The organism is Flavonifractor sp. An112, from assembly GCF_002161085.1.
GTDB lineage: Bacteria > Bacillota > Clostridia > Oscillospirales > Oscillospiraceae > Flavonifractor > Flavonifractor avicola.
Genome location: NZ_NFLU01000001.1, coordinates 171,321 through 228,991, shown reverse-complemented (window position 1 = coordinate 228,991; position 57,671 = coordinate 171,321). Strand labels below are relative to the sequence as shown.

42 protein-coding genes, 6 tRNA genes, 1 pseudogene and 5 riboswitches (1 of these 54 only partly in view) are annotated in these 57,671 nt (G+C 54.0%); of the genes and pseudogenes, 31 read left to right on the top strand and 18 right to left on the bottom strand.

Translation table 11 applies throughout. The features are described from left to right. The first annotated feature begins 169 nt into the window (after positions 1–169). Together ugpC and B5E56_RS14810 are read left to right on the top strand one after the other, a co-directional pair. Positions 170–1,291: an ABC transporter ATP-binding protein gene (gene ugpC / locus B5E56_RS01055; protein WP_087188317.1), complete on the top strand. Its 1,122-nt coding sequence runs from the start codon at positions 170–172 to the stop codon at positions 1,289–1,291. A 734-nt stretch (positions 1,292–2,025) separates the two neighbouring features. Further along, complete coding sequence (locus tag B5E56_RS14810; RefSeq protein ID WP_087387903.1) at positions 2,026–2,370, top strand: hypothetical protein; 345 nt, start codon at positions 2,026–2,028, stop codon at positions 2,368–2,370. 63 nt (positions 2,371–2,433) lie between these two features. Here the strand turns inward: B5E56_RS14810 and B5E56_RS01040 are convergent. The 3 genes from B5E56_RS01040 to B5E56_RS01030 form a co-directional block, all read right to left on the bottom strand. Then, positions 2,434–2,508: transfer RNA gene (locus B5E56_RS01040), tRNA-Thr, on the bottom strand. A gap of 392 nt (positions 2,509–2,900) precedes the next feature. Then, on the bottom strand, positions 2,901–3,773 hold the full coding sequence (locus B5E56_RS01035) for a hypothetical protein (RefSeq protein ID WP_087387901.1): 873 nt from the start codon (positions 3,771–3,773) through the stop codon (positions 2,901–2,903). 15 nt (positions 3,774–3,788) lie between these two features. After that, the gene (locus tag B5E56_RS01030) at positions 3,789–4,457 is read right to left on the bottom strand and encodes a hypothetical protein (RefSeq protein WP_087387899.1); all 669 of its coding nucleotides are present in this window, start codon (positions 4,455–4,457) and stop codon (positions 3,789–3,791) included. 368 nt (positions 4,458–4,825) lie between these two features. On the opposite strand from B5E56_RS01030, the gene B5E56_RS01025 reads away from it, so the two are divergent. The 4 genes from B5E56_RS01025 (at position 4,826) to B5E56_RS01015 (ending at position 8,687) form a co-directional block, all read left to right on the top strand. Then, a complete protein-coding gene (locus B5E56_RS01025) occupies positions 4,826–6,166 on the top strand; it encodes a ParB/RepB/Spo0J family partition protein (protein WP_242958711.1) in 1,341 nt (446 codons plus the stop codon). Positions 6,167–6,406: 240 nt separating this feature from the next. Next, entirely contained in the window at positions 6,407–6,607 is a 201-nt protein-coding gene (locus B5E56_RS01020; RefSeq protein ID WP_050004370.1) for a hypothetical protein, read from the top strand. Positions 6,608–6,741: 134 nt separating this feature from the next. After that, on the top strand, positions 6,742–6,888 hold the full coding sequence (locus B5E56_RS14680) for a hypothetical protein (RefSeq protein WP_006573143.1): 147 nt from the start codon (positions 6,742–6,744) through the stop codon (positions 6,886–6,888). 92 nt (positions 6,889–6,980) lie between these two features. Further along, the gene (locus B5E56_RS01015; RefSeq protein ID WP_087387897.1) at positions 6,981–8,687 is read left to right on the top strand and encodes a recombinase family protein; all 1,707 of its coding nucleotides are present in this window, start codon (positions 6,981–6,983) and stop codon (positions 8,685–8,687) included. 66 nt (positions 8,688–8,753) lie between these two features. Here the strand turns inward: B5E56_RS01015 and B5E56_RS01010 are convergent. Beyond that, positions 8,754–8,830 (bottom strand) — tRNA-Pro (locus B5E56_RS01010). 166 nt (positions 8,831–8,996) lie between these two features. Then, positions 8,997–9,088 (bottom strand) — tRNA-Ser (locus B5E56_RS01005). A gap of 601 nt (positions 9,089–9,689) precedes the next feature. Between B5E56_RS01005 and B5E56_RS01000 the strand changes: the two genes are divergently transcribed. The 3 genes from B5E56_RS01000 (at position 9,690) to B5E56_RS00990 (ending at position 10,692) form a co-directional block, all read left to right on the top strand. Beyond that, entirely contained in the window at positions 9,690–10,358 is a 669-nt protein-coding gene (locus B5E56_RS01000; RefSeq protein WP_242955380.1) for a cell wall hydrolase, read from the top strand. A gap of 126 nt (positions 10,359–10,484) precedes the next feature. Beyond that, a tRNA-Ser gene (locus tag B5E56_RS00995) sits at positions 10,485–10,572 on the top strand. 29 nt (positions 10,573–10,601) lie between these two features. Then, positions 10,602–10,692, top strand: a tRNA-Ser gene (locus tag B5E56_RS00990). 39 nt (positions 10,693–10,731) lie between these two features. Here the strand turns inward: B5E56_RS00990 and B5E56_RS00985 are convergent. From B5E56_RS00985 to B5E56_RS00970, 4 genes are all read right to left on the bottom strand, one after another. Then, positions 10,732–11,655, bottom strand: coding sequence for a hypothetical protein (locus B5E56_RS00985; protein ID WP_143383105.1), 924 nt, complete (start codon positions 11,653–11,655; stop codon positions 10,732–10,734). Next, positions 11,630–11,872 carry a helix-turn-helix domain-containing protein gene (locus B5E56_RS00980; RefSeq protein ID WP_087272135.1) on the bottom strand — a complete coding sequence of 81 codons (243 nt, stop codon included), beginning with the start codon at positions 11,870–11,872 and terminating at the stop codon, positions 11,630–11,632. Before B5E56_RS00980 ends, B5E56_RS00985 begins: the two co-directional genes overlap by 26 nt. A 9-nt stretch (positions 11,873–11,881) precedes the next feature. Further along, positions 11,882–12,853, bottom strand: a complete 972-nt coding sequence (locus B5E56_RS00975; protein WP_087387893.1) for a hypothetical protein — start codon at positions 12,851–12,853, stop codon at positions 11,882–11,884. Between the two features lie 266 nt (positions 12,854–13,119). After that, entirely contained in the window at positions 13,120–17,076 is a 3,957-nt protein-coding gene (locus B5E56_RS00970; protein WP_087387891.1) for an S-layer homology domain-containing protein, read from the bottom strand. A gap of 746 nt (positions 17,077–17,822) precedes the next feature. On the opposite strand from B5E56_RS00970, the gene B5E56_RS00965 reads away from it, so the two are divergent. The 7 genes and pseudogenes from B5E56_RS00965 (at position 17,823) to B5E56_RS14805 (ending at position 28,291) form a co-directional block, all read left to right on the top strand. After that, the gene (locus tag B5E56_RS00965; protein WP_087387889.1) at positions 17,823–20,054 is read left to right on the top strand and encodes a DUF3160 domain-containing protein; all 2,232 of its coding nucleotides are present in this window, start codon (positions 17,823–17,825) and stop codon (positions 20,052–20,054) included. Then, positions 20,051–21,505 (top strand): CapA family protein, encoded by a 1,455-nt coding sequence (locus tag B5E56_RS00960; protein ID WP_158098633.1) that lies wholly within the window; start codon positions 20,051–20,053, stop codon positions 21,503–21,505. The genes B5E56_RS00965 and B5E56_RS00960 overlap by 4 nt, the downstream gene beginning before the upstream one ends. Positions 21,506–21,789: 284 nt before the next feature. Continuing rightward, positions 21,790–23,148 carry a choice-of-anchor I family protein gene (locus B5E56_RS00955; RefSeq protein ID WP_158098632.1) on the top strand — a complete coding sequence of 453 codons (1,359 nt, stop codon included), beginning with the start codon at positions 21,790–21,792 and terminating at the stop codon, positions 23,146–23,148. Next, positions 23,030–24,916 carry a metallophosphoesterase family protein gene (locus tag B5E56_RS00950; RefSeq protein WP_343214216.1) on the top strand — a complete coding sequence of 629 codons (1,887 nt, stop codon included), beginning with the start codon at positions 23,030–23,032 and terminating at the stop codon, positions 24,914–24,916. The genes B5E56_RS00955 and B5E56_RS00950 overlap by 119 nt, the downstream gene beginning before the upstream one ends. After that, positions 24,811–25,197: pseudogene (locus B5E56_RS00945) on the top strand (TraE family protein); the annotation flags it as partial. The gene B5E56_RS00950 and the pseudogene B5E56_RS00945, both read left to right, overlap by 106 nt. A 1-nt stretch (position 25,198) precedes the next feature. Then, positions 25,199–26,341 (top strand): DNA cytosine methyltransferase, encoded by a 1,143-nt coding sequence (locus tag B5E56_RS00940; protein WP_343214215.1) that lies wholly within the window; start codon positions 25,199–25,201, stop codon positions 26,339–26,341. Between the two features lie 3 nt (positions 26,342–26,344). Next, positions 26,345–28,291 (top strand): NlpC/P60 family protein, encoded by a 1,947-nt coding sequence (locus B5E56_RS14805; protein ID WP_242958708.1) that lies wholly within the window; start codon positions 26,345–26,347, stop codon positions 28,289–28,291. A gap of 58 nt (positions 28,292–28,349) precedes the next feature. Here B5E56_RS14805 and B5E56_RS00925 read toward each other — a convergent pair whose 3' ends face one another. Together B5E56_RS00925 and B5E56_RS00920 are read right to left on the bottom strand one after the other, a co-directional pair. Then, positions 28,350–28,577 carry a helix-turn-helix domain-containing protein gene (locus tag B5E56_RS00925; RefSeq protein ID WP_087272017.1) on the bottom strand — a complete coding sequence of 76 codons (228 nt, stop codon included), beginning with the start codon at positions 28,575–28,577 and terminating at the stop codon, positions 28,350–28,352. A 198-nt stretch (positions 28,578–28,775) separates the two neighbouring features. After that, complete coding sequence (locus B5E56_RS00920; protein ID WP_087387877.1) at positions 28,776–28,991, bottom strand: helix-turn-helix domain-containing protein; 216 nt, start codon at positions 28,989–28,991, stop codon at positions 28,776–28,778. Between the two features lie 96 nt (positions 28,992–29,087). On the opposite strand from B5E56_RS00920, the gene B5E56_RS00915 reads away from it, so the two are divergent. Next, positions 29,088–29,543: a hypothetical protein gene (locus B5E56_RS00915; RefSeq protein WP_087387875.1), complete on the top strand. Its 456-nt coding sequence runs from the start codon at positions 29,088–29,090 to the stop codon at positions 29,541–29,543. Positions 29,544–29,724: 181 nt separating this feature from the next. Next, a riboswitch (cobalamin riboswitch) is annotated at positions 29,725–29,968 on the top strand. 68 nt (positions 29,969–30,036) lie between these two features. Here B5E56_RS00915 and B5E56_RS00910 read toward each other — a convergent pair. Continuing rightward, complete coding sequence (locus tag B5E56_RS00910; protein ID WP_087387873.1) at positions 30,037–31,149, bottom strand: adenosylcobinamide amidohydrolase; 1,113 nt, start codon at positions 31,147–31,149, stop codon at positions 30,037–30,039. A 90-nt stretch (positions 31,150–31,239) separates the two neighbouring features. On the opposite strand from B5E56_RS00910, the gene B5E56_RS00905 reads away from it, so the two are divergent. The 3 genes from B5E56_RS00905 to B5E56_RS00895 are packed head-to-tail and all read left to right on the top strand — an operon-like array spanning position 31,240 to position 34,025. Beyond that, positions 31,240–32,229: an ABC transporter substrate-binding protein gene (locus B5E56_RS00905; protein WP_158098631.1), complete on the top strand. Its 990-nt coding sequence runs from the start codon at positions 31,240–31,242 to the stop codon at positions 32,227–32,229. Then, entirely contained in the window at positions 32,226–33,245 is a 1,020-nt protein-coding gene (locus B5E56_RS00900) for a FecCD family ABC transporter permease (RefSeq protein ID WP_087387869.1), read from the top strand. The genes B5E56_RS00905 and B5E56_RS00900 overlap by 4 nt, the downstream gene beginning before the upstream one ends. Positions 33,246–33,257: 12 nt before the next feature. Next, entirely contained in the window at positions 33,258–34,025 is a 768-nt protein-coding gene (locus B5E56_RS00895; protein WP_087387868.1) for an ABC transporter ATP-binding protein, read from the top strand. A 66-nt stretch (positions 34,026–34,091) separates the two neighbouring features. On the opposite strand, the gene B5E56_RS00890 is transcribed toward B5E56_RS00895, so the two are convergent. Next, a complete protein-coding gene (locus tag B5E56_RS00890) occupies positions 34,092–34,388 on the bottom strand; it encodes a hypothetical protein (protein WP_087271673.1) in 297 nt (98 codons plus the stop codon). A 15-nt stretch (positions 34,389–34,403) separates the two neighbouring features. Next, positions 34,404–34,682: a cysteine-rich small domain-containing protein gene (locus B5E56_RS00885; RefSeq protein WP_087271676.1), complete on the bottom strand. Its 279-nt coding sequence runs from the start codon at positions 34,680–34,682 to the stop codon at positions 34,404–34,406. A 178-nt stretch (positions 34,683–34,860) separates the two neighbouring features. After that, positions 34,861–35,118, bottom strand: a riboswitch (cobalamin riboswitch). Between the two features lie 247 nt (positions 35,119–35,365). Then, a riboswitch (cobalamin riboswitch) is annotated at positions 35,366–35,640 on the top strand. A 184-nt stretch (positions 35,641–35,824) separates the two neighbouring features. Here B5E56_RS00885 and B5E56_RS00880 point away from each other — a divergent pair. From B5E56_RS00880 to B5E56_RS00835, 11 genes are all read left to right on the top strand, one after another. Further along, on the top strand, positions 35,825–43,159 hold the full coding sequence (locus B5E56_RS00880) for an S-layer homology domain-containing protein (RefSeq protein ID WP_087387866.1): 7,335 nt from the start codon (positions 35,825–35,827) through the stop codon (positions 43,157–43,159). Positions 43,160–43,363: 204 nt separating this feature from the next. Then, positions 43,364–43,500, top strand: a riboswitch (cobalamin riboswitch). Positions 43,501–43,693: 193 nt separating this feature from the next. Next, a complete protein-coding gene (locus tag B5E56_RS00875; RefSeq protein ID WP_143383102.1) occupies positions 43,694–44,272 on the top strand; it encodes a homing endonuclease associated repeat-containing protein in 579 nt (192 codons plus the stop codon). Positions 44,273–44,274: 2 nt separating this feature from the next. Continuing rightward, positions 44,275–44,500: riboswitch (cobalamin riboswitch) on the top strand. A gap of 65 nt (positions 44,501–44,565) precedes the next feature. Further along, a complete protein-coding gene (locus B5E56_RS00870; protein WP_158098630.1) occupies positions 44,566–45,741 on the top strand; it encodes an S-layer homology domain-containing protein in 1,176 nt (391 codons plus the stop codon). 49 nt (positions 45,742–45,790) lie between these two features. Beyond that, the gene (locus B5E56_RS00865) at positions 45,791–47,425 is read left to right on the top strand and encodes an S-layer homology domain-containing protein (protein ID WP_087387861.1); all 1,635 of its coding nucleotides are present in this window, start codon (positions 45,791–45,793) and stop codon (positions 47,423–47,425) included. Positions 47,426–47,659: 234 nt separating this feature from the next. Next, positions 47,660–48,289, top strand: a complete 630-nt coding sequence (locus B5E56_RS00860; protein WP_242958707.1) for a DUF4430 domain-containing protein — start codon at positions 47,660–47,662, stop codon at positions 48,287–48,289. 16 nt (positions 48,290–48,305) lie between these two features. After that, a complete protein-coding gene (locus tag B5E56_RS00855; protein ID WP_242958706.1) occupies positions 48,306–49,211 on the top strand; it encodes an energy-coupling factor transporter transmembrane component T in 906 nt (301 codons plus the stop codon). Beyond that, on the top strand, positions 49,208–50,191 hold the full coding sequence (locus tag B5E56_RS00850) for a TIM barrel protein (RefSeq protein WP_242958705.1): 984 nt from the start codon (positions 49,208–49,210) through the stop codon (positions 50,189–50,191). The genes B5E56_RS00855 and B5E56_RS00850 overlap by 4 nt, the downstream gene beginning before the upstream one ends. Next, positions 50,188–52,827: an ATP-binding cassette domain-containing protein gene (locus B5E56_RS00845; RefSeq protein ID WP_087387857.1), complete on the top strand. Its 2,640-nt coding sequence runs from the start codon at positions 50,188–50,190 to the stop codon at positions 52,825–52,827. The genes B5E56_RS00850 and B5E56_RS00845 overlap by 4 nt, the downstream gene beginning before the upstream one ends. Before the next feature lie 404 nt (positions 52,828–53,231). Then, positions 53,232–53,744: an RNA polymerase sigma factor gene (locus B5E56_RS00840; RefSeq protein WP_087187193.1), complete on the top strand. Its 513-nt coding sequence runs from the start codon at positions 53,232–53,234 to the stop codon at positions 53,742–53,744. Positions 53,745–54,136: 392 nt separating this feature from the next. Beyond that, positions 54,137–54,313: a hypothetical protein gene (locus B5E56_RS14555; protein ID WP_158098629.1), complete on the top strand. Its 177-nt coding sequence runs from the start codon at positions 54,137–54,139 to the stop codon at positions 54,311–54,313. 103 nt (positions 54,314–54,416) lie between these two features. After that, a complete protein-coding gene (locus B5E56_RS00835; protein ID WP_087387855.1) occupies positions 54,417–56,039 on the top strand; it encodes a recombinase family protein in 1,623 nt (540 codons plus the stop codon). A 32-nt stretch (positions 56,040–56,071) separates the two neighbouring features. Here the strand turns inward: B5E56_RS00835 and B5E56_RS00830 are convergent. The 4 genes from B5E56_RS00830 to B5E56_RS00815 all read right to left on the bottom strand — a co-directional run. Beyond that, positions 56,072–56,152: transfer RNA gene (locus tag B5E56_RS00830), tRNA-Ala, on the bottom strand. A 39-nt stretch (positions 56,153–56,191) separates the two neighbouring features. Then, the gene (locus tag B5E56_RS00825) at positions 56,192–56,992 is read right to left on the bottom strand and encodes a hypothetical protein (RefSeq protein ID WP_087387853.1); all 801 of its coding nucleotides are present in this window, start codon (positions 56,990–56,992) and stop codon (positions 56,192–56,194) included. 82 nt (positions 56,993–57,074) lie between these two features. Then, on the bottom strand, positions 57,075–57,551 hold the full coding sequence (locus tag B5E56_RS00820; protein WP_087387851.1) for a hypothetical protein: 477 nt from the start codon (positions 57,549–57,551) through the stop codon (positions 57,075–57,077). Positions 57,552–57,591: 40 nt separating this feature from the next. Beyond that, positions 57,592–57,671 carry the 3' end of a DEAD/DEAH box helicase family protein gene (locus B5E56_RS00815; protein ID WP_087387849.1) on the bottom strand. 3,295 nt of this gene lie beyond the right edge of the window, so the window shows 80 of its 3,375 coding nt (coding positions 3,296–3,375); the start codon falls outside the window, past its right edge — the gene reads right to left on this strand; its stop codon occupies positions 57,592–57,594.

Here is a 57,671-nt window from a genome sequence, read left to right as displayed (position 1 = left end):
GCCTTCCGGTCCTACTCCATTCCTATAGGCCGGAAGAGTCGAAAAAAAGGAGGAAAATCCGCCGGACCGGCGGTGCGGCAGTGTGGAGACCTGTCGTAACGTTCTGGGAGTTTTGCTCTCCCGGGGCGAGAGGGTATTTGCGGAGGCATTGCCCTTACGGTCCATGTATATGGCAACTGTAGTTCTGAAAGGCGTCAAGAAGATCTATGACAACAAGGTGACCGCTGTCCACGACTTCAATCTGGAGATCGCGGATAAGGAGTTCATCGTGCTGGTCGGTCCTTCCGGCTGCGGCAAGTCCACCACTCTGCGGATGGTGGCCGGCCTGGAGGATATCTCCGAGGGCGATCTGCTCATCGGCGGCAAGCGGATGAACGATGTGGAGCCCAAGGACCGCGATATCGCCATGGTGTTCCAGAGCTACGCGCTCTATCCCCACATGACCGTGTATGAGAACATGGCCTTTGCCCTGAAGCTGCGCAAGGTGCCCAAGGATGAGATCGACAAGAAGGTGCGTGAGGCTGCTGCCATCCTGGATATCACCCAGTACCTGGATCGTAAGCCCAAGGCTCTGTCCGGCGGCCAGCGTCAGCGTGTGGCCATCGGCCGCGCCATCGTCCGCGATCCTCAGGTGTTCCTGATGGACGAACCTCTGTCCAACCTGGATGCCAAGCTGCGTAACCAGATGCGCGCCGAGATCATCAAGCTGCGCCAGCGCATCAACACCACCTTCATCTACGTGACTCACGATCAGACCGAGGCTATGACCCTGGGCGACCGTATCGTCATCATGAAGGATGGCTTCATTCAGCAGATCGGTACTCCTCAGGAAGTGTTCGATCGTCCCGCCAACCTGTTTGTGGCCGGCTTCATTGGCTCTCCCCAGATGAACTTCTTCGATGCCAAGCTGCAGAAGAAGGACGGCAAGTATCAGATCGCTGTGGCCGACGCTGTGATTGAGCTGGCTGACAAGGCCCAGAAGATCCTCACCGAGAAGGGTGTGGGCGACATGGATGTGGTGGCCGGTATCCGTCCTGAGCACATCTCCTTTGCCCCTGTGGCTGGTCCTCACACCGTGTCCAGCACGGTGGATGTGTCCGAGATGATGGGCAGCGAGGTGTACCTCCATGTGACCGCCGCCGGCAAGGACGTGGTGCTGCGTATTCCTACCACCGAGCTGCCTGAGGAGCATCGTGCCGGTATCCCCTATGGTACCGCCATCAACTTTGCGTTCCGTCCTGAGCTCATTCACCTGTTTGATCCTCAGACCGAGAAGAACCTGCTGTATTGATCTCCAGCAGACAGAACCGGCCCCTGCCGCAGCTGCGGCAGGGGCCGGTTTTTCTTTGTCGACAGCACCAGCGGCCAGGGGAGAGAATAGGATGAAGCAGACGGCAATCCTTTCATGAGTTGCCGGAGAATTTAAGGAGAGACGAGGGAGCGGCCGTGCGGCGATGGGAAAACGAGCAGTATCGATATTATAATCCGGACCCGCTTCGCCTGAGCGGACCGACCTGCTGTATCTGGCAGGGACCTACCGGCCCTACAGGGGCAACAGGCGGTGCTGGTCCCACAGGCCCCACAGGAGCAACGGGCAATGCCGGCCCAACAGGTCCCATGGGTCCGGCGGGGACAGTGGGCAGTACCGGTCCAACAGGCCCTACGGGTCCCACAGGGGCGACTGGCAGTATTGGCCCAGTAGGTCCTACAGGCCCTGCAGGGGCCGATGGCGCTGGTTCCACAGGTCCAACAGGTCCAACAGGGGCAGCGGGTGATACGGGCCCTGTCGGCCCTACAGGCCCCACAGGCCCCGCAGGAACAGGAGCAACGGGCCCCATGGGCCCAACAGGAGCGGTGGGCAGCACCGGCCCCACAGGGCCGACGGGAGCGCAGGGGTCAACTGGCCCTGCGGGGGGAGAAGGTCCCACGGGTCCCACAGGCCCTACTGGATCTGCCGGCACCGCTCCAGATGATGTGTTTGCGTCGTATGTAAATTATCAGTATCCGCTTGTTCGAGGGAGTCAGTTGGTGGTGTTTCCGGATGTGACAGATCCAACCGGGCAGATCATCCAGGCCAGTCCCACGGTTATTGCGCTGGAACCTGGCTATTATTTGATTTCTTATAAGGTATCAGCGGTTTTTCGGCAGGCCAACTATATGCAGGTAACGCCATCTTATAACGGTACCACCCATTTGGAGACAGGGATCTATTTTGCTGTCAGTACAGCCGGTGGGAGTGCGGCAGGCTCGAGCTTTCTTATTCTGCGGGCGCCAGCAGCCACAACGTTTACGTTGACCTATTCCGGCTCTGGAGATGCGGTGGATGGAGAGATTAATCTAACTATTCTGAAGCTGCGCCGGGCGCTTTGACAGCGAGGGCACCAAGAACGCCGGAAAATAACAAAAAAGGCACGACATATGTCGTGCCTTTTTTGGAGCTAGTGGTGGGAATCGAACCCACGGCCTGCTCATTACGAGTGAGCTGCTCTACCTCTGAGCCACACTAGCGCATAATTTATTCCAAATTACTTGTAACATGATACAATAGAAGAAACAAATTGTCAAGGAGAATTCTCGGTGGTGGGGGAGCTGCTCATAATGCTCTGACATTATGGTAAGCCCTCCACACAATCTAGCGTTTTGTGTTGCTATGGATGTAAATAAAATGCGGAGTGCCTTTGCAGGATACTCAGATCCTATAAGGACACTCCGCATGGTCGGAGTGTCATTAAAGGATCTGTGAAAACCCAGTAATATCAATGTTTTACAAGCAGTAGGCAAGGCTTTCATCCTATCATAATATGTTTTGTTCATGATATTTTCCGGCTATGATGTAGTCTAGATTATAATCTTATTGATTATTTTATCGAATGGAGTTCCTACTGCTAATTTAACATTAATCATTTCGAAAAATATTGCTCCAGAAATAAAATGGAACACCGCGCAGATGTATAACATGCGTAATGTCTATATGTGTCTTTTTTGTCGCTATCTCCATTATCTTGTACACTTTTGATAACAGCCCAGTCGCATTCATTATACATGCTAGTGGCACAGTAAGCGATAGCGTATGATTCCATATCAATAGCGAGCAATTTTCGCTGATGATTTATTTTTTCTGAAATACTTTTTTCGTTGGCAATTACTGCCATTCCAGATGCTGCAACCCCCCGTTTTACTTCTAACGGCTCACGACGGGTCATTTTTTCTGGCCATTTTTTTGAAATTAAATTAATTTGCCCTGTTAGCCCAATAACTTTATCAAAGGTATCGGAGACCTTTTTTGAAACATTGATTGTTCTTATATCTGGCTGTAACCCCGCTTCAGTAATTTTCCCTTCATCATGCAGATAAACTGAATCAAACAACAAAATATCGCCAAAATTTGCTTTATCTTTTGGTGTTGCACAAACACCAGTCATCATGATAAGGCGGGGTTTCATCAAAATAATTGCTTGTGTAATAGCCATTGAAGCTGGTACTAATCCCATTCCACATGGTTTTAGGATAGCAATATTTAATTCTTTACCATTAACTTTATAACTAAACCCTATATATTGTAGTCCTGAATGTTCTTTATAGTTAATATCATCAATATTAAAAACATTTAACAGATGATCCATTTCGTCACTCAAAGCAACAATATAGACAATATCGTACTTTATATCATCCTCTTGATCTGTTTCCGGATAATTATCGTAGACATTATTTTGAGTCCCAGTTAAAAATCCTTTTTTATACTCTTCCCATGATGTAATAGTTTTTCTTTTCATTCTCTACTCCCTAAACTATTCAAGTGCACTGATTAGTCTATGAATACTATTAGATGAGAGTTTTGAACTCTTTTGAATTTCGTCGATCAAGTAAGAAAACAGTACTACGCTATCAATTTCGTCTGCAACAGAATTTATTATCTTTAATAATATGGATGCCGTTTCTGTATTCTGTTCAAATAAATTTTCATTATAGATTACAAATCTCATTCTTGTAATTTCTGCTTTTAAATGTTCTTGACGATCACGATATTCCATATTTGTCATTTTGACACCTGATTCCAAAACACAATATGGAAGCCTTTTGTCAATTAAAGCATAATATAATGCAAATACTCGAGATTCTTTTGAAACAAAAATTGCAGAATTAATCGCCTTCCAGTATTCTTCGTAATAATCAACTTCTGTTTCAAAATTACGCTTTAGTAGTGCTTTTATAATTCCATTGACGATGTCCCCATAATCATTTTTTAGTTCTTCTTCCTGACTTTTAGAAATCATTAGGAACGCATCAGTGGAATTATCTGACTCGATAAATCCATTAGTTTCAAAAGTGTATTTCAAAAGTTCTCCGAAATTATCTCCGTGTTCCTCTATTATGCTATAAATTGCATAGCATCTATTAATGAATGTTCCTGATCCTTTTCTAAAAATATGTTCAATTTTCTCTTTTGCAGTTTGCATGATTGCTTTCCTCCAAACCGATTTAGACAGTCCTATGTCCAACTTGAGCGATTTTTAATGGATGTGTATAAAAAGGGTTCTGCTATTACGTTGAAATTTCTGGCCCTCCTTCACAAAATTATTGTTGATAATATTATACCAGATAAGGCAATCAGGTTAAAGTTGTTTTTATTGATTCTGCTATTGTAGTCGCATGTAGTATATAGTTTGCTCGATCAACTAATTCAAATCCATCGCTAAATTATGCTGCCCAACGGGACTACGGGCGGCGTTTTCATTCATATTTCCCAACGAGAAAGGAGGGGTGCTCCCCCACAGGCCAGCCACGGGCTGGCTTTTTTTATTTCACAACGAAGGAGGTTTTTTAGGTGGCTGACGATAAAAAGAACATTCCCGACGCTGGGAAGGTAGACGAGCCCCCCAAACCGGGAAAGGTGGAGCCTGTCAAAGCCGATTCCCCGGTGCAGGATCAGCCCGCTCCGACCAAGGCGGAGGCTCCCGTGACAGAAGATGCGTCCAAGGTGGTAACACCCCCAACGGCAGGAAAGCCCGTTGAGGGAAAGACAGCTCCCGACCCTGCGGCGGAGCAACCGGCTCCGGCGGATAAGGAGGCTCCCAAAGACAAGGACGCTCCGGCTCCGTATAAGGAGGGTTCGCCGCCGGGCAAGGACGAGAAGCAAACCACGATCCCCAGCATGGGAGATCCCGCCCCCACTGGAAAGGTGGTGGATTTTATCGCTACCCGGGATGGGGCGACGAAGGGCAAGCCCACAGAGAAGGCTACGGCCCAGGATAAGGACAAGCAGGCAAGCAAAGCGAAGGATGCGGCCAAGCCCCGCAGGGGCCGCCCACCCAAGGTTGACAAGACGGCCCCCGACAAGGCCAAGCCGCAACCTCGGGACAAAATGTTCCAAAGCAAACCGCCTGCCGGGAAAGGCGCTCCCGTCAAAGCAGAGGCCCCAGCTGCAACCGAGCAGCTGCCCGTCCCTCGGGACGCTGCCCGTGGAGTGAAAGAGGAGATCGTGTATCTCAATCTTACCGAGCTGCACCCGTTCAAAAACCATCCTTTTGGCGTCCGGGACGATGCAGAAATGCAGGGACTGGTGGAGTCGGTCAAGGCTGCTGGGGTCAATCAGCCTGCGCTGGTGCGGCCCCGTGAGGGCGGCGGATATGAAATCGTCGCCGGACACCGCCGCCAGCGGGCCAGCGAGCTGGCTGGGTTTGTCAATATGCCCTGTATCGTCCGCAACATGACCGATGACGAGGCCATCCTCGCCATGACGGACGACAACCTGCGGCACCGAGAGAAGATTTTACCCACGGAAAAGGCCGCTGCGCTGAAACAGCAGGTGGAAGCCATCAAGCACCAAGGAGCCCGGCCCGGTGAGGATGACCGGGACGCCGGAAAACGCTCCACGCAGATCGTCGGGGATCGCAACGGCATGAACTACAAGCAGGTACAGCGGTATATCCGCCTGACCGAGCTTGTCCCTGATCTGCAAAAGATGGTGGACGAGAAGCAGCTCTCTTTTACCCCTGCCGTGGAGATTTCTTTCATCCGCCCCAGGCATCAGAAGTATATCGCCGTTGCCATTGAGGGGCAAGCGTCCTCCCCGTCCCTCTCTCAAGCGCAGAAGATGCGTGAACTGGATAAGGAGGGCAAGCTGAACGGCGATGTGATCGACGGTAGCGGCGGCCCCGAGCCATAGAGCGGGGAGCCGGGCGGCGGGTGCGCTGTGACTTCTCCGGCAGGAGAACGAGCGATCAACACCAGCGCCGCAAGTGGGACAAGCCACCCCACGGCCACGATCCGCAGCCGGACAAGCTGGCCGCTTGCCCCTCCGGGCTGCCGCCCCCTCGGGAGCGTCATGCTGAGTATTGCTGTCTTATGACGGGCCAAGGAAATGAGCGTGGTGCTCCCGAAACTTTTTATCAAGGAGGAAACCAACATGAAGTATGATCCCGAACTGGCGGCCCTGCTCACCCAACCGTGGAGCAACAACGCCTGCCGTGGCTATGTCATCTACGCTATGGAAAACTGCGGGTTTTCTCCCTCGGACATCCGGCGTGTGGTGGCAGAGCTCTACGAGGTCTTTGACATCCGTGGGCTGGAGGAAGCCCAGCAGCACTTTGAGAACAGCCCCTACTGACCTTGGGACAAGTTGTCCCAAAGTGGAGCAAGGCAAGAGGGCGGCACCGCCGAAGGTGCCGCCCTCTTGCGTTTCCCCACGGGACAAGGGGGACTGTCGGTCATTGTTTCGTATCGCTCTGGAAGGAGGCCCACATGGAAGATCCCGTACCCGTCAAGGAGGAATACACCTATCAAGTCGGCAAAATCCAATTCATTGTCACGCCCGTCTACAAGGACAAAGGCGAGTCCATGCGTGACATCCTGTTGAAGCTGATGCTGGCCGATTTGGAGCCAGCCTAACTGTTCCATCGACATCCTTAACTCAAGCGGTCGGCAGAGGTATAATATACATAGGATGAAGCCTTGCTCGACTGCTTGGAAAGGAGGGCATTGTGAAGCAGTCAAGTAAGAAAATCTCTACCGGCACAGCCGCTCTCTACTGCCGCCTGAGCCGTGACGATAACATGGACAGCGAGTCCAACAGCATCCAGAACCAAAAGAAAATTCTCCAAAAGGCCGCCAAGGATAAAGGCTACACGGACACTATCTTTTTCGTGGATGACGGTATCACCGGCACTACCATGAAGCGCCCCGGCTTTCAGAAAATGATCGCCGCAATCGAGGCCGGGTACATCTCGGCGGTGTTTGTAAAAGACCTCTCCCGGCTGGGCCGAAACTACATTGAGGTGGGCAAGCTCACCGAGGAGTTTTTCCCGCTCCATGATGTGCGGCTGGTGGCCGTTTCCGATGGCGTGGACAGCGACGAGGGCGAGGACGATTTCACCCCGTTCAAGAACATCATGAATGAATACTACGCCAAGGACATCTCCAAGAAGCGCCGGATCGTCAATAAGATGAAAGGCAACGCCGGGATTCCGCTTTCGCCGCCGCCCTATGGCTACATGAAAAACCCGGACGATCCCCGTTTTTGGGTCATTGACCTGGAGGCCGCCGAGGTGGTGCGCTGCATCTACCGTCTGGCCTTGGAGGGTAACGGCCCCTTGCAGATTGCCACGGCGCTGGGGACGATGGGGGCGCTGAACCCCTCGGCCTATCGAACCAGCAAGGGGATCAACAAGGGCGGCTCCAAAAGTACGCTGGAGCCTACCAAGTGGAACCATACCACCGTCAAGAAAATCCTCACCTTGCAGGAATACTGTGGCGATGTAATTAACTTCAAGACCTATTCCAAGTCCTATAAGATGAAGCGCCGGATTGAAAACCCGGAAGAAAACCGGGCAATCTTCCTCAATGTCCATGAGCCCATCATTGACCGTGTGACTTGGGAAAAGGTGCAAAGCCTGCAAACCACCCGGCGCAGGCGGCCTACCGTAACAAAGGAGTCCAGCGCCTTTTGCGGCTATCTGAAATGCCCGGAGTGCGGAGGCAATCTGACTTTCCACTTCAACCAAGGCAACCACGACATCAAGTTCTTTAGCTGCAACAACCACAATTCCGGGCTCCGCAAATGCTCGTCTACCCACTATATCCGGCTGGACTTCTTGGAACAGGTCGTGCTTTACGAGGTACACCGGCTGGCCTGTTTCGCCAATGAGTACGAAAACGACTTTATCAAGGCGATGGTGGGCCGCTCGGCAAAGGTAGCGGAAAATGACCGGGTACACAAGAAGCGGGAGCTGGACGGGCTACTGGCCCGGGACAGGGAGCTGGATATGCTCTTTGAACGGCTCTATGAGGACAATGTGTCCGGCAAAATCGACGATGCCCGGTTCGCCAAAATGTCCAAGCGGTATGAGCAGGAACAGGGCGAAAACGCCGGACGGATCAAGGCGCTGCGGTTGGAGCTGAAAAAGCTGGAAGATAAGCGGATGGATGTGGACACCTTTTTGGAAACGGTGCGACGCTACACCGACGCCACCACCATCACCAAGCGCATGGTTGCCGAGCTCATTCAGTACATCGAGGTCTATCCTGCGGTCAAGGAGGACGGCATTACCAATCAGCGGGTGACGATCCACTATAACTGCATCGGTGCTTTTGAGGTGCCGGATCGCCGGAAGATCCCCGAGCGGGACATTCTTTTGGAAACGAGAAAAGGCGTAGCATTAAGCTACGCCCCCGTACAGATCGCTATATAAACTTGGAAATAAAAAATGCGGAGTATCATCAGCAGACCTTTTCAGATCCTTTAATGATACTCCGCATGGTCCGAGTGGCGGGATTTGAACCCACGGCCTCTTGGACCCGAACCAAGCGCGATACCAAGCTTCGCCACACCCGGATGAAATTGAACTGCGCTGAACAGGGGATCAGATTATTCCGACCAACTGAGCGCTGAATAATATTATAGAGGGGAGAAGATAAATTGTCAAGGAAAAATAGAGACGATAGCGCACCAGACGGCAGGAAAATAAAAAGAAGGACATGACCTTGGTCATGTCCTTCTTTGGCGGAGAGAGAGGGATTCGAACCCTCGAGACGCTATTAACGCCTACACGATTTCCAATCGTGCGCCTTCGACCAACTCAGCCATCTCTCCATGGTGAGTGCTCTACAAGTTGACTGCATAGGACAGGCAACGGATTATATTATAGCAGATTTTTTTGCTACGTCAAGGGGTAAAATGAAAAAAAGAAAAAATTTTGATTTGATGGGGCGGAAGGCGAAAACTGGGGCTCTGCGCGCGGCTATAGGAAGCGTGGGCCAGACTATAAAATCAAGCAGGGAATTGCGGTAAATCAACAGAGAGTTTCAGGGAGAAACATATGGTAAAAGACTGTTTCTTTTTGTTATTTTTTGTATCCATCTTTGGTTACATAATTCAATAAAATGTTTACTTGATGAAAAAATTTAAAAGCTGAATCCATTGCGCTGCAATGGATTCAGGAAAAACGGGAAAATTTCCTATTGACTTTTTGACCTGAAAGTGGTTACAATGTGGTTACAAAAAGATGAACAACAAGTAACAGTCTGTAACAGGAGGATTCCTAACAATGAAAAAACGAGCCCTTTGCGCGCTCGCAAGTCTGGTCCTTTGTGTGTCTTTGACCGGGCCTGCGTACGCTGCTGAGAGCGGCGTCAGCTTTGAAGTAAATGGTACGTCCCTGGTGACTGAGTTTGCCACCAAGGTAGAAAATGAAATGACGTACGTCTCCTATTGGCCTATCGTGCAGGCCCTTTATCCTGAAGCTGTGGCCGTGTGGAACAATGGCCAGGCGGAGGTTACCGCCCCCGGCCTGAAGCTGCAGATCGCCCCCGGCGCCAAGTATATTGTGGCCAACGGCCGGTACCTGTATGTGCCCGACGGCGTGAAGCTGGAGAATGGTGTGGTGCTGGTGCCTGTCCGCACCCTGTGTCAGGCCCTGGGTGCCAAGGTGGTTTGGAACGGTGCAGAGAGCGTAATCGAGATCACTTCCGGCAGCGGTCCTATTGCTTCCGGTGACAGCTTCTACGACCAGGAGGATCTGTACTGGCTCTCCCGTATCATTTACGCTGAGAGCGGCAACCAGTCTCTGGAGGGTAAGATCGCTGTGGGCAACGTGGTGCTCAACCGTGTGGCCAGCCCTCAGTTCCCCAACTCGGTCTACAGCGTGATCTTCCAGCGGAATCAGTTCACGCCGGCTTCCAACGGCCGCATCAATCGTACCCCCACTGCGGAGTGCGTCATCGCCGCCAAGCTGGCTATGGAGGGTACTAATACCGCAGGCAATGCCCTGTACTTTATCAATCCCTCCATTTCCTCCAGCCGCTGGTTCAGCCGCAACTGCACTTATGTTGCTACCATCGGCGCCCACGCGTTCTTCGCATGATGAGTTATGCCGCCGCGCAGACAGCGCGGCGGCATTTTTTATGTTTTTGAAGAAAATGAAAAAAGAGATTGACAAGTAGGGAACTATATTGTATAATCTTTTTTGCATTTGACCTGGACAGGACGTGGAGAGATGTCCGAGTGGTTGAAGGAACCGGTCTTGAAAACCGGCGATGTGGAAGCATCCGTGGGTTCGAATCCCACTCTCTCCGCCACACTTTTATAAGGTATGTTCATTCGGCACGCAGAAGTACCCAAGTGGCCGAAGGGGCTCCCCTGCTAAGGGAGTAGGGCGGGAAACCGTCGCGAGGGTTCAAATCCCTCCTTCTGCGCCAACAAGCCGCAAGCGTAATCGCTTGCGGCTTGTTTTTTGTTTATTCAGATATTGTTTGAATCATAACCTGGACGCCAATTCCGCGCTCATCCAGGAACCAGAGATCTCCGGTGAAGCTGCCGTCTGGCTGGGGAGTGAGGGTAGTATAGGTCTGGCCGTCCCGTTCCTCATCCTGACGGATCAGGATGCAGTCTGTACCCTCCGCCAGAGGAAGCTGATAGCTGCCGTCGGTCAGGGCCAGGGCCTCCGCCTCGGTCAGTGTGGTCTGGTTCAGAAGCGTGCCGTTCTCATCCAGTTGGAAGAAGGTGCAGGACTCCAACCGGGGGATCATTTCTGTACGCAGCTCCACGGAGAGGGCATCTTGTGTGGTGCGGCCATTGATGGTGGAGGTGTATTTGGTTTCCTGCTTGAAGCTCATGCCACCGCCCATGAAGGACTGTCCTTTGGTCAGATAAAGGGAGCCGTCCTCCCGCTGATAGACCTGACAGGAGGTCCAGCTATAGCCCAGCCCGCCGGGAGCGGGGGTGGAGGCGGGGCCAAAATATAGCGTGCCGGAGAGTTCTTCCGTGTTCCCTTGGTCTGTGATGAGTGTATTGTGAACTGCGTCCGCCACATCGCTTTGGAAAGCAACCGTAGCCGAATAGGGGTCCTCCGGGTCGGTGGGGGGAAGAAAGTCAAAGAAGAGAGCCTGCCCCTCCAGATCGGTGAAAGCATATCTGCCGTCGCTCTGAAGGCGAGCATTCAGGATCTTAATATTCCCATAAGTCTCCCAGTCACGGTCAAAATCATAATCAACAGTGGGCCGGAGGACCATGTAGTAGCCCACCCAGCGGTCCTGGGCCGGGTTTTGGGCTTCCGGCCGGGCCAGGCTGACCGGCCGGAGCAGCACCAGCAGCAGAACAAGGGCGATCCCTACAGCCGGGATCAGGAACCGTCGGTTAGGGCGTCTCTTTGCCGTCATCATCCTCATCCTCCAATCGTCCATCGAAGCGCAGGATATCCCCTACGTCGCAGTTGAGGTAGTAGCAGATTTTGTTGATTGTGTGAAAGCGTACGCCGTTGGCCTTGCCGGAGCGCAGGATAGACAGATTGGCCTCGGTGATGCCAACCTTGGCGCACAGCTCCTTGGCAGTCATATGGCGGTCTTTCAGGATTTCGCTCAGATGTACAGTAATGGCCATAGCGGTACCTCAGATAATGGATTGGTTGTCCTCCTGGAGTTCTTTGCCCTGCTGGAGGCAGCGGCACAGCAAGTAAAGAGCGGCGGCCAGCACCAGAGAGGACAGAGGAATATACACCTGAAAATGGGACTGGAGCGGGAACGCCAGGAAGGTAAGCTGAAACAGATTTTTCAAAACGGTGAGCAGGGCGGACCACACCACCAGCTGCCGGCACCAGCGGGCCGTGAGGGCACACCGCTCCACAGCCTCCTGGCTGAACAATCCCGCTTTCAGTACGGCGGTGAGAGAGGCTGCCTGGGCCAGTACAAAGGCGGTGAACAGGTCGGCCACCAAAGGCAGGAGCATCAGAATAAACTGGAGGATGAGTCCGGTGGTAACAGCGTCGTTAATACTGTTGGCATCAAAGACCAGCTCATAGCTGGATGGGCTGTTCAGCGACGTCTGGGTGGCCTGGCTGACAAACGCGCTGATCCGGCTGTACGCCGTTCCAAAGGCCGCCAGCAGGGCGCAGGCCCACAGCAGGATGCGGAGTACCCCAGCCAGCTGGCCGACCTCCTGGCCCTCCAGCCGCCGCAGCACCCGCAGGACCAGCCAGGCTGCCAACAGGGAGAGATAGACGCACAGGGAGACGGAGGGCCATATCTCCGGTAGCTGCGTGGGGAGCAAGGTAGGGTTGACGGAGAAAAACACCATGCAGAAGCCCACACCACAGGCGGGCAGCAGCAACCAGTCTTCCCATACCAAGGGTCCCCGGTTCTTGGGCAGAACCAGAAGCAGCAGTGGCAGAAGGGTGACCACCAGGGTGATTGCCCAGGCCCCCGTGTTGCCCCAGGGACCGGACAGGGAGAGCTCCCGCAGCCCCTGGCCTGGAGCAGAGAGCAGGTCTGGCAGTCCCTGCGGATCATAGCACGACAGAGCAAGGGCGGTTAGTCCTCCGACCAGAGCGGCGCATAGCAGGATCAGAATATGCTTGCGTGTCATGGTACTCACCTCAAATTATTGTTTTATTATAATTCCACCTTGAGCATAGCAGAATAATTATTGTTTGTCAATAATTATTGAAGCGAGAACGGAAGAAATATGGCGAGCGGCTTTGCACTACGACACCGAATCAACTGCGGGAACAATGGAAAGACCATTGAACCGTTTCCGGATGTAAAAAGGTAATTTGCCATGAAAAATGGCGGCACCCAATGTTGGGTGCCGCCATTTTTTGAGCTTTGTAAGTAGGGGTGGATGTGTTCAAGTCAGGATTCCCAGGTCTCCTGGCTACCGGACTTGACATACTCGTGAGCATTGGTGGCTTCCGCGATGTCGTAATAGGCCCAGTTGTCCTTGTCCACATCGCAGAACTTGCGGAGCTGGTCACCGTGCTCGTCCACATAGTCCTCATCAGCGCTGCGGCCCAGCATCCGGTTGGCGATGACGGTGACCTCGGCGCGGGTGATGGTCTGATAGGGGCGGAAGGTTCCGTCGGTAAAGCCGTTGATCCAGCCGTACTGGATGGAGCCGACCACCACATCATAGAACCAGTCGTCCTCATCCACGTCGGAGAAGATGTTCTCGCCTTCGGTGCTCAGATCGCCGAAGCGCATCCCGATGGCGGTGAATTCCGCACGGGTAATGACGCGGGTGGGCTCAAAACGGCCGCCGCCCACGCCCTCCAGGATGCCGATGGAGGCCAGGGTGTTGACAGCGTCAGCGTACCAGGCGTCAGCGGGCACGTCGGAGAAGGTGACGGTCTGGGTCACGTCCTTGTCCAGCAGCAGGTTGTAGAACATCTGAGCGGCCTCAGCGCGGGTCATATTCTGACTGGGACCGAAGCAGCCGTTGGGGAAGCCCTGCAGGTAGGCAAGGTGATCCTTGGTGTTGAGCCAGTCGGACACACCGGTGTCATCGGGAGTGGGAGGCAGCTGACGGAAGGAGACGGAGATGGTGTGCTTCTCCTTCACATTCTTGAAGGTGTAGCTGCTCACAGCGCCTACGCTCTCGCCGTCCACCAGCACGTCGTCGATCTCATAGCCCTCGTCGGCCTTCATGGTGAAGGTCTTATCGCTGCCGCGGGAGACCCGCACGGAGCCGCTGGGGGAGATGGAACCGCCCTCACCGGCGCTGGCAGTGATGGTGTAGCGGGTAACGCTGGGGATATCGGGTTCTTCCCAAACCAGAGCAAAGGGAGAGAAACCCGCTCGCGCTACGTCGAACTTAATGCCGTTTTCAGTAAACTCGGCCTGCATGGTTTCCATCTCACAGGCGGTAATGGCTGCTTCGACGTCTTCCTGACCAGTAATGCCGTATTCACGGTGCAGGTCCTTGTAGTGGATGACCTTAAGTCCCAAAGTTTTTGCATTTTCGGCTGTTACGCCGTCAGGGTAGGGCAGATAAATCGTAGTACCGCCAAAAGCAGATACCCAAGCGTTTCCATTAAAGGCGTCCACAAGATCGAGATAGTGGAATTTGTAGCGATAAGCCAGACCTTCCCCGGGATCACCGAGGTACTTCTCCGCCTTGGCTTCCATGAGTCCTTGCCGATCCTCGCCTTCGTAGACCAGCAGAGAGTCGTCTAAAAGCTGGATACCTGCAGCATTTGCCTCACGATCTTCATCGTCGTTGGTGTAAAATGTAGGGTCAGACCAAGCATATTCCTTGTTCGGAATTGCTACAGCGTGTTCGACCGGCCCCGAGGGTTCTTCGCTCACCAGCGCATAGGTGTTTTCGCCGGTTTGGGCATCCTTGATGTCCTCAACATATCTTACGATTATGGTTCCACCGTCGCCCAGTTGAACTTCATTTCCATTTATTTTTACATCTGGGTCAGTCAGATCCTTCCATGAAAACTTTGCAGTGTACACGCCGGCTCTACCATCGTTATTGACGACCGTACCATCTTCGTAAATATAAGTTACATCTAACAGGGAAATTAACTGATCGACTAGACTTTCGTCGGCAGTTGCGCTGTAAGTCTTTCCATTGACTTCGAGGCTCGTTAAATCGTCTCCAGATTGATTGGTAACAGGATTCTCGACATAACTTAAGTCAATGCAATTTGTTAAAGTGAATTTAGGGAAGCCTCCGTTATCATAGTTCTCGTCACCTTGTCCGCCACCGGTATAAATCGTAATGTCATCCGGGTTTAGTGTGTACTCATTGTTGTTGACAAACATGACCGCATAGGATTGACCGGGGATCAGGCTGTCCAGCGTCACATTGATGGAATCGGTGTTTTTAAGCTCTTCCAGCGTCAGTGTTGCGTCGTCCGTAGGTGCACCGTCTGCGTTCAGCGGGAGGTACGCCATAAAGAGACCGGTGTTTTTTGCGTCGCGAAGCTTGCTTACGGTGAAATGAACGCTTGTTTCAGAGGGCTGGAACCAGAGTGCATTGCTGTCAATCATAGTCCAGTCGGAGTGCTGAGCTTTAACAGCATTTGTGATTGCTGTTGCCGCCACGTTGCTGGCATTGCCGAGTTTGATGTTTGCATAGTTGTCATCCAACGTTATATTAAATGCCTTCAAGGCGATGGTTTTATTGCTGTCGAGGCTGCCTTGGTTGATTACGATATGCTCCTGAGTATCGGTGGCAGGGAGGAGGCCTGTAACTTGAATTTGCGCTTTGCCGCTGTTATTGTTTTCGATAGTTGCACTACCCTCAATTTTAAGCAGCGATTGATTTGCCTTCGGCTCATATATTATTGCATAGCTTGAGCAGTTTGTGATTGTACCCTGAATGGTTATAGTAGACGGATCCTCTGCCCGAATTCCTGCACCCGTGATATTTGTGATGATGCCCGTCTTTGTCACCGTAATGGTGCCGCCTTTTCGAGAACCGTTATTGGAAATGAAAAGTGGCGGCACATTGGAACCATCGATAATGCCAGAAATTTCAATAAGAGGTTTGCCACCATTTAAGTAGACCATGGCGACATCGGCAGTACAATCAGTAATACTTGCTCCCTCAAGAAGTTTGAATGTAACTGTGCCGCCACCTCTCAAACGGAAGAGAACATTCTTTGAGTCGCAATCGGAAAGACTCCCTCCAAGTTCTATTTTGCCTCCGTTGATGTCGGCAATACCAATAATGTTAATATCGGACATGGTGGAATCTTTTTCCGTTGCAAATGTGGAACCAACCAACATAATGGCGACATCAGATGAGTTTTTTGTATCGCTAACAATATTGGTGATAGTTCCTTTTTCCCCGAGGGTAAATATGGAATTTCCAACAGCCGCTACGGCAATACCGGCAAAACCATCATTTAATGCTCCGCCGCCTAAGCCGGTCCCCATGGCTGGATTAAATGTCATATGGCTGTTTGCCGTGATATCCTTGATGGAACCGTAGACTGTAGCAATACCGCCATCTTCAAGGAAGACAGCCCGTCCATCGATACTGCTGATCTCAGCGCCTTTCTGAATCTCAATCTTGCCGCCTTGGCTCCAAACTGCAGCTACACCGCCTATACGTGTACCAAGGTTATCATCAATGATTTTGCTGCCAGACTGCATAATCAGAGTACTCCCATACCACTGACCGCCCGCATCGGTATTGCCGCCAACGCGAACCGCTGACATTCCGCCGAAGTTCTTAAGTGTGGTACCGCTACCAAGAATAATTGTACCTTTGCCGTCTCCATAAGCTGCAATGATAGCATCCTGGACTTTATTTTCGTTATTTCCTTCACCTGTAAGCTGCTCTAAGAAATTGGTGCCGTTGGTCTTAAAAGCATCATCTAGCGTGATATTTTGTAGCGTCAACTCAGCGCCGTTTGCCACCTCGATCATGGCGGGATTGTAGCCGCCGCGTGCAGCATCGTTCTGGGCAGTAAAATTTTCACCCCTGGTGATCGTATATCCGTTTCCGTCAATAGTAAGCGCCTTCGTACTAACAAATGCGTACTTCTCCATCGACAAATTTGACATCACATAAATCGTTGCCCCATCCGATGCTGTGTCTACCGCTTTATGCAGTGTAGCGTAGGGTTTATCCGACTCACCGGTTCCGGTTGTGTCATCACCGTTTTTAGACACATATACCTTCTGCGTCGGTTCGCCGGCGGGCTCATTGACCGGTGCGGGGTCTGCTAAGGTATCTGCTGCCGTGTTGGGTGTGTTCTCCGGCTCTTCGGCCAGAGCTACGGCAGGGAGAAGGCTCAGAAGCATGGCACAGGTAAGCACTAAGCTCAGAATATGCCGGGTGGTCTGTTTCATCTGCTTTCCCTCCTAAATTTTATGAACGTGTGCCTCCACACACATGGGGTAAAGACGGTGTCGCTGGACAATGGTGTTGCTTGTGAGACTGACCATGCATATGGGACAGTCGCATCTGAGTTGCTCAGGTGTAATCAATCCATTAAGGATGGAATCCCACTGTTTGAGCAGAGTAAATTCCCCCCCTCTCTACACACATGACATACGCACATATCGTACTTCTTCATATCAACCTCCTTCACTGTAGACAAAATAGAACTTTTGTCTCATCATCAAAGCGGATGATATAAAATGCCCAATTAATTGGCTACACCGTCCACCATATTGTACCAGTTTGACTTACAAAAATCAACATAATTGTAATATGTATGACGTCCCGGTGTTCGGGAAAGCTCATCTGTAATTTGCATTTTTTGAGGTTTTTCGACAATTTTGTGCATAAAATTGAGAAAATGAATGATTCTGTGAATTTGTTTTAGATCAAATGTTCCAGCCCTGATTATGTGTAGTCAAAATAGACGAAACAGAAAAACTGTTTTACAGGACGGAGAGGAGAGGACTGCAGTGCCGAGGGTGTGCCATACCAGTGGAGGCATCAGAAATTCAGATGGGCACAATGACAGTGGGGGCCAGAGCTTCGTCAAGGCGGAGGATTTCTTCCTTTCCTGAAAGAAAGGAGTATGGTATACTGACCTCGTAGAGGACAGGAAGATGATTCCATAATCATTAAATGAGGAGGAGTTTCCATGAACGGGAATCGCACAGAACCTGGCCGCCGGCGGCGCAACAGAGCGGCGCGGGTCACAGCGGCTCTGACCGCCGGCGCGCTGCTGATGGCCTCCACTGGTTTACTGGCCGGATGCAGTAAGAAACTGTCTGACTCCATGGAAGAGCTATTTCCCATGCCTGAAGAGCAGACTCAAAATGTTGGCCCGATCCAATCTATCTCCCGCATTCAGCTGCTGAACTTCACTGGGGCAGAGGAGGCCCAGATAACCCCCTCGGTACCGGCCTATACAGTGGCGCCGGGGCTGACCAATGTGATGAACACGGACCAGTTCTATCTCTCTGATGACGCGGTGAATAAACTGGAGGAGAACCTGTTTGTGGTGACCAATAGCTATGGTCATGAATTTTTTGAGGTGTATGAGAGCAACCGGTACAACCTGGTTCCTAACTTTGTAACCGTGGATTCCATGATGCATACCTATCACCTGTATTTCAGTCTGCTGCTCAGCCGGACGGAAAAGAATTACCTGGCTGACGGTCTGCTTAATCTGAGCAAGGGAATGCTGGAGAGCAGTATGGCACAGTATGATGCCCTTGAGGGCAGCAAATGGGAGGAGGCTGCCCGCCGCAACGTGGCCTTCTTCGCGGTGGCAGCTGTGCTGCAGGACCCGTCGGTCCAGATCCCTGATTACGCTGCTGATCTGGCAGAGGCGGAGGTAGACCGGATCAACGCCGCTGCCGGCATTGATACCTGCGGGATCAGTGAGACTTTTATGGACTACACCCAGTTCATCCCACGGGGATACTACGAGGGCGACCAGGTGCTGGAGCAGTACTTCCGTGCTATGATGTGGTATGGACAGGTGAACTTTGGCCAGAAGGACGAGGACATGAGCCGCAGTGCACTGCTCATGAATCTGGCCATGGCTGACGGCAATCAGTCTGACTGGGAGATGATCTACACAGTCACCTCCTTCTTTGCGGGAGCCAGCGACGATCTGAGCTACTATGACTATAGGCCCGCCATTGAAACGGCTTACGGTGGCCTTCCGGCAGCGGTCGATCTGCCGGGCGGCGACAAGGCTTTTGATGCCTTTGTGAATGCCATTGAGGCAATGGACCCACCGGCCATCAACTCTGTGCCAGTTTGGGACGGAACGGAGGATATCCAGGAGCTGAACAAGGGTTTCCGTTTCATGGGTCAGCGCTTCACCATTGACGCTGCCATCATGCAGAAGCTGGTGTACAGCCAGGTGAAGGAGACAGCTGGCGGAGACAAACGGATGCTGCCCGACGTGCTGGATGTGCCGGCGGCTATGGGCTCTGATTTGGCTCTGGATCTGCTGAGCCAGCAGGGTGCTACCCAATATCCGGGCTTTACGGAAAACATGGACCGGCTCCGGAGCACCATTGCCCAGGCTCCGGAGTCCGCATGGAACGCCAGCCTCTACTCCAGCTGGCTGTATACCCTGATGCCTCTGTTGGAGGAAAAGGGAGAGGGGTACCCCTCCTTTATGACCAGCCAGGCCTGGCAGCAAAAGAGCCTGGAGACCTTTGCAGGCAGCTTTACCGAGCTCAAGCATGATACCGTCCTCTATGCCAAGCAGGTCATGGCAGAGATGGGCGGCGATTATATCGAAGAAGTGGATGACCGGGGTTATGTGGAGCCGGAGCCGGAGGTATTCCGCCGGTTCTATCTGCTGGCCCAGCAGACTGCCGAGGGGCTGGACAAGTACGGGCTCATCAATGATGAGGATAAGGAGAACCTGTTCCGCCTGGCGCAGCTGGCCAAGCAGCTCCAGACCATTTCGGAAAAGGAACTGCGGAACGAGACCCTGACCGACGAGGAGTATGAGCTGATCCGCACCTATGGCGGCAATCTGGAGCACTTCTGGATCGAGGCGGTCAAGGACAAAGCGGAGAGCGACTACCTGGAGACCCAGGAGATCCCCGCCTCGCTGGTGACCGATATTGCTACCGATCCCAATGGTACGGTGCTGCAAATTGCAAACGCCATGCCTCAGGAGATCGTGGTGGTGGTGCCCGTGGACGGGACCCTGCGGCTGGCCTCCGGTGCAGTGTACGACTTCTATCAATTTACCTGGCCGATGGAGCAGCGCCTGACCGATACCCAGTGGCGGCAGATGATCGGCGAGTGGGTTGGCCCCGACGGCAACTATAACTGGGAGGGCAGAGACAGCCTGGTCAAGCCCACCTGGACAGAAAGCTATCGGAGCAATTCATGGTGAGACGGAGGCTCCTGGCTGCGCTGGCAGTTGGCGCCTGTCTGCTGGTAATCGGCCTTTGGTGGGCTGCCCAAGAAGACGACCCGCCGGAGTGGGTGGTCTGGCATACAGCTGATCTGGCCGGAGAACCTGCTTGGGGCGAGCCGGAGCGTATTACCCTGGAGAACCGGCGGGTAGCTTTGTGGAGCGGAGATGAAAAGGTCTGGCAGTCGGAACCGGACGAGCCGGTTCAGGATGTGCTTTGGTGTGATATCGACCACGACGGACGGCGGGAACTGATGCTCCTGTGCTGGCGGCAGGGCCGCTATGGGCAGAGCCGTCCTTTCTGGGAGGAGGAGACGGAGGAGCAGGTCTGGTCCCAGCACATCTTCATCTACGACTGGACTGGGGAGACCGCCAAACCCATCTGGATGGCCTCTGACCTTGGGGTGGAGGTGAAGAGCTGGTCCTTTACGCCGGAAAACCGTCTGACCCTGGAGGAGCGATCCGGTCGGGTAAGTGCCTGGGACTGGATCTCCTGGGGACTCAGCACCCTGCCGGAGCGGCCGGAAACGGCAGAGCTTACCGTGGCTGCTCTGGGGGAAAATCTGATCCACCGTCCCATCTATGACTATGGTCTGCGAAAGCTGGACGGCAATTTTGACCACCTGTTTACCGGGGTGGCGGAGGAACTGGCCCGGTATGATGTGACCTGCCTTCATCAGGAGACCATCTATGTGGACCAGCGCCAGGACTACAGCGATTATCCTACCTTCGGTACACCGGTAGAGGTGGGCGAGGCGGTAATTCGTGCTGGCTTCGATATCGTGAGTTGCGCCAGCAACCATGCCCTGGACAAGGGGACCGATGCCATCGATCTGACGGCAAATCTCTATCGGAAGGCCGGGATACTCTGTCCCGGTATCCAACCGGTGGAGGATGGCAGCTATCAGCCCTACCAGCTGCTGGAGCGGCAGGGCATCACCTGTGCCGTGCTCAGTTATACTCAGATGACCAATGGCCACGCGCTGCCGGAGGAGGCGCCCTATGTGCTCCATACTCTGGAGGATGAGGACCTGGTGCGCCGGGACCTGACAGCTGCGGCAGAGGCGGCGGACTTTGTGCTGGTATTCGTCCATTGGGGCACTGAGTATGGGGCGGAACCCGACGAGACTCAACGCTACTGGGCGCAGGTTTTTGCCGACTGCGGTGCTGATGTGGTGCTGGGTACCCATCCCCATGTGCTCCAACCTTACGAGTGGGTGACCGGGACGAGCGGGCAGAGGACGCTGGTGTACTATTCACTGGGAAATTATATCTCGGCCCAGACTGACGAGGCCTGCCGCCGGGGCGGGATGGCCTACTTTACCCTGAACCGGGTGGGGGAGCAGTGCAGTGTCACCGACTGGGGGATGAAAACGGTACTCACCCAACGGGAAAACGGCATCTATACTACCCTTATAGAGCATACATAACCACAAGAAACCGATAAAACAACATCCGGCTCTGACACGAGAGTGTGTCAGGGCTGGATGTTGTTTTTTGTCAACCGGATGGAACAGAAGTGCCTTACACAAGCTTTACAGGAGCTTAACGGGATGTGTATAGATAAACGGAGGGACCGGTGCTAAACTTTCAACTGCGCGATAAAAAATATATTGCACAGACCGCGGAAGTCAAAAGAGGTCCGCAAGGGCAGCAAAGCAAATTGGCAGACGAGTCGGTGTTTCGGCTCGCTTGTTTTGATTTGTACGCTGTAGTGAACTGGGCAACTGCACCGGTTAGGAACCTGGACCTGACTAAGGTCGCAGGTTATGAAGCCGGTGAATTCAACGTGGATGGCGGCGTGATGGAGATCGTCTCCTACAACACCGTCAACGGTTGGGCCTATGCCGTCAACGGCCAGTCCGGCCTGCTCACCGCCATCGCCCTCAAGACCCTGGAGGAGAAGGATACCGTGGACCTGCTGGACGGCAACGACATTGATGTGAAGGCCCTGGTAGAGGCCGCGGATGAGAACTTTGCCTACGGCGATATGACCTCTGTGGCCGTCTCCCCCGACGGCAAAGTGCTGGCCACTGCGCTCCAGGCTGAGGGTTATGCTGACAACGGCCGGGTAGCCCTCTTCACCTGCAACGCCGACGGTTCCCTGACCCTTCAGAAGCTGGTCACTGTGGGCGTGCAGCCTGACATGGTGACCTTCGCCGACAACAACACCGTCCTCACTGCCGACGAGGGCGAGCCCCGGCAGGGCTATGGTCAGGATATCGCCGACCCCAAGGGCTCGGTCAGCGTGGTGGACGTGGCTGCCGGCACCGCCACAGTGGTGACCTTTGACGCCTTTGATGCCCAGCGGGACCAGCTGGTGTCCGCCGGTATCGTCCTGAAGAAGGACACCGCTCCCTCCGTGGACCTGGAGCCCGAGTACATCGCTGTCTCCGGCGGCAATGCCTATGTGACCATCCAGGAGGCCAACGCCATCGCTGTGCTGGACCTGACCTCCAAGACCTTTACCGGCATCTACTCCGCCGGTTTTGAGGATTACAGCACCACCCCCGTGGATATCGACAAGAAGGATGGAGCTTACGGCCCCAAGACCTACGAGAGCCTGATGGGCATTCGGATGCCCGACGGCATCGCCGCCTTTGAGAAGGACGGCAAGACCTACCTGCTCACCGCCAACGAGGGCGACAGCCGGGAGTGGGAGGACTACCTCAATGAGGACGAGCGCAACTTCAAGGACGGCGACACCTCTCCTACCGGCGCTATCACCGCCGACAACTCCGGCCTCACTGGCAAGGTAGTATTTTTCCTTGCTGAGGATTACGACGGCCTGAACAGTCAGAAGGACTACCTCTTTGGCGGCCGCTCCTTCACCCTCGATGAGGTCACCGATTCCGGCATCCAGGAGGTCTACACCAGCGGCGACGACTTCGAGTCCCTCACCGCCCAGTATCTGCCTGGCTACTTCAACTGCTCCAACGACAACGCGGAAGTGGATGACCGCTCCGGCAAGAAGGGCCCGGAGGCGGAGAGCGTCACCGTGGGCACCGTGGACGGCAAGATCTATGCCTTCATCGCCCTGGAGCGCACGCACCGGCGGCGTGATGGTCTATGACGTTACCGATCCCGCCAATGTCTCTTATGTGAACTATATCAACTCCCGGGACTTCACCTTCACCGTCCCCGGTTCCCAGGACGAAGACAAGTTTGTGACCGGCGGAGACGTAGCCCCCGAGGGCTTCGCTTTCATTCCCGCCGGAAACAGCCCTACGGGGAAGGCCCTGCTGCTGACCGCCTGCGAGGTGTCCGGTACTGTGGCGGTATATGAGCTCACTTCCGGCACGGAAGTGCAGCCCCAGCCGGATGATCTGAAAGTTGCCGTGATCTCCGATGACCATCTGTATGATGCTGATGTTCTGGGCAGCACGGGCGCGGCATTTGAGGCATATCTGGCTGCTGACCGCAAGATGTTGGTGGAGAGTGAGGTCATCCTGGATGCGGCTCTGGACAAGATCGCTCAGGGCGATGCCGAGAATCTGCTTATCCCCGGTGACCTGACCAAGGATGGTGAGAAAGTTAACCACGAGCTGCTGGCGGAAAAGCTGGCGGCCTTTGAGGAAGAAACCGGAATCCAGGTCTTTGTCATCAACGGCAACCACGATATCTCCAACGCCAACGCGGTAAAGTTTGTGGATGATGCGACCGAGCAGGTGGATACCATCGACACCGATGATTTCCGCAGCATCTATGCCCAGTTCGGCTATGATGAAGCTGTGGCCCAGGACAACAACTCCCTGTCCTACGCCGTCGATCTGGGCGACGACTACCGCCTCATCGTCATGGACAGCGGCATCTATAACGACGACAAGGAGAATCCCAACCAGGAGACCGCGGGCGAACTGGACGAGGAGACGCTGGACTGGGTGCTGGAGCAGATCCAGGACGCCATCCGGGACGGCCGCCGGCCCATTGGTATGATGCACCATGGCCTGGTGCCCCACACCTCCATTCAGCCCACCATGTTCTCCCAGTATCTGGTGAAGGACTATGAGACCGTAGCCGACACCCTGGCCGATGCCGGCATGAATCTGGTATTTACCGGACACTTCCACTCCCAGGACGTGTCCATGACCACCACCGAGCAGGGCAATGTGCTCTACGACGTGGAGACCGGCTCTCTGGTTACCAGCCCCTGTCCCATCCGGTATGTGACCCTGGGTGAGGAGAAGTTCTCCTACAGCACCGATCATGTTACCGAGGTGGAGGGCATTGATAACTTCCCTGCGTACGCTGGCGAATTCCTGATCAGCGGCATGGAGGGCCTGGTAGAAACCATGCTGCCCGCCGTGCTGATGCAGCAGAATCCTGAACTGACCTATGAGCAGGCAACGGCTCTGGCGCAGCAGCTGGCCAACACCGAGCTGGTTCCTGATAGCGGCATTACCGTCAAGTCTCTGCTGGCCGGCGCCTTTGCAGCCCACTACGCCGGCGATGAAAAAATGGACGAATCCACCGCTCAGATTGTGGCTGGACTGGAGGCACAGAGCGGAGATAATCCGATCTATCAGCTGCTGGTCAGTACGGTGAAGGGGCTGTATACTCAAATGCCCCGAAAAAAAGTGCGGGGGTTCCGGGCCTTGTATGTTTCCTATCTCTATCTTTTGAACATACGACGACCTAAGAGGAAACAAATCCCCTTTTCCATACGGGCGGAGGTTTCCAAACTACGGCGTTATCAGCGGCAATTCAGATTGTTGCAGGAATATCGCATTGATACACCTGGGTGTTCCTGGACGAAGTGTATCTGTATTTCAAGTACCATTATTCCGGCGAGTTTCTGTACCGTGCCTGGAAACGGTTCAGAAAGTACGCAGGTATTATGACGGCGGCGACCCAGAATGTGGAGGAGTGCTTAAAGTCCGAAACGGCCCGGCTCATGCTGGCAAACTCTGAATTTCTCCTGCTGTTCAATCAGGCGGCCACCGACCGGGCGGAGTTGGGCAAGCTCCTTCATATCTCCGATACACAGATGGGCTACATCACCAATGCGGAACCCGGACACGGCCTGTTGAAGATGGGCGGCTCCCTGGTCCCATTTAACAACTCCATTCCCAAGGATACCGAGCTCTATCGGCTCATGTCCACCACACCGGGAGAAAACTGATATGGCACTGGAAATCATGTCTCACCGTGAGACGCAAAACGAGCCGCCGCTGACCCTGGGCAGTTTGTTTGACGGGATCGGAGTATTTCCACTGGCGGCCAGCCGCCACGGGATCGTGCCGCTCTGGGCCAGCGAAATTGAAAAAGCCCCCATCTCCATCACCCGGCGACATTTCCCGGAGATGGAGCACCTGGGGGATATAACAAAGATGGACGGAGGACAGAGCCCCGCCGTCCACATTCTTACCTTTGGTTCTCCGTGCCAAAACTTGTCTCAAATCGGAGACCGTTCCGGTTTGGCTGGAGCGAAATCAAGTCTGTTTCATCATGCAATCCGAATTATCAAAGAAATGAGGTGTGCCACTGGAGGTCAATTTCCAATTATCGCTCTTTGGGAAAACGTCATGGGAGCTCTTTCATCAAATGACCGGCTGGATTTTCTGGCCGTGCTCCGATCCTTCCAAGACACCCCGTTTTCAGTTCCTCCCTCTGGTCGATGGGCAAATGCCGGAATGGTGCGAGGGAGATGTCCCGATCTGGCCTGGCGGCTTATGGACGCCCAATATTGGGCAAGCCCCCGCCTGGCACGACGGCAACGTATCTTTCTCGTGGCAGATTTTGGAGGGCAGCGTGCTCACGAAATACTGTTTAAGCCCCGCCCAATGTTCCTACTTTCTGAAACTGGCCCAGCGGGCGGGTTGTCCGCCTCCGCCGGGAATCGAGGCCCTTTTCTTGAAACAGGGGGGCGTGTACCCATCCTCCGACCCTTTCAACTGTTCCGTATGCGAGGAGCATCCAAAAAACAGGAACACGTCCAGTTCCGAGACAGCTTTGGGTTTCCAACTGACCCTTTTCCCACTATTTTAGCTGGAGTCGTCACGCCCTTTGCCTTCTGGTTTGAGGATGATTCTTTTGGGGGCTGCATCCGTTTCCCTACGGAACGGGAGACCGAGCGCATGATGGGATTGCCGGAAGGCTGGACGGAGTATGGCGCAGACGGCAAGCCCATCAGCTCCACCCAACGGTATCGCGCCCTGGGCAACTCGATTGCGCTGCCCTGTGCCGATTATCTGATGGCGGGTATTGCGGAGGTACTGGGCAAAGAGAAAATCGCGTCTCACCGTGAGACGCAAAATGGGAGGTGAATCATGCCGAAGTTAAAAGAGCGCAGTTCTGATGATAAAATCAAGCGTCCCGGTAAAGACCGGAAAGCAAATGGCCCCCTGCGGCAAATGACCGCCAAATTCCGCCGTAGGCTGGTGGAGCGTCAACGGGACAATAGCAGTACCGCAACACCCGACACCCAAGCGGCTGAACAGAGTGTCCAGGCGGGGATGGACGCTGTGGAAGAAGTGGGATACCGAGCCGAAAAGGCAGTTGATCGACTGCTGCACCCGGCGTACCGTCCCAAGTCCCGGAAGGAACAAATCAAAGAAGGCGGCCGCCATCCCAAGGAGAAAACGGATATGGTCCCATCTGCCAATGATACATTGAGAGATGGGAAAACCATTCATCCCAATACCCCGGACAGCTTACACAAGGGATCGCAGCTTACCCCGGAGACCCGGATGAAACAACAGGCCGTTGAGAAGTTGGAACGCTCCGTCAGAGCCGATCATCCAAAGAACGGCCAATTCCGGGAAGTCCCTCATTATGGCGGTACTCCCCAAAATACATACACCACAAAAAAAGAACACTCTCCCGGAAATCAATCCATCAATCCATCCATCAAGGAGCGCCCCCGGCGCTCCTCCGGGCCAAAAGAAAAGCCGCCCGGTGGGGCATTTACACCCAAGACACGAAAAGCTATGGACAAATCCGCCCAGGTATCAACGAGTGCGGTCAAAACAACTGCCCGAAAGACCGCAGGGACGCCCGCAGCCAAGCAAGTAATGGAGCGTGCTCGCCGGAAGGCACAGACCGCCGCCCAGCGGAGTATGCTGCAAAAATCCAAGCAGACGGCCAAGGCTGCCGCGGAACTTTCCAGAAAGGCCGCTGTTGCAGTGACAAAAGCAGCGGCGGCACTTGTCAGTGCTTTGGTATCTTTGGTAGGCGGCGTGGTTTTGGTGGCGGCGCTGGCGGTCATGGCCTTGATTGCGGCACTTCTGGCCTCTCCGTTTGGGATTTTCTTTTCCAATGAGCCATCCAGAGACGCCGTTCCATTAAATGCAGCGATTGCGCAAATCAATGTTGAACTTGCGGACGAGCTGGAAACACTGCAAACGGGAGACTATGACAGCATTGACATACAGGGACAACCCCCAGCCTGGAAAGAGGTGGTGGCCGTCTTTGCTGTCAAGACCGCCGGAGGGGACGATGGTGTGGATGTAGCCGCGCTGACCCCAGACCGGATAGAGCGCCTGCGTGCTGTCTTTTGGGATATGTGTCAAATTACCACAGAGACGGAGACGGTGGAAGGGGAGGCCTCCACAGAAACGATCCTTCATATCACCATTACTCCCAAAACCGCCGATGATATGCGGACAATCTATTCCTTCTCGGAGTTCCAAAACAAAACCTTGACCGAACTGCTAGAGGAGCTGGACGCACTGGATGGACTGCTGGGGGATCTTGCAATCACCCAGGCCGACGCAGTGGAACTTCTGCAAAATCTCCCGGAGGATCTTTCCCCGGAGCGCCGTGCGGTGATGGAGACCGCCTGCAAGCTGGTGGGCAAGGTCAACTACTTTTGGGGCGGAAAATCCCTGGTTCTCGGCTGGGACTCCCGCTGGGGACAACTCTCCAAGGTGTGGGCGGACGGCAGCTCCACAACCGGCACCTATCGGCCCTATGGGCTGGACTGTTCCGGCTTTGTGGACTGGACTTTCTATAATGTCAGCAACGGCGAATATGTTATCGGCCATGGCGGAGGTGCTCGTATGCAGCACACCTACTGTACCTCTATCTCCTGGGATGAGGCCCAGCCCGGCGATCTGGTATTCTATCCGGAAGATACTCATGTTGGTATTGTGGGCGGCAGGGACGAAAACGGCAATCTGTTGATCGTCCACTGCGCCAGCGGAGCCAACAATGTGGTCATCACCGGCCTGGAGGGCTTTACCTCTATCGGACGCCCCCTGTATTACGGGGAATAAAATAAATCTCACGGTGAGACGCAATTCCTTTTGGAATGAGGTCTCACCGTGAGATTTTTTAATCTTCAAACAGTTTGGAAACTGGGATCTCCAGCACTTCCGCGATCTTAAACATGGTTTCCATAGAGACGCCGAACGGTCTTGTCGGACTCTCGACTTTTGCCACAAATGACCATGATTTACCGATTGCGTCAGCAAAGGCTTCCTGGGTCATGCCATGCAGCTTTCGGTAGTATTGCACTTTCAAGCCGAATTTTATGAATTGTTCCCGATATGCTGTCTCCATAATGCACCCCTTTTTATTAAAAGGGTATCATCAAAACGAGAAAATATTTATGGAAGATAATTGTTATTTATAGCAATACAATGATATAATCGAGCAATAGAAGGATTGTAGTAAGGTAACGGCAGCAGGAGAAACAGCGGCAAAAATCGTGAAATAAACAAAAACCGATGGATAAGATTTTTCCATCCATCGGTTTGCTCAACTTTGTTCATCTGTATCTGGAAGATACTCTACAATATCCGCTAAAGAGCAGTTCAATAATTTGCACAATGCCTCCAACGTATTGGTAGACACGGATTCTCCGGCCTTCATCCGGCGAATGGAGGCACTGCTGATACCTCCCTTGACCTGCAAGGTATATGTTGTTGCCCCACGACGCGCCATTGTTTCCCATAACGGTGCATACGAAATCACTCAACAGCCCTCCTTCCGCTTGCTATATCTCTATTATTGCCTATAATTGAGATACATCGTTATAGGCAATATTGCCTATACAGAAAGGAACAAACTATGACAGGAGCAACCTGCTTTTTCATCGGCCACAGGGAGACGGGCGATGAACTAATTCCTGCTTTGACAGCGGCGGTGGAACGCCATATCACCGAATACGGTGTCACAAGTTTTATAGTGGGCCGTTATGGCAACTTTGATAAGTTGGCAGCTAGGGTCGTCATAGACGCAAAAAAGCGTCACCCGGAGGTGACGTTGACTTTGCTGCTGCCTTATCATCCTTTTGACCGGCCAACCCCTACACCGAAAGGCTTTGACGGCACTTTCTATCCGCCGGGTATGGAGACTGTACCAAAACGGGTAGCCATCATCCGGGCTAACCGTTATATGGTGGAACACAGTACCCACTTGATTGCCTATGCTTGGCATCCGGCAAGCAACGCGAGAGCGTTGGTAGAGCATGCCCAGATATGGGGAAGGAAGAGGAAAATCCATGTTGAGAACCTTGTTAAATAGAATCTTATAGTAATAAAGATATTTCCTTTTTAGGAATTCTGCTTTAAAATCAAAGATAGAAAAATAATACGACTATATTTGCCTTGTTAAAAACCTTCCTTGACATATGGGAAATCTTCTCTATAATAGTGGCTAAAGTGAATACATTGCTCCGACTTTTGTGGCGTCGGCGCGTTCTTTCTGGAAAGACACGCTGGGTTGTTCTGCTGAACAAGGGAATTGGGTGAAAGTCCCAAACACGTTTCCGATGGCCGGATTGACCTCGGATTCTGTAGCTGTGAGCATAGAGTATCTGTTTTTTCTGCGAAAGCAGGTCACTGGCAGGCTGTAATGGCCTAACTGGGAAGGCGAAACAGATGCGTGGATGCGGTTGTTTGCATCGGGATATGTGAGTCAGAAGACCTACAAAACAACGGGTGTGTTTCCTGTTGGAAACAACACCCGTTTTGTCTGGAAAAGCGGTAGCATCTGCTGCCGCTTTTTATTTTTGTTCTTAGATGGGGACTTCGTTTGGATAAAGCCGCTTCTGTTCATTAAGGTTTGCCAGGATCAGCTCACACAAGAAATGCTCTATTTTCTCTATCAGACCGGTTGCCTCTGAGGCGGGGAGTTCACAGTGGTAGTGCCGCCGGACTTCTCCCAGAAGATATTCTGCCCAGTCTGCAGCCTCCATTTCGGTCAGCATCCCGGCGCGGCGTTGATCCTCCAGATGCACATAAAGGCACACTGCGCTCACTAGAAAAGCGTCCCGATCCAGTTTTTCCATAGTCCTGGAAAACGCCGCAAGCTGATCAGGCAGTCGGATTAGGCAGTCGGCGGATAGCTTGTCCGCTGTGATCCCAAAACGCCGCAAGCGCCTTAACACTGAATGCTGTTCTTGGGCACAGAACCCCGTCTGCCGGAACAGCGCTTCTGTGACGGCCTCCCGGACGGCCAGCGCTGCCAGTTCTCCAAATTTAAAATGTTTACCTGCGTTCAACAGCATCCCTTCCTCGCCGGTTCCACAGATAATGACCATGCCGTCGGTGCCTGTCCCTGTGGCTAGTTCCTGGGAAACGCTGCTGCCCTGCATCAGATCCCGAAGCACGGCGGTCTTGGCTTCTGTAGCTGTCATGATCAGTTCTGCCATGGCTCCCGGGGAGAGAGGACGGTCAGTGACCAGAAAGATATTGATGGTGCCTGGCGGCACCGGACAGGGCACACCATCCGCCTCTGCCAAGAATGCCGGATCTCCGGCGCAGAGGGCGTTGACATCAGCACCGCCGGATACTGCTGCTGTGATTTGCAGATCCTTCCAATGCTTTGTGATTACCACCATATTGTCCAGATTTGCCGCAGTGTCAAGACCGGTGGAATGGTCCGGGTCCAGGCCAAGACGTTTTGCCACTGCGCACTGGTGCGCTTGCAGGTTATTTCCCTCCATAGGCTGGCAGACCCCCGCTGTGCCGCAGTCACAGTAGTTGAAGGCGGCGGTCAGATCGGCCCGCATACCACCGCCGCTGGCCCCAGTAGACAGCACCATGCGGGGGCCAGAAAACCGAAAGATAGCAGCTTGTTCCGTACATGTTAGATAATCGCCGTTGCACAATTCAAAATTGCGTTCCATATATCCTGGGCCTCCGGAATTTTCTGAGATGTTCTGAATGGATTATAGCAGATAACTGCATACAGGAAAAGAAGAAAGGAATTGATGGAAATGAAACTTCGAAATGCGATTGCCCTTATGATGGTCATGCTGATTATGACAGCCTTGGCCGCATGCGTTCCTGCGGAGATTACGGAGCAGACCTTGCAGCCTCAGCAGACGGAGAAGATTACGGACAGCCGTCCGGACACAGACCGCAGCGGCAATCCTATCACTCTGCCGGAGCAGGTGGACAGCATTATCTCCATGGCGCCCTCTGCCACGCAGACCCTTCTGGATCTGGGCTTGAAGGACAAGCTTGTCGCTGTGGATACCTATTCTGCCATGTATTTTGGTCTGGAGGATCTGCCCACCTTTGACATGATGGAGCCGGATACGGAGCAAATGGCTGTTCTTGGTGCTGATCTGATCTTTACCACCGGTATGAGCGCCTCCGACGGTGTGGATCCCTTTAAACCCCTGCGAGATATCGGTGTCTGTGTGGCGGACATTCCATCTGCCTCCAGTATCGACACCATGCTGGAGGACACCCGGTTCATTGCCGCTTGCGTGGGCGCACAAGAGACGTGCGAGGAACTGATTGCACAGTTCCAGAAGGAACTGGAGCAGTTGTCTGATATCGGCGCAGGTATCCAGAATAAAAAGCGTGTGGTGGTCGAAATTGCCTGTGCACCCGATATCTACACTGCAGGCAGCGGCACCTTTATGAACGAGATGCTGACAATGATTGGTGCAGAGAATATTTTTGGCGACCAGGAGGGCTACCTTGCTGTGACAGAGGAATCGGTGATCACCCTGAATCCGGACATTATTCTGACCATGGTGGACTATGTGGACGATCCCGTGGCGGAGATTCTGGGCCGAATCGGCTGGGAGTATGTCGCCGCCGTGGCCAACGGGGACGTGTATCTGGTCAACACGAATGCGGTATCTCTTCCCAATCTCCATGTGATCGACGGCATGAAGCAGATGGCTAAGATGATCTATCCCGACGCATACGCAGGGATCGAAGATCCCTTTGCCGGGGAAGCTGCGGCATGAAGCGGATCGTCAAGATACTCACTGCCGTTGCCGCGGCCCTGCTCATTCTGGTGGGCAGTATCGCCGTCGGCTCTGTGAATCTCTCTCCCGGACAGGTGGCAGAGATTTTGATGGCCAAGCTGTCCGGCGGTTCCGGAACCGTTGACCCAAATCTGAGCGCCATCGTATGGGAGATGCGCTTTCCGAGGGCGGTGCTGGCCTTTCTGACCGGCGCGGCTCTGTCCGCCAGCGGTACCGTCATGCAGTCCATTTTGAAAAATCCGCTGGCGTCCTCCTATACCCTGGGCGTTTCCTCCGGCGCCAGCCTCTGCGCAGCTCTGGTGATGGTCACAGGCGTTACGTTCCCGCTTCTGGGGAGCCTGTTCACCCTGCCGGCAGCGGGCTTTGCCGGGGGGCTGGCCACGGTGTTTCTGGCCCTGGCCTTTGCCGCCCGGCTGGACGGCAAGATGGAGAATCAGACGGTCATCCTGGTGGGTATGGTGTTCTCTCTCTTTGTCAACGCCATTCTGACGCTGATCACCGCTCTGTCCCGGGAGCACCTGCAGCAGATGGTCTTCTGGCAGATGGGCGGCTTCACTGGCCGGAACTGGTCCCATGTGGCAGTGATGTTCCCGGTTCTGGTCATCTCCATGCTGGTATTGCAGCGCTTTACTCCGGAGATGGATATCATGAGCTTTGGAGAGGAGCAGGCCATGTCCATCGGCGTGGATCTCAAGCGGATCAAGCTCCTTTTGATCGGCATTGCCGCCCTGCTGACCGGCACGGCGGTGTCGCTGGTGGGTGTTATTGGTTTTGTGGATCTGATCGCGCCCCATGTTGTGCGGCGGATCTTCGGTTCCTCCCACCGTCTAGTGCTGCCCTTGTCCGCTTTGTTCGGCGGCACATTTCTGATGTTGGCGGAGTTGATTTCCCGCACGGTGATGGCGCCCACGATTATTCCTGTAGGGGCCGTGACGGCACTGGTAGGCGCTCCCTTCTTCGCACTGGTGTTCTTCCGCGGCAGAAAGCTGAAATGAGGTGGAGTTTCCATGCTGCATCTGAAAAATATTTGTGCCGGATATGGAAACGGAGACATTCTGCACGATATTACCTTTGATTTGCCTCTGGGACAAAATCTGTGCATTCTGGGGCCAAACGGCTGCGGGAAAAGCACTCTGTTGCGGGCTATTGCCGGTCTTCTGGAAAGCCGTGGGGAACTGACACTGGATGGGAAACCGGTGGCCGATATGCGTCGGCCAGAGATCGCCTCCCATATGGCTATGATGAGCCAGATGAGTACCGTCTATTTTTCCTTTAGCGTCTATGAGACGGTAATGATGGGCCGGTATCAGAAGCTGCGCCGCGGGCTTTTTGCGTCCACTTCCAAAGAGGACAAGCGGTATGTGGAACAGTATCTGCAGGCCACAGGACTAGAGTCGCTGCGTGACCGGCAGATCTCCGAACTGTCGGGCGGCCAGCTCCAGCGGGTTTTCCTGGCCCGGACGCTGGCCCAGGAACCGGAGATCATTTTACTGGATGAACCCACCAACCACCTGGATCTGAAGCATCAGACAGAACTGGTAAGCTATCTTAAAAACTGGTCTCAGGAAAAAGGACGGACGGTCATCGGAGTACTCCATGACATCAATCTTTCTCTGATGCTTTCTGATCAGCTTCTGTTTTTGAAAAATGGTTCTGTGGCAGGGATGGGGCCTGCCAATATGGTTCTGACAAGAGCGTTTCTCCATGAGGTTTATGATATGGATGTAGCCTCATATATGATGGCCTCCCTCAAGCGTTGGGAGCAGGTATCTTAACGGTATTCGGACATACAGAAAAGCACATGGCCTGTCCCTGCGTCGGGTACAGGCCATGTGCTTTTTCTATTTTTCCCAGGGCGTGTACAAACAATAGGCCGGACAGAGCTCACCCATATAGATCCATACATTTTCACCCATTTCGATGGGCTCCCGGAAAACCAGGTTGGGAACCATCAGCTTCAAGGTGGTGCGTTTGAGCCCCTTGATGTTTTCCCCCTCCTGAGTGGGAGCCTTGCTGAAATCCTCGATCCGCTGGGCCAGATCGCTGATTCCCAGCTCCCGGGAGAGTCGGGGGATCACCTCATCCTTTACGGCGTATACCACATGATCCGGATTTTCAAACCAGGTTCGACTTATCATAACGCTTGCCTCCTGTCAGTTGGTTTTTTGCGCCAGTTTTTTGATCTCGCCATACTTGCCGATGATATAGTCATAACCCTCCCTGCGATGGGGAATCAAGCAGCCGCTGCAATCCTTGATCCCCCCGGCAATATAGGTGAAGTTTCCGCCGCATTTGTCTCCCAGTGCATGCAGCGGGCAGTAGCAGAACAGGCAGTTAAAGTTTTCCGGGTCATTGGTGGGGTGGAAGGGGAAGTATTCGCATTTGCTGTTGGAAAAGAACTGAAAGTGCTTTTCGGACGTCGATGATTCCATACCGCTTCTCCTTTCATTTTACTGATTGACACATCACTCATGTGATACCCTGACCGGCGGTGAAACAGAAAAAGGAGGTGCCCGGACGGCACCTCCTTCTGACAAAAACACGCTGGCCCTAACAAGAAGGCCAGCGAGCAAAGCAACGTATACAACGGAGGACACGCCCGCTGTTTCCCCCTGCATCCTGCCATGGTGCAAGTCTCCTGACTTACGTTATGAGAGCTTGGCTCTCTGCGTCCATTTCCTACCTTCTCACAGGGTCGTTCCCTGCAATGGCGGACTTTCGTCCAGACGGCATACACCGCTTCGGAATGGCCTCACGTACACAGTGCCGGTCGCGCGGGACTTGGATATCCCATTCGTTTTAGCTGCTGCCTGATCCTTGTCGGCAGGATCGTTACAGCAAACAGCCACACCATGCAATAGATACAGTGATATGAAATTTTCAAACCGGCGGCAAACGCCGGGCCTGGAACCAAGAATGAATCTAAATATAGCATAGCACGCCTTATGCAGGTTGTCAAACGCTCTTTAGTTTGTTTAGAAACAGAGTTCCAAGGGCTCCTCTCTGAAGAAATTTAAAAAATAGCAAAAACAGAATAGCATTTTGGTACGGCTTGTGCTATAATGCAAAAGCAACAAGGAAAATTAAATATGAAATCCGGCTTTTGTGGCAAATGCGCGACCCGGCTTTTATGAGCTGGACACGCATCCTTGTTTCTGAACAAGGGAATCAGGTGAGAATCCTGGACATGTTTCGTCCGCGACCCGTCCGTGAAAACGGCGGCAAAGGGGCGATTCTATAGCTGTGATTGTGGAGCAAATCCGTTTTCTGCGAAAGCAGGTCACTGGCGGCTGTAATGGCTTAGCTGGGAAGGCGGCGGATTTGCGTTGGCGGGCATAGCTCCGCCTGGACACATCAGTCAGAAGACCTACTAAGAGCTTACCCCCGGATCTCCGGGGCTGCTCTGACAAAAAATGCCTTATGTGGCAGCACGTTTGTGCTGTCGCTTTCACGCAGTGACGACACAGGAGCGGACAGAATTGTCCGCTCCTTTTTTGTCAGGTACGGCCCCGTTCCAAAAGCCCTGTTTTTTGAAAACAGTTTTTATAAAAATGGTTTGAAGGAGTGGAGCTTTGTGAAAAAAAGGATTCTTTCGTTTTTTCTGGTGCTGTGCCTGACCCTTGGACTTCTGCCGTCAACGGCACTGGCCTCCGGTACGGCGCAGCCGGTGTCCAGCGTCGGTGAGTTTGCCGCCATGGAGCCGGGTGGGGATTATATTCTGACAAGTGACATTACGGTGTCCGCCCCCTATGGTCAGGCCTTCAGCGGCAGCTTTGACGGCGGAGGGCACAAGGTGACCCTCGCCATCTCCGGCGACAGCAAGCTGGGGCTCTTTTCCGAGCTGTCCTCCGGCGCGGCCGTCCGCAATGTCATCACTGACGGTTCGGTCAGCGGCACCAGTCAGGTGGGCGGCATAGCGGGCCTCAGCTCCGGTACGATTGAAAACTGCCTGAATACAGCGTCCATCACCGCCGGCAGCAAGTATGCGGGCGGCATCGCGGGACAGTGTACCGGCGGCAGTATCACCGGCTGCGGTAATACCGGAAATGTGGAACTCAACGGGACAGGCCGCTACGCCGGCGGTATTGCCGGTCATACCAAGGCCACAGCCATTACCAACTGCTATAACCAGGGTAAGATTTCCAGCCAACGAAACAACTCCGGTGCAAACCTGGGCGGTATCGTCGGCTTTGCCGATGACAATTACGGTCGCGGCAGCAGCCTAAGCAACTGTTACAGCATCGGCGCCATTACCGTGCAGGAAAACGCCACCAATTTTGGTGCCATTGCCGGGTGGATGTACAACTCCACGGCGGAAAACTGTTATTACCTGGATACCAGCTGCGCAAACGGCGTCAACGGCAACAACCAGACCGCCGCCGCCAAGACGGAGACAGAAATGAAGGAGGCGGGCTTTGTCACCGAACTGGGCGAGGGCTTCCGGGTAAAGGCCGGGGACTATCCGGTCCTGTCCTGGCAGATCCCGACCGCTTCCGCTGTGTTTACCATCGCGCCGTCCGCGGCGGAACTGACCATCCGCAACGGTGACAGCGTCGTGTATTCCTCCAGCCAGGGGGAGACACGGACCGCCTCGCTGGCCGCCGGCAGCTACAACTATACGGTCAGCTGTGAGGGCTATACATCCCAGAACGGAGCGCTTACCATTTCCGAAGAGCAGGCCAACAGCAGTGCGGAAATCCGGGTAGATCCCATCACACTGGGGCTGGATAACAACCGGTGGGGAACTCTGAGCTTTCAGGTTGAAGGCGCGGATCAGTATACTATCACCGTGACGCTGGACGGCCAGGAAATGACCGCCGGACAAAACGGAATCTATACCCTGCTTCTGAACAAGACCTATGACTACGTGGTGACGCCGGCATCGGAGCAGGTGGAAGGCGCGCAGGGAAGCATTTCTCTTTCCGAGAGCAAAATTGAGACGGTTTCCCTGAAAACGGTCACCGGCATTGCGGTCAAAACCCAGCCCGCCAAGACGGCCTATTATGTTGGTGACGCACTGGACACCGCCGGCCTTGTGGTGACTGTCAGCTACTCCGACGGCTCCCCCCGGGAGATCTCCCAGGGCTTCGACGTCAGCGGCTTTGATTCCTCGGCAGCCGGGGTAAAGACCGTCATGGTTACCTATTACGGAAGCAGCGCAGAATTCCAGGTTTCCGTAGCAGAAAAACCCTTCCCCAGTACCGTGTTCAACGCTCTGGCCGGGAAAGCCCAGGTGGTATACACCCATAACGACAAGTATCAAGGAGAGCCCGGTCAGGAGTTTGTGGAAGAGGACGGCGTTCTCCGCTCCAACAGCAAGGGGCAGGGCAATTCGCAGGTCACCGTGACCATTACGATTGACGAATCCGTTGCCCAGGGCAGCCTTTCCTTCTGGTACAAGGTGTCGTCCGAGGGAAGCAGCTACAGTGCCAGCGATGGCCTGTCCATCAACGGCGGCTCCAAAATCGGCGGAGAAGTGGGTTGGACGGAGCATACCCTGGATGTAAATGGCGGCGACACCGTCACATTGTCTTACATCAAGGATTACAGCTTAGACAAAGGGAACGACTGCGTCTATCTGAAAGGCTTTACGCTGGAGACCCTGCATACCGCGACATTTACCCTTAGTCCGGAAAATGCCCAGATCGTTCTGACACCCCGGGGCGGCGGGGAAGCCATCGCGCCTGTCTCCAACAGCAACGGAACGGTAGTCTATGCGCTGGCCGACGGCACATATGACTACACGGTATCCTGCTTTGGCTATGCGGAGCGGATGGGGCAGATCACCGTGGACGGCGCTGACGTGAAGCAGGCGGTGACGCTGGATGCCAGCACCCGGCAAGCCGTCACGTTCCAGGTTACCCGTCCGGAGGACATTTCCGCGCCGTATACGATCAGCGTCCTCTTCCAGGGGGAACCGGTCGCCCACAGCGGAGACGAGGCCAATGTGTATCAGCTGCCGGCCGGCGAATACACCTACACGATCAGCTGCGAGGGCTGTGAGCCGGCCAGCGGTTCCTTTACGGTGGGAGAGGAACCGGTCACCGTCCCGGTGACCCTGGAACGCCAGTGGACACTTTCCGACTACTTTAAGGCAATTTCCCCTGCCATAACCGCCGAGAACGGCACACGCTACGGCTTTGTCCGGGACACGGAGCAGGACGGCGGGCTAATATCCGATAACGCCGGAACGAGCAGTTCGTCCGCTGCCATGACCCTCACCTTCTCCCAGGCTGCCCGGCTGGATTTTGCTTATCGGGTGTCTTCGGAAGCGAATTATGACAAATTCACGCTGAAGCATGGGACGGACACGTTGATCACTGCCAGCGGCAATGGGGAATGGACGCAGTTTGCTGTTTCCGTAGCCGCCGGCGACTCCCTGACCTTTCAATATGAAAAGGACAGCGGTGGAAATCAAGGCAGTGATGCGGTTTACCTCAAAAATTTCCGTGTGACCGCTCTGTACCCGCTGACCTATACCGACCTGCCGGAGGGCGGCGCCTTTACGGTGCGCAATTCCAAGGGAGAGACCGTTGCGCCCCAGAGTGACGGCACCTATCTTCTGCCGGAGGGCGCGTATAAATATACCGCCTCGGCTTTCGGATACGAGACGACCCAGGGCAGCTTTTCGATTCCCGACCAGAGCAGCGTGACCGTCTCTCTGAACAAACTTCCGACTTGCAAGGTGACCTTCCGGATGCCGGAGGGCGCTTCCCTTACGGTAACGCACCCCACCGCCGGCAGCATGGATGCCTTCCGTCAGGGAAATGTGTTTACTCTGCCTGCCGGAGAGACTTACTCTTATGAAGTCACCAAGACGAACTGCCTGCCCAGCCGCGGCAGCTTTACGCTGACGGAGGAACGCACCATCGAAGTGAGCGCCCTGACGGATGCCGGTGAGGGCTGGGACGGCACAGCTGTGACCGAGCCCACGCAGGCAGAAGGCGTCTACCAGATCGGCAGTGCGGCGGAGTTGGCCTGGTTTGCCCAGCAGACAGAGAGCGAAACCGGCCTTAAGGGTCAACTGACTGCCAATATCAATCTCAACGGAAAGCCCTGGACCGGCATCAAGCAATTTGCCGGAACTCTGGACGGCGGCGGGCATGTAATCTCCGGCGTCACCGCGCCGCTCTTTGACTCAGTGGACGCAAATGGAACCGTCAAAAATCTTGTGGTAATGGGCAGCATTACCGGCAGCGGTCACCTGGGCGGCATTGTCAGCACGCTTTCGGGAACTGTGGAAAACTGCGCTTTTGAGGGCAGTGTCACGAACTACGGCCCCTCCTATGGTTCTGTCAGTCTGGGCGCCATCGCCGGCCGAGCGCAGAAAGGCAGCAGCATCCGCGGCTGCGCTGTTTCGGCGGAGCTCAAGAACAATACCGCGTCGTATAATACCGCATTGCATACCGGTTTCATTGCCGGCTATGCCTACGGCATCATTGAAAACTGCTACGCCACGGGAAGCGTCTGGGCCGATTCCAGCCGCGATACCAACTCCGCCCTGGGCGGTCTGGTGGGTACCCTGTATGCGGACGGCACGCTGCGAAATGCCTATTTCTCCGGCACGGTCACCGGCCCTGAGAATGGCATCGGCCTTGTGATCGGCACCAATGCGGGCACGGTGGAGAATACCTTCTTCCTTCCCAACGGATCCATTCCCGCCGTTGCCGACAATACCGCGTCCACTGCGCCTGATACCAAGGCAATCAGCGCTGACGAGATGCGAACCGACGCCTTTGCCTACGAACTGGGCAGCGCCTTCCATATGGATACCGACGGGGTCAACAGCGGCTTCCCCATCCTCAGCTGGCAGGGCGGCAGCGCGCCGGTGGTGAGCACCGATGAGGAGGACGCGGCGGCGGATCTGGCGGCGCTGAACCTGCAAACAACAGACGGCAAGACTCTCTCCGCCGACAGCCAGGGTATCTACCAGATCCGGAATGCCCTCACCCTGAAACTGCCCGGACAGGGCGAGCATGGCAGTGCCATCACCTGGACGACATCGCCGGAGGGCGGTATTTCACTGCCTGACGGTGCGCTCACCCTTCCGGAAAACGGCAAGCTGGAAATCACCCTGACCGCCCAGGTAAAAAAGGGAGAAGCCTCCAAGCAGAAGGAATTCCGGCTGGTTCTCTGGTCCCAGGGCGCGCAGGATCTGGAGACCCTGGAGGCCATCCGTGACGAGGCCCAGTCCGGCGGTACGTTCATCCAGCCCCTGGAGGCTTACGGCCACACCAACATCCGCCAGGCCATGGAACAGTATCTGCTCCGAAAGGATTACCCGGTGGATATGGCCCAGTATAGATATGATGATGACCCCCGTGCCATAAAAGTGGAGTTTGTTGCGCCCGGCACCAAAGTCTTGCCTCAGGCTGGCAGCTACCTGGCCAACGATGGTACGATCACCTATTACAGGGATGAAGGCGGCCTGGGCATCAACTATGCGCTCTATCGTGATGTGACCTTCCGGCTGCTGCTGGGTGACCAGTCCGTACAGGTGTCAATGACAGTTCACATCGGCTGGGCAAATGACTATCTCGAAGACTATCTCTCCAGTGCGGTGAACTCCATCACCTGGGAGCAGATCCGGGGCGAGAACACCAATACCGCCACAGTGACCCAGGACGAGGGCTGGTGGTACACGGTCACCGTAGACGGCCAGGTAGACAAAGACCTGATCCTTCCCACACGGTTGGATACCTACGGCGATGTACGCATTCAGTGGTCGTCCACTGACACGGATGCGCTGACGGTGCAGACAAATCCGGATGGATCCTACACCGCTACGCTTAACCGCCCGCCGTTCGGTGGCGATCCGTTTACCTTCCCGCTGATCGCCACGGCCCGGTTCAACCGCCTGGATGACTACATGATTCAGGAGGCAACTGCTGAAGGCGCTGTGCAGGACTGGTACGCTGCCATTCGAAAATTCGTTATTACGGTAGCACCCAATGATGTGGATCAGTCCGCTCAGATCAATGAGGCTCTGGAGAAGTATCCCTCCCTGCTGCGGGACTTTGTGGACAAAGAGAAGCCTGTGACTCCCATCCAGGTTACCGCAGATCTGCAAATGCCCACACCCGGCCAGCTGGAGTCTGCCGGTATTCTGCCGGATCGCTATAATCAGAAAGTGTCCATGACCAGCAGCAACACCGATGTGCTGGAATTCAGCGGCTATCACGCTGTGGTCTACCGCCCGCTGCCCGGCAGCCCGGCCGTGGATGTGTCTTATACAGTGCGAATTCTGGATCGCCGCAACAATGCCCTGCTGGGAGAGAAGACGTTTTCCCTGACCGTGCAGCCGTTGACAGAGGATGAAATCAACTCCGCTGCGGCGTTCATGGACAGCGTCTGTACGGAGAACGCCTACTGGAACGGCATCCGCGGCAAGAATACGGATAAGACCCAGGTGACAGAGAATCTGGAACCGTTTGCGGAAGTTTTAAAGGGCGACCAGGGGCAGCCGCAGTATATCTACGGCGCGATCAACCTGACCTTCGGCGGAGCGGAAGTGGATGATCTGCCGGGTTACGACCCGATGAACGCCCAGCCGTGGCGGGAGTATCGCTCCAGCCGTCCCACCGTCATCGCCTGCGAAAATCTCCTGGTCACCCGCCCGGAGTACGACACAAAGGTTACGCTGGACAGTGTCCTGACCCACAGCGCATACGGGAAATACTGGGAGAAATTTGGCAGCAATCCGGCTTACGCGCAGTTTGAACAGTTCTATAAACGCCCGGTTTCTGTGACAGTAACAGTAAAGGGAACCAAGGGCGGAGAGAATCCGAATCCCCAGCCGGAACAGATTCAGGCTACGGTTTCTGTCAGCGGCGGCGGCTTCGAAAACTTTGCTGATTTAAGCGCATACACCTTTACCGGCAGCGGTAGTCAGGACTGGACGGCGTGGGATGCGCTGCAGGCGGCCTTGCGTGAGGCGGGATATCGCTATGAGGGCAGCGGCTCCTATGTCAGCGCTGTGACGGATTCCAACGGCGTTACCCTTTCCGAACTGGAGCATGGCGAAGGCAGTGGTTGGATGTACCGTGTCAACGGTACACTGCCGGAGATAACGCTGAACCAGTATTACCTGAGCGACGGCGATAAAATCACCTTCTTCTATACCGGTGACTACCATACAGTTCCCGGAACTCACGGCTATGACGATAACCAGAAAGCGGCCCAGGCGGTGGAAAAACTCATCAACGCCATCGGAACTGTTACCAAGGACAGCGGCGATAAGATCAAAGCGGCCCGGAAAGCATATGATGCCTTGACCGACACCCAGAAGAAGCTGGTTCGCAACTACAACGTACTGACAGAGGCTGAGGCGGCTTTCGCGGCTCTGGATGCCGGTCTGCCTTTCACGGATGTGGATAAGGATGCCTGGTATTTTGAGGCGGTTCAGTACGTCTATAAAAACGGCCTGTTCAACGGCACCAGTACAACAACCTTCTCCCCTGACGTGGAGATGAGCCGCGCCATGCTGGCTGCCGTGCTGTACCGCCTGGCGGGCTCGCCCGCCGGAGACGGTAAAGCCCCGGCCTTCACCGATGTGGCGCCGGATACCTGGTATACTAACGCCGTAGCCTGGGCCAATGGGAACGGCATCGTCACAGGTTACGGAAATGGTCTGTTCGGTGGCACTGACAGTATCACCAGGGAGCAGCTGGTCGTTATGCTTTACCGTTACGCCAAGTTTATGAAGCATGATACAGCCGCAGCTGGTGATCTCTCGGCATTCACTGACGCCGGGAACGCCAGCGACTGGGCAGTTGAGGCTCTGCGCTGGGCATACGCGGAGGGGCTGATCACCGGGCGTACCGCAACCACTATTGTGCCGCAAGGCACCGCTACTCGGGCCGAAGTGGCCATGATTCTGATGCGTTTTGGCGAGGAACTGGCAAAGTAACTGCCTCCTCGTTGAAGCATACTTCCCTCTCAAGGATCTCCGGGATCCACAGCATCCCCAGCTGTGGATCCCGGAAGTCCGATCCTGAGGAAACAGCAAGTTTGACCCAAAGAACCAGCCCGGCAAAAGTCGGCAGTTGAAGACAAGGGCTGCCATAGGTATCCTTGTCTTCGGATTCCCTTGACAACGTCATAAAAAGCGGATAGAATATTTTCGCGAGCAGGTCATATGCTTGACATATGCCAACTGACAAGCCGGTGAGAATCCGGCGCAGTCTTACCTCTACTGTATTTGGCTCCGGCCATAAGCCAGGATCGTCAGCCTGCTCCATGGTAATTGATCAAGGTGGTATCCATTGCCGATTTTTGCAGCCATGCCCATGTATGGGGATGGCCAGGGTTTTTGTGCATTTTTGATGTGCAAACGCTCGATTTGCAGGGATCGGCAATGGATATCTGCTTTTTGCCGGCAGACACCATTGTCTGCCGGCTTTTTGTTTTCTGAACCGGCAGCAGATCCCGAAACCGGAAGGGAGTGAAGACCGTCAGCAAGCGAAGACAGGCTCGCCCAGCCAGGCTTACGCCGCAAGAGGCAGAACAATATCGCAATTTGATACAGAAATGGGCACAGCAAGCTCCACCAGAGTACGCAGACAACGGCGAAAAGCACCCTTATACATCTCTTACGCTGTCCAGTGGGCTTGGCAGGGCGGTCTATGCCAGCTATTCCGACGAGGATTTGCTGGCTGTTCTGCACAATGCGGCGTCACGCCTGGGACGTGCGCCCACACAAGATGAAGTCTTTTCTCTGTATCGCATCTATCTGAAAGCGCGGTTTGGTACCTGGCCGGGTGCACTGCGGGCAGCCGGGATGCGGCGATTACCAACACCGGATTTGAATATGCCGGATTGGACACAGATGCTGGCGGAGGAGCCGGAGATCTGCGGTGCTCTGGAGGATGTGACTCGCCGCAGATGCCGCCTTGGATACCCGCCGCGCAAACGTGATGTACCGCAGGCGAAGATCCTCTGTGAGCGATTCCGTTCGTGGGAGAACGTAATTGCCGCCGCAGAGTATTTTGAGAAATGGCAGGAGGCGAGGAAGGATAACTGACAAGTAAATAGGGCATTTGTTGTGGCCCTGTCTCGGCGGAAGCAGAGGGAGGGATGAACAAGGGAATCGGGTGCAAGTCCCGAACGGTAACCGCCGCTGTAAGCGCTGAGACGCCGGATCGTTGACGAAAGTCAGTCACTGGGGAAACCTGGGAAGGCAGATCCGATGTTGTGGGGAAACTCCACTGAAGCGCAAGTCAGAAGACCTACAAGAAATGCAAAGGGCCGTCAAAGAGCGACCCGACCATGGGAACACGGCTGTGGCGATCATCGGGATCTGTCACGGCATTTTTTATGCCCTGGCAGAGCAACACTCGAAAGGAGAGACGGAGGAAATATGAAGAAGCGAGTATTGAGCCTGCTGCTGGTGTTTGGCATGGTATCGCTACGGCCAAGACCGAGGGCAGCAGCGCCATTGTTATTGCGCCTCAGGTCACCGGCGAGGCCAAAAAGGTGATGACGGAAGTTTCCACCCAGTCCCTGAAGGACGTGGTCAAGAACACCGACGCGGCCCTGGAAGTGCAGACCGGTGTGGGCAGCGTGTCCATTCCCAACGCCGCTCTGGACGCCATTGCCCGGCAGGCCGGCGGCAGCACCGTGACGATCACAGTGGAAGCCAAGAAGCCTGAGGATGTCAAGGAGCAGGTAAGCGCTTCCCAGCTGGAAGACGCGATGGTAGTGGAAGTGACCATTACCTCCGGCAAAAAGGAGCTCACCACCTTTGACGGAAAATCCTTGACCGTCACCATTCCGGTGACTGGCTCCGCCTTTGTTTCCGGCGAGACTTACAAGGTGATCGCGCTCAGTGCCGACGGCTCCAAAGAAACCGTTTCCGGAACCTGCATCAAGCAAAACGGGAAACTGAGTATGCAGGTGAAGATCACCCATCTGAGCACCTTTGTGGTAACCACACAGAAGACCATGCCCTTCACCGATCTGTCCGGCCACTGGGCCGCTGAAGCCATTACTTATGTCTATGGAAACGGTCTGATGAACGGCACCAGCGACACTACTTTTGCTCCTGACGAGTACCTGAACCGGGCCATGCTGGCCACCATCCTGTATCGTCTGTCCGGCGAGCCTGCTGCAACGGGTGAAGGTAAAACATTTATGGACGTGGCACCGGATACCTGGTATACCTCTGCCGTGGCCTGGGCCAGCGCCAACGGTATCGTCAGCGGCGTCGGCGATGGTAAGTTTGCACCCACGCAGGCGATTACCCGCGAAGAGTTGGCTACCATGCTTTACCGCTACGCCAAGTACAGCAAATTGGACACCAGCGCCAAAGGCGACCTGAGCAAATTCGCTGACGGCGATCAGATCGCCGCCTGGGCTTCCGATGCCATGGCGTGGGCGGTGGGTGCCGGACTGATTTCCGGCAAAACCGCCAATGTCATTGACCCCACCGGTACGGCCACCCGTGCCGAAGTGGCGACCATCCTCATGCGCTTCACAGAATTGACGAAATAACAAACGGCGTGCCGGGGCGCAAGACGCCCCGGCACGGAAAGGAGTTCCTATGAAAACGGTTTTCAAACGCGGAACAGGCTTTCTCCTGGCTTTTATGCTACTGCTCAGCCTGAGTGTCCCCGCATTTGCAGCGGAGACGGATCTGACCGCCGCAGTGCAGGGCAGCGCAAAGTATATGCTCAACACCGTTCGTGAACCTCGGGTGGGATCCGTGGGCGGCGAATGGGCTGTCATCGGCCTGGCCCGTTCCGGCTACGACGTACCCCAGAAATACTGGGATGATTATTACGCCACGGTGGAGGACTATGTGGAGGAACACAAAGGTAACCTCCACGACAAGAAGTACACCGAATATTCCCGCCTGATCGTGGCCCTCACCGCCATCGGCGCCGATCCCTCCGATGTGGCAGGCTATAACCTGCTCACCCCTCTGGGAGACTTTGACAAGACCATTTGGCAGGGCATCAACGGCCCGATTTGGGCGCTGATCGCGCTGGACGCAGGAAATTATGATATGCCCCGGAACCAGAACGCCAAAACCCAGGCCACACGGCAGATGTATGTGGACGAGATCCTTGCCCGGCAGCTTAACGACGGTGGCTGGAACCTGACCGACAAGGGCGGTGCCGGTCAGAGCGACCCCGACATCACCGGCATGGCCCTCCAGGCTCTGGCCGGCTATCAGTCCCAGCCCGAGGTCAAGGCGGCTATTGACCGGGCGCTGGATTACCTGAGCGCAGCCCAGGAGAGCAACGGCGGCTATGCCAGCCATAATACCAGCAGCTCCGAAAGCGTGGTACAGGTTATCGTGGGCCTGTGCGCCCTGGGCATTGATCTGAATGATGCCCGCTTTGTAAAAAATGGCCATACCTTGCTGGAGAACCTGCTCAGCTACCGGCAGGACAACGGCAGCTTCCTACATACCTCTGCCGGAAACGGCGACAGCCAGATGGCCAGTGAGCAGGGCCTCTACGGCTTGGTCGCAGCCCAGCGCGCCGCTGCTGGAAAAAGCACGCTCTACCACATGGATGACGTGACCATTCATGTGACTGGCGTAACGAAGGAAACCATTGGCCTGCCCGGCAAGCACGCCGACGTCAAGCTGGTACCCGTCAGCGGCAGTGTCTCCTTTGCCGATGTGGCCGGTCACGCCAACCAGAAGGCCATCGAGGCGCTGGCTTCCCGGGGCATCATCAACGGCAAGGGCGGCAACCGCTTTGACCCTAATGCCACCATGACCCGTGCGGAGTTTGCCGCCATCGTTGTGCGGGCTCTGGGGCTGATGCCCAAGGCTACCAACGCCTTTACCGATGTGTCCTCCAACGCGTGGTACTCCGGTTATGTGGGGACTGCCTATTCCTACGGCATCATTACCGGAGCAGGCAATGGGCGCTTTAATCCCGACGGCACCATTACCCGGCAGGAAGCCGCCGTCATGGTAGCCCGTGCCGCCAAGCTCTGCGGTATGGATACGGAGCTGGAAAACTACGAGATCCTCAATGTTCTGGCACAGTTTACCGACTATGTGACCATTGCCCAGTGGGCTCAGGAGGGCGTTGCGTTCTGTTATGGCGAGGACATCCTCAACCAGAGCGACCTGAATGTGGAGCCTGCCCGTGCGATCCTGCGCTGTGAGATCGCCGAAATGCTGTATCGTATGCTGGACAGCGCCAAACTGCTGTAAGGAGAATCCGTCATGTGGTGGAAACAGCATAAATGGAAGGTACTCATACCGGTTCTGATCGCGGCAGTGCTGGCCGGCGCGTTCTGGTATGGGGGTAATGCTCCCGGCGCACGGGGTTGGACTGTCCCGGCAAACGAGGCGTCCCAGCCTGCGCTGGAAGGTGATCTGCACGATACGCCGGAACCGGCCCAGACGAAGGGGCCCCCGGCAGTTCCGGAACCTGAAGAGACGCCTGTGGAACATACACCGGAACCCGATACACCCGATGCAACGGAAGAGCCGCCAAATGCCACGCCGGAGCAGACTCCTGCGCCGACCGCTTCTCAACAGCCCCGGCCATCCGAACAGCCGGAGATGGCCATTAACCCGGAGACGGGAAAGGATCAGTATCTGACTGATCCGGTGCCGGAAGGCAAACCACTGCCGGTGGAGCCTCAGGATGTGACTATCGGCACAACAGCGTACAGCTGCACCATTTCCATCTCCTGCGCGACCATTCTGGATAATCTGGATCTCTGCGATCCGGAAAAGAAAGAGCTGGTTCCGGAGGACGGATGGATCTTGGAACCCATGACCGTCACCTTCTATGAAGGAGAGAGCGTCTTCAACGTACTCCAGCGCACCTGCAAGCAGCAGAAGATCCATATGGAGTTTGAGGATACGCCTATGTATAACTCCGCCTATATCGAAGGCATCCACAACCTCTACGAATTCGATGTGGGCGAGCTGTCCGGCTGGATGTACAGTGTCAACGACTGGTTCCCCAACTACGGATGCAGCCGCTATCAATTGCAGGACGGCGATATCGTAGAGTGGGTCTATACCTGCGATTATGGAGCTGATGTCGGCAGGCCGGTAACGTAACGGAAAGGAGAATTCCTTGCGAAATAGAGATACCTTTTCCAGCTGTCACCCAATCATCAATTTTTTGTATTTCCTGTTGGTTCTGCTGGTGACCATGTTCTGCTTACACCCTGCCATTTTGGGGCTTTCTCTGGCCGGTAGCCTGGTCTATGCGGTATATCTCAACGGGCAGCGGGCGGTGCGGTTTTCCCTGGCGTTTCTCCTGCCCATGATGCTCCTGACACTGATAATCAATCCCGCCTTCAATCACCAGGGCATTACAATCCTGACCTATCTGCCCACGGGTAACCCCCTGACGCTGGAGAGCATTCTCTACGGCGTTTCCGCCGCCGCCATGCTGGCCGCCGTGATCTCCTGGTTTTCCTGTTATACCGCCGTGATGACCTCCGACAAGTTCGTGTATCTGTTCGGCAGAGTGATCCCGGCCCTGTCCCTGGTGCTGTCCATGACGCTGCGCTTTGTGCCCAAGTTCAAGGCGCAGCTTCATGTGGTCAGCGAGGCCCAGCGCTGTGTGGGGCGGGACGTCTCCGATGGCAGCCTCCTGCGGCGGATCCGAAACGCCGTGACAATCTTCTCCATTATGGTTACCTGGGCGCTGGAAAATGCCATTGAGACGGCGGACAGCATGAAGAGCCGGGGCTATGGGCTGCCGGGCAGAACGGCATTTTCCATTTACCGCTTTGATGAGCGGGACAAGATGATCCTGCTGTGGCTCTGCTTCTGCGGGGGTGTTCTCGGCTGGAGCGCATTGACAGGCGGCCTTTTCTGGCGGTATTATCCAACCATAAAAGGCGCGCCGCTGACGCCTGTGACCGTCTGCCTTCTGCTTTGCTGGGCAGGGTTGTGCCTGACGCCGGTGGCAATCAACGTCCATGCAGACCGGGTGTGGGCTGGGCTGCATAGTAAGGAGACTGCAACATGATTCAAAGTATGAGCCTGCCGCTCTATTCTGATACGCTGCGGGAATACCGGGACTGGACGGACCTGCAGCAGGAGGTGCACGCCCTGGGCTGTGACGGCATTGAGGCCATATGGGGTGGGGAACCCATCCCGGAAGCACTCCCTGCCGGGCTGGTACAGGGCTACCACCTGATCTTTTTCCATGACTGGGTGGATCTCTGGAACGGTAACTGGCCGGCGTTGAAGGAGAAATACGGCACTTTGGAACAAGCCTCCGCTGTGTACGGCGGACTGGGCCGGGAGACGCTGCTGCGGCAGTACCGTGACGACCTGGAACGTGCAAAACGCCTGGGCGCCGAATATGTGGTGTTCCATGTTTCAGACGTCTCCATGGAGGAGTGCTTTACCTATCGGTTTTCTCACAGCAACGATCAGGTCATCACCGCTGCCCTGGAGCTGATCAACGAACTCCTGCAAGGGAAGGCGTGGCCGTTTGCCTTTCTGGTGGAGAACCAGTGGTGGCCGGGCTTTACCTTCACCGACCCCAGACAGACCGAACGGCTGCTGGACGGCATCCGCTATGACAACAAGGGTATCCTGCTGGACACGGGCCATCTGATGAACTGTTGTACCGGCCTGCGCAACCAGGCAGAGGGCGCAGCCTACATCGGCGCTATGCTGGATCGACACGGCAGTCTCAGCGCTATGATCCGCGGCATTCATTTTCATCAATCCCTCAGCGGCCCCTATGTCCAAAGCCATACGGGCCGATTGCCGGAAGAATGGCCGGAGGAATTTGGTCAACGCTTTTCCGTCAATTATGCCCATGTCCTGCAAATCGATCAGCACCGCCCGTGGACAGACTCTGCCATATTGCCCATTCTTGCGCGAATTGAACCGGCCTGGTTGACCCACGAATTGACCTCCCGTACCAGAGCGGAGCGGACAAGGGCTATCGCAAGCCAGCAGGCTCTGCTGCGAAAGAGAGAGAACGCCCCATGACAGACACCTTTGTAATTAGAAATCTTTTCTTTTCCTATCCAGAACAATCCAAAGACATCCTTCATGATATGAACCTGACTGTCCGGCGGGGAGAATTTCTGGTACTTTGCGGCCCCTCCGGCTGCGGAAAGTCCACGCTGCTGCGGCAGCTGAAAACAGTTCTTGCGCCTCACGGAAGCCGGAGCGGCACCATTCTCTTTGAAGGACAGCCGCTGGACTCCATGGATCAGCGGCAGCAGACGGAGCGAATCGGCTTTGTCCAGCAGAGTCCCGACAACCAGATCGTCACTGACAAGGTCTGGCATGAGCTGGCCTTTGGGCTGGAGAGCCTGGGCTATGAAACGCCGGTGATCCGCCAGCGGGTGGCAGAGATGGCGGCCTTCTTCGGCATCGAAAACTGGTTCTACAAAAATGTGACCGAGCTGTCCGGCGGACAGAAGCAGCTGCTCAATCTGGCCTCCGTCATGGCCATGCAGCCCTCGGTACTGATTCTGGACGAGCCCACCTCCCAGCTGGATCCCATCGCAGCGTCGGATTTTCTGGCCACCCTTGGGCGGATCAACCGGGAGCTGGGTACAACCATCATTCTGACCGAGCATCGTCTGGAAGATGCGTTTCCCCTGGCCACCAGGGTGGCCGTCATGGAGGAAGGGCGGCTGCTGTGCAGCGGCACACCTGAGGAGGTGGGCGCAGCCCTGCGGACGAGCGGGCATACCATGTTCCTGGCCATGCCTACCGCTATGCGGGTGTGGGCGGCAGTGGAGCAGAACGGTTTATGCCCCGTTACTGTTCGGGAAGGCCGGGAGTGGCTGACAGACTATGGAGCAAAGCATCCGCTGCATCCAATACCGCCGGAACCGTCACGGGTATATCCGGAAGATCCTGTACTGGAGGCATCGGAGCTGTGGTTCAAGTATGAGAAAGACAGCCCGGATGTGGTGCGAGGATTGAGCCTTACCCTGAAAAAAGGGGAGTTCTACGCCCTTCTGGGCGGAAACGGCGCAGGTAAATCCACGTCTCTAAAGCTGCTGGCCGGGCTTTTGAAGCCCTATCGGGGCACGGTAAGCTGCCGGGGCACAATCGGTGTTTTGCCCCAAAATCCCCAGGCCCTCTTTGTAAAGAAAACGGTTCGGGAGGATTTGGCAGAGATTCTGGGCGGCAGAAAAGCCGAACAGGCGGAGCGGATTGCCCATGTGGTAGCCCTGTGCCGGCTGGAAGGGCTGTTGGATCGTCACCCCTACGACCTGTCCGGCGGCGAGCAGCAGCGGGCGGCTTTGGCCAAGGTCTTACTGCTGAACCCTGACATTTTGCTGATGGATGAACCCACAAAGGGGCTGGATGCGGAGTTCAAACAGGTGCTTGCGGAGATTCTGCAGGTGCTTTTGCGGCGGGGCGTTACGATCCTGATGGTCAGTCATGATATCGGATTCTGTGCCCTCTATGCCCATCGCTGCGCTCTGTTTTTTGACGGCAGTACCGTGGCAGAGGGTACGCCCCGGGCTTTCTTTTCCGGCAACAGCTTTTATACTACCTCTGCCAACCGTATGGCGCGGGAGCTGGAGCCTGAAGCTGTGACGCCGGAGGATGTAATTACCCTGTGCGGTGGTCATCTGCCGCCCGTACCGAAGCTGCCGGATGATATCCCGCCCCTGCCGGAGCCGGAAGAAGGAAGTCCGCCGGAAAAACCAAAAAAACTACCCTGGTGGCGCAAGCTGCTGGCCGCATTGTCGGCCGGGATTGCGCTGATTCTGTTTTGTTCTTTTATGGGCGTAACAGATTTAACCGCGCTGGTCACTACCGATGGATTGACTTCCCTGGCGGGAGAGCAACTGCTATTATACCTGGTTTTTTGCATTTCCTTGATCGTGTTTGCCGTGTGTATTACACGCCGCAGCCACCGGCCAGACTATCTGAGGCAGCCACCAAAGGAACAGCGGAAGCTGGCCAAACGCACACTGGTGGCAACGGTTCTGATCTTGCTGCTCATTCCGGTGACGCTCTTTGTGGGGATCACCTATCTGGGCGGGAAGAAGTATTATTTTATCTCCCTCCTGATCCTGCTGGAGACCATGCTCCCCTTTTTCCTGGTCTTTGAAGGCCGGAAGCCACAGGCACGGGAGCTGGTCATCATCGCGGTGCTGTGCGCCATTGGCGTGGCGGGCCGGGCATTCTTTTTCATGCTGCCCCAGTTCAAGCCGGTGATGGCGGTGACCATCATCGCAGGCGTGGCCTTTGGAGGGGAAACCGGCTTTTTGGTGGGAGCCATGACGATGCTGGCTTCCAACGTCATGTTCGGGCAAGGCCCCCTGGCACCATGGCAGATGTTTTCCATGGGTATCATCGGCTTTCTCGCCGGTATCCTGTTCCGCAAAGGACTTTTGATGAGAACCCGGGGTGCATTGTGTGTCTTTGGTGCTCTCTGCGCGATTCTGATTTACGGTGGTATCATGAATCCGGCTTCGGCTCTGACGGCAAACCGGGAACTGACAGGCGGCATTCTGCTGAGCAGTTATGTCGTAGGAATGCCCTTTGACTGCATCCACGCCATGGCCACCTGGCTGTTTCTATGGTTCGGTGCCGAGCCGATGCTGGAAAAGCTGGATCGGATAAAAGTCAAGTATGGTTTGATATCGTAATGCCATGTACATAGATCAGAAAGCATAGCGAGCTAGTAAAATAGCTAAAAGCGGGACCGGGTGATAAAGATGGGAAGTCGTCCCTTTTGATTTATATGTGAGAGCTCATTCGCCACCAAATCAAATAAGCCCAGCCGCTGAAAAGGCGCAGACAACCAACTGGTTGTCTGCGCCTCATTTTTTTCTCGACAAGTTATCCGAGTATCCCTCAAAAAATCTGGAAGATATTGGGGCGAAGTGTCGAGGTATGGATGTGATTTTTGCCCTGTCCTATCCCGGCCCGGAAAAACCATTGAAAACTTAGAAAAAAATTTGCATTTTGGCGGAAAAAGATATTCCTGCCGCTCTCCTCCCGATTTTCGTTGACCATCCACGAATCAACGAAAATTAAAGGAGGAGCCAATATGTTTGATCGCAATAGTGACTATGCTCTGAATAAGAAGGACCCGGACGCCATCGTATGCAAAAGCGCCACCGGAATACATATCCGCCTGACCCGTGCCGACTTCTCCAGTGCGGAGGAGTTTGAAAAATGGAAACGCTGGTCCGATGAAAACTACCACGCGATTGAGAAAGCGGATCACCGGCACAGTAACCGGACAATTTCGCTGGAAGGACTGGCTGAACTATCCTTTGCGGTGCTCTCTGCCGAAACGGAGGTCATGGATCAATACGACCAGGAGGAGCGGGCCCGCCTATGCCGCCTGTTGGCCGAGGGCCTGGACGCCTGCCTGACTGCGCCTCAACGCCGCCGTCTTTGGCTCTACTGTGTGGAGGGACTGACCATAAAGGAAATTGCGGCGCAAGAGAAGGTCAAACACCAGAATATATCCAAGAGAATATTGGCAGCCAAAAAAATTCTAAAAAAATTTTTGGAAAGGTGGGTGCAGAACGGGACCAAAAACGGCGGTAAGTGAAGGACGAGTTTTATTCCTTCGATCTTTCTGACAACTGAATAGGACGAGCCAGTACTTGCCGTATTCTGTTGAGCCAAACGCTGGGTGCGCAGGGATCTTCTGCCGGGAAAGGAGGTGACAGCTCCGGCAGAAAGGAGCGATCCACACCAGCAGCGTAACACGGTTTGGCAAAGCCGCAGGCCATGACACAAATACGGGATCATGCTACTTGCGTCGGCTATGCGTCACAGCGTAGGACGCCCCGCCCACGGGAATGGGGGGAGGTTTATAGCCTATGGAGCGGTTGCCACCCGCCGCTGGCTTGTCTATCCTTACTTGCACCTATCAATGGACACTCCGAATGATATGGCTTTTTACGTCTCACCGTGAGACGCAAAAGATGGGAGAAGAATATGAAACCTTTGGAGACAAAACAATTTCCGAGTGAAGTAATCACGATTAATGGCTGCACTGTAATTATGCGATATGCAGAAAAGCCTGTCCCCGGTGTGATGGAAAAAGTAAAAGGCACCCTTGTAAATCAGAACTTTCTTGACAAAAAACGCTCTATTTATTGCAAAAATTACTAAAAAATGCTATAATAATAGTGTGAAGTGTACCTTGACAAATAGATAGAGAAATAGAGAAAACAAGGATACATACACTGTTCCCATAGCGAATGAGGTGTATGTTATGGAAAATGTAGTGCGAGTTGATTGCCTTTATCGTGTATCTACGGTAGGACAGGTTGAGAAAAACGACATCCCTATGCAGAGAGAATTTTGTCGGGCTTTTATTGCAGAACATCCTAATTGGAAACTTGAAAAGGAAGTATACGAGAAAGGCGTTTCCGGTTTTAAGAAATCTGCAAAAGAAAGAGACGCCATCCAGGAGCTTCAGCGTGACGCGGTAGAGGGAAAGTTTGATATTCTTTTGGTCTATATGTTTGACCGCCTGGGCCGCAAGGATGATGAAACTCCGTTCATTGTTGAGTGGTTTGTGCGAAATGGAATTGAAGTTTGGAGTGCAACAGAGGGACAGCAGCGGTTTGACAATCATGTAGATAAGCTGTTGAACTACATACGCTACTGGCAAGCGTCGGGTGAGAGTATCAAGACTTCTGTACGCACCAAGACCCGGCTGGAGCAGCTCACAGAGAGCGGCTTTTATACGGGCGGCTCTATTGCGTATGGCTATCGCCTGGATAAGCGAGGCCGTACCAATAAGCGGAACAAAGAAGTCTTTGATTTGGCGGTAGACGAAGACGCCGCGAAAATCATTCAACTGATTTTTCACAAGTATGTGAACGAGGGATATGGTGCCCAGCGTCTTTCCAGGTATCTGGAAGAAAAGAAAATCCGCAAGCCTAACGGAAAGAACTTTCCGAATACCTCCATCAACCGTATCATCAAGAATCCTATCTATACGGGAGTAATACGGAATGGGGATGCACAATCGGCTTTTATTCCAGAATTACAGATCATCGACCAGGAAACTTTTGACCGGGCACAGAAAATCATGTCTGACAGAACGACACACCATGCAGAAACTCCATTGAACCTAAAAGGACAATCTCTCCTGGTAGGGAATATTTTTTGCGGCCATTGTAAAAATCGGCTGACCTTAACCACTGGAGGCAGGAACCGGGTGCGAAAGGACGGAAGTATTTACCATGATGTTCGCGCCAGGTATCAGTGTCACTATAATGTCCGTCATCCGGGAGAATGTGATGGACAGTCAGGCTATGGAGTAAAGAAATTGGATGGGATTATAGACCGGATCGTGCGCTATCAACTTTCTAAAATCAGTGCCGCGTCCGGGGAAGATATTGTTGCGAAACAGAACCGGAAAGCCATCGAATTGGCAAAAGCAAGACACCATCTGGCAACGGTGCAGTTAGCAGAAAAGCAAAGAGAACTGGTTGATTACCAAAATGAAGGAATCAAGGTCATTCGCGGGCAGAGCAAGTTTGATATGGAGTTTCTGAACGAACTTGTCAGCAAAGCGAAGGCCGAGATAACAGAGCTTGAGGCCGCGGTAAAGGCAGCGAGGGAAGAACTGGACATTCATCTTGCGAACGCTGATGTAGAGCGGAAAGAGTATGAGAAGATAAAGACCTGGGCTGACCTCTATGACAACTGTAATTTTGCTGCCAAGAAGATGATTATTTCCCAGTTTATCAAATCTGTTTATGTCTATCGAGATTACACACTGGAGATTGAATTTAATGTTTCCTTTGAGGAGTTCCGCACAATGGCAACAGAGTGCCAGGATCAGGGAACAAGTGAGCAGCCTTTGGTATATATCACGGCATAAAAAAGACAGGCTTGCGCGAACAAGCCTGTCTTTGGTGGACCCAATCGGGATCGAACCGACGACCTTACGGATGCGAACCGTACGCTCTCCCGAACTATGCGTATGACAGGCCCTGAGGGCAAAAAAACAGACATTTTACTTTTTAAATCGCATCAAGTCATTTCGGATACTGAAGAAATAAGGCGTGTTATATCAGAGTTTGCTTCTTCAAAATCACTTACCACAATTTTGAGAGATTGAATCATGGCAACATCACTTTCGTTACTTTCTAAGTTCAGTTCCTGCAAAACAGCTAAGATTTCATCGCAAGCCTTGTTATATGGATGAATTCTCCAAAGATATTTATCCGCGACTCTTGTGTGCAAATTTCTATGTATTGCGTCGCAAAGCAGTTCATGTTCTTTTCTCATTCTTGCAAAAATTTTCTCTTTAGTCTTGCTGTCTTTGCTTGTAGCTTCATCAAACAATGCCATACTGTATGGATTAAAACAGTAACATCCATCCAGGTCTTTTATGATTGGATGAGAAGCGATGTTCAATTCAGCCACTATATTTTCATCGAGAATAATCCTGCTATACTTTGCCTGGCACTCCAATTGGTATGCCTTAACAATTGCAGGACCAAATGCTATGGAGCCCTCATGATAATACAGACCTTTTGTTAAACCGCCTCTAAAATAGAGATTTATTCTATCTCTTAAGTGTGTTTCAACTATACAAACAGCCAGGAACAGCATAGTAAGGCTTTTTTCTTTATCATCTGTAGTCAGCACAATACTGTCTGAAAAGAAAGCAATTTTTGTATTCAATTCAGGTGACGTGTTGAATAAATGCTGAAATTTTCCAACAAATTCAAATATATCTTTAACCTTCTCAGCGTTTTGGTCATCCAAAATAAAGTTGCTGAACCCCAAGATATCAATAAAAGCAACATATCCTTGTGTATAGTCCATGTTTGTATCTTCTCCCCGGATATTTCTATATTTTTTAAGAATACAGTGTATGCCGCCAATCTTATCTGTACGATTTGTCATCTTATGGGTTCTCTACCCAACCAAATGATTGGCAACACAGTTCTTTTAAGGCGTCCCTAAATGCAATGAGGAACCCTAAATCGACATGCATCTGTGTACTTTTGCCCCAATCATGTTCATAGCTATATCTCCAGATAACAAATGCATCTGTCACATTATCCAAGCAGTCAAACCCCCATACATCATTCCATCTCCCGTAACGTGAAATAACGCTGTTTTTAAGACCTATCTGCATATTATTAGGCAGCTTCTCAAATAGGTCGTTCAGTTCGTGTATCTTTTTTCCCTCTATTCCATTCCAATAAAGTAGCAGCTTCAGAAAAACCTCACAAGCGAAAGCTGCATTGACCACAGCTGGCGATGCATAAGAGAGAAACTTGGGGTGTGGAGTAGATGCCTCCTTTAGACAAAAATCTGCACAATCAGAAAATTCGCAGCCGGTACGGAACATTTCAAAAGCATCTATATTTGAATTCACAGTGTTTCCTCCATTCCCCCAAAGCTCTCCCCAATAGAAACTACGCCGTCACTTCCACGGCGTTCTCCCGCACCTGATTGATAGCCTCCACGATGGAATCCCGGGTCTTGGCATCAAACA

Coding starts and splice junctions, on each gene's coding strand:
- ugpC (WP_087188317.1), top strand. CDS start 170: ATGGCAACTGTAGTTCTGAAAGGCGTCAAGAAGATCTATGACAACAAG.
- B5E56_RS01035 (WP_087387901.1), bottom strand. CDS start 3,773: ATGAAAAGAAAAACTATTACATCATGGGAAGAGTATAAAAAAGGATTT.
- B5E56_RS01030 (WP_087387899.1), bottom strand. CDS start 4,457: ATGCAAACTGCAAAAGAGAAAATTGAACATATTTTTAGAAAAGGATCA.
- B5E56_RS01020 (WP_050004370.1), top strand. CDS start 6,407: ATGAAGTATGATCCCGAACTGGCGGCCCTGCTCACCCAACCGTGGAGC.
- B5E56_RS14680 (WP_006573143.1), top strand. CDS start 6,742: ATGGAAGATCCCGTACCCGTCAAGGAGGAATACACCTATCAAGTCGGC.
- B5E56_RS01000 (WP_242955380.1), top strand. CDS start 9,690: ATGACGTACGTCTCCTATTGGCCTATCGTGCAGGCCCTTTATCCTGAA.
- B5E56_RS00985 (WP_143383105.1), bottom strand. CDS start 11,655: ATGATGACGGCAAAGAGACGCCCTAACCGACGGTTCCTGATCCCGGCT.
- B5E56_RS00980 (WP_087272135.1), bottom strand. CDS start 11,872: ATGGCCATTACTGTACATCTGAGCGAAATCCTGAAAGACCGCCATATG.
- B5E56_RS00975 (WP_087387893.1), bottom strand. CDS start 12,853: ATGACACGCAAGCATATTCTGATCCTGCTATGCGCCGCTCTGGTCGGA.
- B5E56_RS00970 (WP_087387891.1), bottom strand. CDS start 17,076: ATGAAACAGACCACCCGGCATATTCTGAGCTTAGTGCTTACCTGTGCC.
- B5E56_RS00965 (WP_087387889.1), top strand. CDS start 17,823: ATGAACGGGAATCGCACAGAACCTGGCCGCCGGCGGCGCAACAGAGCG.
- B5E56_RS00950 (WP_343214216.1), top strand. CDS start 23,030: ATGACCGCTCCGGCAAGAAGGGCCCGGAGGCGGAGAGCGTCACCGTGG.
- B5E56_RS00940 (WP_343214215.1), top strand. CDS start 25,199: ATGGCACTGGAAATCATGTCTCACCGTGAGACGCAAAACGAGCCGCCG.
- B5E56_RS14805 (WP_242958708.1), top strand. CDS start 26,345: ATGCCGAAGTTAAAAGAGCGCAGTTCTGATGATAAAATCAAGCGTCCC.
- B5E56_RS00925 (WP_087272017.1), bottom strand. CDS start 28,577: ATGGAGACAGCATATCGGGAACAATTCATAAAATTCGGCTTGAAAGTG.
- B5E56_RS00915 (WP_087387875.1), top strand. CDS start 29,088: ATGACAGGAGCAACCTGCTTTTTCATCGGCCACAGGGAGACGGGCGAT.
- B5E56_RS00910 (WP_087387873.1), bottom strand. CDS start 31,149: ATGGAACGCAATTTTGAATTGTGCAACGGCGATTATCTAACATGTACG.
- B5E56_RS00905 (WP_158098631.1), top strand. CDS start 31,240: ATGAAACTTCGAAATGCGATTGCCCTTATGATGGTCATGCTGATTATG.
- B5E56_RS00900 (WP_087387869.1), top strand. CDS start 32,226: ATGAAGCGGATCGTCAAGATACTCACTGCCGTTGCCGCGGCCCTGCTC.
- B5E56_RS00895 (WP_087387868.1), top strand. CDS start 33,258: ATGCTGCATCTGAAAAATATTTGTGCCGGATATGGAAACGGAGACATT.
- B5E56_RS00890 (WP_087271673.1), bottom strand. CDS start 34,388: ATGATAAGTCGAACCTGGTTTGAAAATCCGGATCATGTGGTATACGCC.
- B5E56_RS00885 (WP_087271676.1), bottom strand. CDS start 34,682: ATGGAATCATCGACGTCCGAAAAGCACTTTCAGTTCTTTTCCAACAGC.
- B5E56_RS00870 (WP_158098630.1), top strand. CDS start 44,566: ATGCCCTGGCAGAGCAACACTCGAAAGGAGAGACGGAGGAAATATGAA.
- B5E56_RS00865 (WP_087387861.1), top strand. CDS start 45,791: ATGAAAACGGTTTTCAAACGCGGAACAGGCTTTCTCCTGGCTTTTATG.
- B5E56_RS00850 (WP_242958705.1), top strand. CDS start 49,208: ATGATTCAAAGTATGAGCCTGCCGCTCTATTCTGATACGCTGCGGGAA.
- B5E56_RS00845 (WP_087387857.1), top strand. CDS start 50,188: ATGACAGACACCTTTGTAATTAGAAATCTTTTCTTTTCCTATCCAGAA.
- B5E56_RS00840 (WP_087187193.1), top strand. CDS start 53,232: ATGTTTGATCGCAATAGTGACTATGCTCTGAATAAGAAGGACCCGGAC.
- B5E56_RS14555 (WP_158098629.1), top strand. CDS start 54,137: ATGAAACCTTTGGAGACAAAACAATTTCCGAGTGAAGTAATCACGATT.
- B5E56_RS00835 (WP_087387855.1), top strand. CDS start 54,417: ATGGAAAATGTAGTGCGAGTTGATTGCCTTTATCGTGTATCTACGGTA.
- B5E56_RS00825 (WP_087387853.1), bottom strand. CDS start 56,992: ATGGACTATACACAAGGATATGTTGCTTTTATTGATATCTTGGGGTTC.